The organism is Cohnella sp. SGD-V74, assembly GCF_003001675.1.
Taxonomy (GTDB): Bacteria; Bacillota; Bacilli; order Paenibacillales; family Paenibacillaceae; genus Cohnella.
In genome coordinates, this window is record NZ_PVYW01000016.1 from 173,015 (window position 1) to 230,685 (window position 57,671).

Consider the following 57,671-nt stretch of genomic DNA (forward strand, 5'->3'; position numbering starts at 1 on the left):
TAGAATAAGAAAATAAGAGAAGAAGGGACGGTTGCTTTCATGAAGTTCATACATACCGCCGACTGGCATCTGGGCAAGCTGGTTCAGGGCGTCTACATGACGGACGACCAGCGTTACGTGCTGGAACAATTAATAGCAACGATAGAAGAAGAGAGACCCGACGCGGTGATCGTAGCCGGAGATTTGTACGACCGGGCCATTCCGCCGACAGAAGCCGTCGAACTGCTGGACGAGCTGTTCGAGCGCATCGTCATCGGGCTGAACACGCCGCTGCTGGCGATCTCGGGCAACCACGACAGTCCGGACAGGTTGTCGTTCGGTACGGCCATTATGGAGGCGAGGGGGCTGCACCTGGTCGGCCAGCTCAAGGCCGAGCACAAGCCGGTCGTGCTGCGGGACGATGACGGAGAAGTTCACTTCCACCTCGTGCCTTACGCCGATCCGGCCCAGGTTCGTTACATACTCGGAGATGACGGCATTCGTACGCACGACGACGCGATGAAGGCGATTGTAGGGAGGATCGAAGCGGAGATGGATCGCGCTGCGCGACACGTGTTCGTCGGGCATGCGTTCGTGACGCCGGGCGCAAGGCCGGAGGAAAACACGAGCCAGTCCGAGCGTCCGCTGGCGATCGGGGGAGCGGAGCACGTGCACGCCGAATATTTCTTCGGCTTCCATTATGCGGCGCTTGGCCATCTGCACCAGGCGCACCACGTCGGCGACGAGCGGATTCGCTACGCCGGCTCTCCTCTGAAATATTCGATCTCCGAGGAGAATCATCGCAAAGGCTTCTTCATCGTCGAGCTCGACGAGGCAGGGAACGTATCGGTGGAGAAAAGGGAGCTGAAGCCCCGCCGCGACATGCGACGCATTGCCGCGCCGATCGAGGAGCTCGAGCGGCATCCGGTATGCGACGATTACGTGTTCGTGACGCTGCTGAACGACAATCCGGTGCTGTTCCCGATGGAGAAAGTTCGCGCCGTATATCCGAACGCGCTGCACGTCGAACGCAGGACGGTATCTTCCGTCGCTGCGGAAGGCGCGGAAGCGGCGGCTGGCAGAACGGCCAGAAGGGAAGCCGACCCGGTCGCGCTGTTCGCGGCGTTCTATCAGGAAGTGAAAGGCATGCCGCTGACTCCGGACAAGCAGGAGTTGTTCGCGGAAGCGTACGCGGCCGTCTTGCGCGAGGAAGGGGGAGCGGGATGAAGCCGATTCGAATCAGCATGACGGCGTTCGGCCCTTACCGGGACGAGGAAACGATTGATTTCGAGGCGCTCGGGGACCGGAGACTGTTCGTCATCTCAGGAAATACCGGAGCGGGCAAGACGACGATCTTCGATGCGATCTGCTTCGCGCTGTACGGCAGCGCCAGCGGAGAGGACCGCGCGGAGCCGCGGATGCTGCGGAGCCATTTCGCGGATGACGACGTTCATACGTCGGTGGATTATCATTTTGCGGTCGGCGCGCGGACATACCGCGTATTCCGGCAGATGCCCCATCGCCGGGGCACGAACAAGAGCGAGACTGGAGGCAAGGCGGAGCTGTACGAGACGACCGGGGGCGAAGAGATCCCCAGCGTCGATCGCTTCACCGTCTCGGACGTGAACGCCAAGATCGAAGCGCTGCTCGGCCTCACCCGGGAGCAGTTCGGACAGATCGTCATGCTGCCGCAGGGGGAATTCCGCAAGCTGCTTACTTCCGATACGGAAAACAAGGAAGAGATTTTGCGGCGGATTTTCCGGACGGGGCTGTATCAGAAGATCGAGGACCGGTTCCAGCGGCAAAATCGCGAGCTGCAGGAGGCGCTTAAGCAGGCGAAGGCGATGCAGGACGTGTACGCCAAGCAGGCGCAGCAATCGCTGCCGCAGCGGGAGGGAAGCACGCTTGCGGCGACGCTGCTTCAGGAATACAGCAGTATGGCGCAAGTGTCGGATGGATTGGCGCAGGAAATCGCCTATTACGAAGCGCTTGCCGAGGAGATCGGCCGCGGCAAAGCCGAGCTGGAAGCGCGGCTGCAAGCGAGCGAGTCGGCTTTGCGCGAGGCGCTGGCGCTGGAGGCGAAGTTCGCGCAGCTTGCGGAGAAGCGCGAGCAGCTCGGACGGCTCGAGGAGCGCAAAGCCGAGGCGGACGAGAGCGAGCGGCTGCTGAAGCTGGCCGAGCAAGCGTCGCGGCTGCTGCCGTACGAGGAGCAGGCGCTGGAGGCGGCGCGCCAGGACGAGCAGAAGCGCGGCGCGCTTGAGCGCAAGCTGCGGGATGCGGCGGAAGCCGAGCGCGCGCATGCCGAAGCGGAGCGGAGCTACCGTAGCGAGGAGGCTCGGGGCGAGGAGCGCAAGGAGGCGGAACGCGAGCAGACGCGCTTGGCCGAGCTGAAGCCGGTCGTGCAGACGCTCGACGAGCGCCGGCTTGAGGTGGAGCGATTGGCCGCGCAGGAGAAGGCGGTGACCGAGCGGCGGGATGCGGCGGAACGTCAGCTCGAGACGCTGCGCGAAGAACGCCGAGCCGTCGCCGACGGCTTAAAGCTGGCGGAGACGGAATCGGCCAAGCTGCCGGAAGCTCTGGAACGCTATGAACGGCTGAGAAGCAAGTACAAGCTGCTGAAGGAATTGGACGAGCTGGATAAGCGGCTGGAGAGCTGGTCCAAGCTTGAAGAGGAGCTGCAACGCTCAGCCTCCGGGCTCAAGGAAGACCATGATCGCGCGGAGACGCTGTGGCTGGAGGGGCAGGCGGGATTGTTGGCCGTGCATCTTCACGACGGCAAACCGTGCCCGGTCTGCGGAAGCGAGTCTCATCCGGCCAAAGCCGTCCCGGCCTCAAGCGTTCCGACGCGCGTACAACTGCAGGAGGCGAAGGAGCAGCTTCGCGCCGTCGAGCGCGAATTGGGCGAAGCCCGGGCGCAGGCGGCCGCGGCCGGCGCCGGTCGTTCCGGTCGGGCGGAGCTGATCGCCGAATACGGCATCACCGACGAGCCGCTGGGCGAGCAGTTGGCCCGCGCCGAAGCGGAAGGCAAGAGCGTGCGCCAAGAAACCGATCGCTTAAAGCAGCAGGCCGAGGCCGTTCAAGGACGCCGACAGGAAGCCGAGAAGCTGGAGGCTCAGCTTGAGCGGCTGCAAGCTGAGCGCGAACAGCTGCTGGCCGAACAGCACCGTCTGTCGGTGGACAGAAGCGCCAAGCAGTCCGTCTTGGAGAGCGAGCTGGGCCGCGTGCCCGAGCCGTTGCGCTCCCTGGACAAGCTCGCTGCCCGCTATCGCGAGCAGTCCGCTCTTGTTGAGCGGTTGAACGCCTCTTGGCTGGAGGCGCAGCGCCGACTGCAGAACACGCAGGCGAAGCTCGTGGAGGAGAAAACCAATGTTGCCCAAGCGACCAGCCAGCGGCAGGAAGCTGAGCAACAGCGCAAACAAGCCGAAGAGCGCTTCGCCGAGCAACTGGCCAACGTCGGCTTCGATACGGCGGAGAAGTATCGCGCCGCCAAAATGTCCGAGCCCGACCGCCAGCGTCTAGCCGCCCTGATCGAGCAATTCAGGCTTCAAGTGACGACCTTGATTCAGCAAATCGCCGAACTGGAGCGCGATCTGAGCGGCAAGATTCGCCCGGACACGGCATCGCTTCAAGCGGCGATGGACGAATTGAAGGGTCAACTGGAGCGGATTGTCGCCGAACTGCATGCCGTCGGCGGGCACGAACGCGAAGCCCGGAGGCTGCTGGCCGCGATCTCCGAAGCCGAGGCTCGATTCCGCGACCTGGAACAGCAACAGCAGCGGGTGACGGATATTTATCAGATGCTCAAGGGCGATAATCCGCTGAAAATTTCGTTCGAACGCTATATTCTGATCGAGTTTCTTGAACAAATTCTGCACGCGGCCAACGTTCGATTGACTGACTTGTCCAACGGACAATTCAGATTGGAGCGCAGCGACAGGCTGGAATCGCGCGGCAAGCAGAGCGGACTCGGACTTGACGTGTACGACGCCTATACCGGACTGAATCGCGACGTTAAGTCGATGTCCGGCGGAGAGAAGTTCAACGCCTCGCTCTGCCTCGCCCTCGGAATGACCGACGTCATCCAGGCTTACCAGGGGGGCGTGTCGATCGAAATGATGTTCATCGATGAAGGCTTCGGCTCGCTGGACGAGGACTCGCTGAACAAGGCGATCGCGACGCTCGTCGACCTTCAGCGATCCGGCCGCATGATCGGCGTCATCTCGCACGTGCAGGAACTGAAGATGGCATTCCCGGCAGTCCTTGAAGTCAGCAAGACCAAGGAAGGCCACAGTCGTACGAAGTTTATCGTTAAGTAGTTCACGTCGAAGCTAAGCCTGCAGCGAGGCGGATACGGAACAGGACGCGGAGCCGAATTCGGTTCCGTATCTGTTCCACGTCTCGTTTCGCATCCCGTTCCGTATCTCGCTCTGTATCTCGCTCTGCATCTCGATCCACATCCCGTTTCGCATCCCGTTCCGTATCCCGTTCCGTATCTCGCTCTGCATCTCGATCCACATCCCGTTTCGCATCCCGTTCCGTATCTCGCTCTGCATCTCGATCCACATCCCACTCCGTATCTCGTTCCGCATTATTCGGAAGCGAGGCTCGGACCTCGGGGCTCGCGAAGCCTTCCATACTCGTTCAGCGTGTAGATGGTCGTGCAGGTGGATGTAATCAGCTTTAACAACGCCTCCGAGGGATGATGGGCGTTGTTGCTGCGAAAGCGGTATTCACAATAATAGTACGGTCGACTCCATCTAGGAACGCGGCCGTAATATTTGCGGACGAAGGAACGGGCCCTTCTGAACATTAACTGCATCGCGCGTCTGACGATCGGCTGCTGGGCCGATCGTTTTTCTCGGTTCCAGAAATCGAAAAGCGGGCCGGATTCCGATTTGTGCATAGCTAATCTGATTTTATGAATCAACCGCTCAGCGGAGCGGTACTGAAGTTTAAGTGTATTAGCAAGCTTGCGCGCCGAACAGCGGCGGCCGGAAGCAACCCAATAAAATGCCACCATCCAGTAGCGAAGCGGCAGCCTCGTGCGGTGCATCAGCGTATTGGAGGTGAGAGACGTTTGCGTCTTGCAATTGGCACATTCGTATACGTTCCGCGTCTTGATCAGGCAGTACCGCATATCGCCGCACTTGGTGCAAATGAACCCTCGCGGCCAGCGGACGGCGAACAGGAAATCCCGGCAAGCCTGCTCATCCGAAAAGCGGGCCATGAACCTGCGAATCGACATCAAATGAAACGTCCTCCCTCCAAAAAAAAACGAACGTTTGTTCTCATCTAGATTTTACCAAGCGTATGTTCTTATGTCAATGAAAACCTGCTATAAAATGATCAACCGTGGCATTTTTATGGATTTTTCTGGATATTGAGACGGTTTTGTGTGTCTATTTCGAGTTCCCTGAGTAAATGACAGAGGGGGGGAGAACGAGAGTCGCAGGGACGGATTTGCAATTGGCTCAAGTTGGACGAAAACGAGATACACAACGGCAGGAGAGTTAGGTGAGAGGGGGGGAGTCGTAGAGCAGGGTTTTGGGCGAGAGGTGCAGGGACCGGGATCTGCAATTGACTCAGGTTGGGTCAAAATGAGATACAACGTCGTAGGCGGAGAGAAAGCAGCGGGAAGAAGGAAAGAGGAAAGAGGAAAGAGGAAAGAGGAAAGAGGAAAGAGGGGCACAGGCATTCTCGCAGGAGAGAATGCCTGTGAATGGAGGGCGGAATCGCATGTTCCGTCGTTCGAGTTAAGAGTCTGTGCTGGGATAGTCCGGTCTGGTCAGAACAGTCCGAGCGGCTATAGGCCGGCGAGGCCGATCAGGAAGAGCAGCGCGATGAACAGGAGGGGGAGGCCATTGAAGACGGTCCCGAGGATCGCGAACACTTTCTTGTAGCCGGGGCGTGCCAGGGCGACGATGCCGAGGATGAGCCCGACGAGGATGACCAGGATCAGCAATGGGTAGAAGACCAGGTAGCCGACGTAGGGCTGGATTTTGTCCACGATTTCTTCGTCGGACATCAAGCGGTTGCCGTTGTCGTCCACGATCTGCGTAATGTCGATGGTCTGGAAGAACAGGGAGATCAGGGCAATCGTCAATATGACGAAGGAGACGATGCCGACAAGCGACAGCACGAAGGACGCGATGCCCAGGCCGCTGTGCTTGAGCGGTTGGGGCGGCTGGCCGTCAATCTGTGAGAGGGCGCCGCGGTTCGCAAATTGTTCATCCTTTTCGAACGGTTCGTTCATGACTTTACACCTCATTCAGGATATGATAGATGTTGAAATGCTGTCCAAATTCCAAGGAGGATAAACCCCGCATGAATAAGTATACAAAAATTGGTGCCCTTGCGGCTATGCTTTCTGTCGTTCTCGGAGCATTCGGAGCCCACATTTTGGAAGATCGGCTCACGGCGGACGCGCTGGACGTCTACGATACCGGCGTTCAATATCACATGTTCCACTCCGTCGGCATTCTGCTCATCGCTCTTCTGATGGATCGGCTTCCTTCGCCGAAGCTGGCGATCTGGGCCGCGAGGCTGCATATCATCGGAATCATCCTGTTTTCCGGGAGCCTGTACGTCCTGGCTTTCAGCGGGGTTAAAATTCTCGGAGCCATTACGCCGCTCGGGGGCGTTGCGTTCATCGCAGGCTGGATCTGCATCGCTTTGGCCGCCCGAAAGGACAAGAAATAGAAAATTATGGGCTACACATCTACGCCATTTGATCTATAATAGATGTATTATCCTAGAGTAGTCACCCATGGCGGAGGAAGGACGTAGCCTCGTGAACGGATGGTCCAACGACGGACTTTGGCTGGCGGGTATCGCCGGCATTGCAGCACTGACCGCAAGCGCCGCTTCATTAGGCTGGATATTCTCGCGCAAACGTTATCGGACCGAGCAGTCGGGTCCTGTTTATCAATGGGAATTGTTGAATTCGCTTTACACGCACAGCCCGATCGCTTTCGCGGTGATCGACCGGCATGGGCGATTCATGGACATTAACCGCGATCCGTCCGATATGGTCGGATACGGCAAAGAGGAATTGAACGGCATTTCGTTCGAGACGATGCTGGCCGACGAATCCAGGGAGCAGACAAGGCTTGTTTTCCAACGGACGCTTCAAGGGGAAACCTGCTCCAGGGAAATCAAGGTCATACATAAGCAAGGACACGCGATTGATCTGAACATTCATACTTCGCCGCTGGTCAGAAGGAACAGGACGATCGGCATTCTCGTATTCATCGAAGATATCAGCGACCGCAAGCGCTCGCTCGAGCGCATACGCTATATGGCCTATTACGACGACATGACGGGGCTGCCGAACAGGCAGTTTTTTATGAATCGCCTTGAAGAGAGGCTCCTGTCGGCCAAGGAAAGCGGGAGGCCTCTTGCCGTCTGCTATATCGACGTGGACCATTTCAAGCTGATCAACGCGTCGTTCGGACGCGATTTCGGCGACATGCTGCTGCTGCAGATCGCCGAGCGGCTCAGCCGCAGTCTGTCCGTGCCGGGAGATCTCGCGCGCATGGAAGGGGACGAGTTCGCGGCTTGTTTGGAGTCGCTGGAAAACGCGGACGACATATCCAGACGTGTGAACGCCCTGATATCCGTCATGAAGGAGCCGTTCGAATTGAACGGCGTGCCGGTTCACGTGACGGTCAGCATCGGCGTCTCCGTCAGTCCGGACGGCTCGGACGACGCCGCCACGATGCTGAAGCGCGCCGACGCCGCACTGCATCGCGTGAAGGTCAACGGCAAGAACGACTATTTGCTGCATTCCGGCGACATGGATCATATCGCGATCGAGAAGCTGACCATCCAGCACGAAATGCACAGGGCGCTGAAGAACAAGGAATTCGTGCTGCACTATCAGCCCCAGTACGATCTGGCTTCCGGCCAGATCGTCGGCATGGAAGCGCTCGTCCGATGGCAGCATCCCGAACGCGGGCTTGTCTCCCCCGGGGAGTTCATTCCCGCGGCGGAGGAGAGCGGTCTGATCGTGCCGCTCGGCGAATGGGTGATCGAAGAGGCTTGCAGGCAGAACAAGGCTTGGCAGGACGAGGGATTGCTTAATATCCCCGTATCGGTCAATTTGTCGTTTCGGCAGTTCTCTCAGCGGAATTTGACGGGCAAAATTTCCGAAATTTTGCGTCAGACCGGTCTCCACCCCCGTTATTTGGAGCTCGAGATTACGGAGAGCATGACGATGGACGTCGAACGAGCCTCGCAATATTTGAAAGAGCTGACCGATCTGGGGGTCAATATCAGTATCGACGACTTCGGGACGGGGTACAGTTCGTTTCATTATCTGAAAAATCTGCCGATCGCCCGCCTGAAAATCGATCGTTCCTTCGTCAGGGACATCGAGCAGGACCCGGGAGACGCGGCGATCGTCGCGGCCATCATCTCGATGGCGCATAACTTGCAGATGCAGGTCATTGCCGAAGGGGTCGAGACGAAGGACCAAGTTCATTTTCTGCGCTCTCACCGCTGCGACGAAATGCAGGGTTATTTCGGCAGTCCTCCGCTGTCCAGCTCGGGCGCGCAAGATCTGCTGCTGGAGAAACTCAACCGTCCCGCGCTGCCCAATTATCACTAGACATCTCTCCCTTGCGAAGAGCGGAAGAGGGTCGCTTCGGCGATCCTTTTCTTTTTTTTGTGCATAAAATAGCAATCATTCGGCATTTGTCAATAGGTCATCTTTCACCTTGACACCCACAATATCTTGATATAAATTGGATGTTGTCGCTATACATATTGTGTTGAGGTCAAAGAAAGGAGAATGAATGGCATGCTGATCGCCTATGATTCCAAGACAGGTAACGTACGGAGGTTCGTAGAGAAATTAAAGCTTCCTTCGGTTCAAATCGAGGAATCCATGGATCTGGATCAGCCCTTCGTTCTCATTACGTATACGACGGGTTTCGGTCAAGTACCGGAGAGGGTCGCTTCGTTCTTGAAGAAGAACCATCGGAAGCTGTGCGGGGTATCCGCCAGCGGCAACCGCAATTGGGGGGACGGATTCGCGCTGAGCGCGGATCGCATCGCGGAGATGTACGGGGTGCCCGTCATCAGCAAGTTCGAGTTGTCCGGCACGACGAAGGACGTTGAGAGATTCGTACAGGAGGTGCGCGCAGTTGCGTCATATTGAACTGAACAACTTATTGATGCAAAGAGATACGGAAGGGTTCTTCCAATTGGACAAAGATCGCGAAGCCGTCGCCGAGTTCATGGAGGACGTCTACCGCAAAAGCGTAAAATTCGCCAGCCACCGCGAGAAGGTTCGCTACATGCTGGATAACAACTACTACGAAGACGTCTACGAACGCTACTCCGAAGAGGAAGTCGATCAAATCTACGAATTGACCCACGCGTACCGCTTCCAATTCAAATCCTATATGGCCGCCTCCAAGTTCTATACCGACTATGCCGTCAAGACAGACGACAAGACGCGATATCTTGAGCACTTCCCCGATCGGGTGTCGATCGTGGCGCTGCATTTGGCCAGAGGGGACTTCCAAGTGGCCCGTGCCTTGGCGGCTTCCATGATGGAGCAGCGCTTGCAGCCGGCTACGCCGACGTTCCTGAACGCGGGCAAGAGCCGTCGCGGGGAGATGGTGTCCTGCTTCTTGCTCGAGATGGACGACTCCCTCAATTCGATCAACTACGTGATCGGAACTTGCATGCAGCTGTCCAAGATCGGCGGGGGCGTGGCGGTAAACCTGTCGAAGATCCGCGGACGCGGCGAGTCGATCAAGGGCGTAGAAGGCGCGGCGAAGGGCATCATGCCCGTGTTGAAGCTGATGGAGGACGCCTTCTCCTATGCCGACCAGATGGGTCAGCGCAAAGGCTCGGGCGCAGGCTACTACAACATTTTCGGATGGGACGTTATCGAGTTCCTCGACAGCAAGAAGATCAACGCGGACGAGAAAACCCGCCTCAAGACGCTGTCGATCGGCCTGATCGTGCCGGACAAATTCTATCAACTCGCTGAGAAGAACGAGACGCTGCACGTTTTCGCGCCATATACGGTGTTCAAGCACTACGGCCAACACCTGGACGACATGGACATGGACGAGATGTACGAGACGCTGCTCGCCGACGAGCGCGTGAAGAAAAAAGCGGTCATGAGCGCGCGCGACATGCTCGTGAAGATCGCCACGACGCAGCTCGAGTCCGGTTATCCGTACATCATGAACAAATCCAACGCCAACCGCGCACATGCGCTTAAGGATCTCGGCGGCATCAAGATGTCGAACCTGTGCACGGAAATTTTCCAACTGCAGGAAACTTCGGAGATCGGCGATTATTTCGAGCCGGATACGATCCGCAGAGACATTAGCTGCAACCTCGCTTCCTTGAACATCGCCAATGTGATGGACACGCGCAAAATCAAGGAATCGGTGCACGAGGGCATCGTCGGCCTGACGGCGGTCAGCGACATGACGACGGTCTCCAACGCTCCCGGCGTCGCCAAGGCGAACGCAGAGCTGCACTCCGTCGGGCTCGGCGCGATGAACCTGCACGGCTATCTGGCGAAGAACAAGATCGCTTACGAGAGCAAGGAAGCGCGCGACTTCGTTCGCACGTTCTTCATGATGATGAACTTCCATTCCATCGAGAAGAGCATGGAGATCGCCAGGGACACGGGCGTCACTTTCCACGGCTTCGAGCGTTCCGAATACGCCAAAGGTACATATTTCGATCGCTACTTGGAGATCGACTACCGTCCGCAGACGGAACGCGTGAAGACGTTGTTCGCCGGCATCGACGTGCCGTCGCCCGCAGACTGGGCGAACCTGAAAGCCGACGTCGCCGAGCACGGGCTGTACCATGCTTACCGTCTGGCGATCGCGCCCACGCAGAGCATCTCGTACATCCAGAACGCGACTTCGAGCGTTATGCCGATCGTTGAACCGATCGAGACCCGTACTTACGCGAACTCGACGACGTATTATCCGATGCCGTTCTTGAGCAAGGACAACATTTTCTTCTATAAATCGGCTTACCAAATGGATCAGTTCAAGGTCATCGACCTGATCGCCGAGATCCAGCCTCACGTGGACCAAGGCATCTCGACCGTCCTGCACGTGAACAGCGACGTGACGACGCGCCAGCTGTCCCGTTATTACGTCTACGCGGCCAAGAAAGGCCTGAAATCTCTCTATTATACGCGTACAAACCGCCTGTCGGTGGAAGAGTGCATCACCTGCTCGGTGTAAGAGAAGGGACGAGGCGAGCGCCTGAGCCGCCAGCAATCAGGAGGACGAATAATTATGTGCGCGTTAAAAGCCGTTAACTGGAATCGTCCGGACGACGATTTTACGATTACGTTCTGGAATCAGAACATTATGCAGTTCTGGACGGATGAGGAAATTCCGCTCTCGGACGATAAAATGGATTGGATGAACCTGAGCGATCGGGAGCGCGAGCTGTACATGAAAGTATTGGGCGGCTTGACGCTGCTCGATACGGTGCAGGGCGGAGTCGGCATGCCGCGGATTCTCGAGCACGTCGACGGGCTGCAGCGCAAAGCGGTGCTCGGCTTCATGGCGATGATGGAGCAAATCCACGCCAAGTCCTACAGCAGCATCTTCACGACGCTGGCGTCGACGGAAGAGATCGACGGCGTATTCCGCTGGGTCGAAGCGAACCCGTATTTGCAGACGAAGGCCGACACGATCGTTCAGTATTACAACAATATCGAGTCGCCGAAGAGCCTGTTCCTGGCGATGGGGGCTTCGGTGCTGCTGGAAAGCTACTTGTTCTACAGCGGCTTCTTCTATCCGCTCTATCTGGCTGGACAGGGAAAAATGACGAGCAGCGGCGAGGTCATCGACCTTATTTTGCGCGACGAGAGCATTCACGGGCTGTACGTGGGCGTGCTGGCGCAGGAAGTGTACGGCAAGCTCGACGAGAGCGAGCAGAAGGAAGCTTACGAGGTGCTGTACGGACTGCTCATGCATCTTCACCAGAACGAGGAGAAGTATACCGACGAGCTGTACTCGGCGATCGGGCTCGCCGACGAGGTTAAGAAATTCGTCCGCTACAACGCGAACAAAGCGTTCATGAACATGGGCTTCGACCCGGTCTTCCCGGAGGAAGAGGTCAACCCGATCGTGTTCAACGGCATCAGCACGCGCACGAAGCAGCACGATTTCTTCTCGAAGAAAGGCAACGGCTACGTTCGGACGATTCATGTGGAAACGATGACCGACGACGACTTCTTGTTCGATTTCGATAAATAAATAAGTTGCTCGAACAGCAAAACACGCACCGAGGGCTTCTCTGCCCTGCGGTGCGTGTTTTGCTGTGCAGCCGGTTATTCCACGAAGTCGTCGATCTCGTTCAGTCCGACGGTGTAAACCTGCTTCTCGTCCACGTGGTACGCGGTGATGAGCTGCTTGTCGGCATCGTAGTTCAACACGCGGCACGGAATGCTGAGCTTGATTCCGCGGCCTTTGTTTATGTTGATCCGGATCAGCTTGCTGGTTTCGATAAAAAAACGAATGCGAAGCTCCAACGGGTTGGGCTCGGAAGGTTTGGGCGCCGGCTTCTTGGGGGGAGCGGAAGGTTTAGCCTTCGCGTCTTCCCGAGCCGCGGCGGCCCGATTGTCCGTTACGATCCGATAATGGTCCAAATTCGCGTTGTTCAATTCGTGAAGCAGCCGTTTCAAAGCTTCCCCTCTGTTCGGAGAGGAGATGCTGAATTCCACTAAAAAACAATGGGAGCCATCGGAATTCTGATGGGTGTCATTCATGAAGAAGCCTCCGTTGCCATGCATAGTCCGATTAAACCATGTCCTAGATCCCAATATACCACGAGATGGACGCCCAATATAGGGGGTATGGGTCTAAATGCCCTGAAAAATAATTCTAACTTCGCATATTTTATATCGCATGAACCTATGCCTGAACTGGGAGGTGATTGGCATGGTTAAAGTGATGCCGCTGCGAGTCGGGGAATGGACGGCGATCGGCGTCGAGGTGCTGCTGCCGAAGACGACGCTTCTGGCCGTGACGGCCGGTCCGGGATACATTATGTGCGGCGCTCTGGATGTCCAGTTGCTCAACGAGAGGCTGAAGGACCGCGCGATCGTCGCGGGCCGCGCCGTGGGGGTCAAGACGATCGAACAGCTGCTGGATGCGCCGCTCGAATCCGTTACCGACGCCGCGCAAGCCCTTGGCATTACCGCGGGCATGCGCGGGCGGGAAGCGATTCGAATTATGGCGGAAGCCGCTTCGTAACGAGATTATTCGAACAGCTTGCGCAAGCTCTCCTCGTACGGAGCGGTTACGATTCCCTTTTCGGTCACGATTGCGGTCACCAGATCTGCCGGGGTGACGTCGAATGCCGGGTTGTACACCGCTACTCCTTCGGGAGCGGTGCGCTTGCCGAAGCCGACGGTTACTTCGTCGGGATGGCGCTCCTCGATCGGAATGTCGGCGCCCGTCGGCGTCGACAGATCGATGGTCGACAGCGGACAAGCGACGTAGAAAGGAATGCCGTGCGCCTTGGCCAGCACGGCCACGCTGTACGTGCCGATCTTGTTGGCGACGTCGCCGTTGGCGGCGACGCGGTCCGTGCCGACGATGACCGCCTGGATCCAGCCTTTGGACATGACGTGGCCGGCCATATTGTCGCAGATCAGCGTCACGTCAACGCCTGCTCGCTGCAGCTCGAAGGCGGTCAGGCGAGCGCCTTGCAGCACGGGACGAGTCTCGTCCGCGAATACTTTGAGCTGAATGCCTTGCTCCAGCGCCAGATAGAACGGAGCAAGCGCCGTGCCGTACTTGGCCGTGGCAAGTCCCCCTGCGTTGCAGTGGGTAAGTATGCCCATGCCGTCCTTGAACAACGTCAGCGCGTGCTCGCCGATCAGACGGTTCGTCTCCTCGTCCTCGGCGTGGATTTGTTTCGCTTCGTCCAGCAGCGCTTGCGTCGCTTCTTCCGGCTCGAGTCCGAGCGAGGCGAGCGCCTGGGCCCGCGCCTTCATCCGATCGAGCGCCCAGAACAGGTTCACGGCGGTCGGCCGGGACGTCGCCAGATGCTCGGCGTGGCGGGTCGCCTCCGCAGCCCAGTCGGCCGGGCTTCCGGCGAAGCCTTGGACGCCGAGCACGACGCCGTAAGCGGCCGCGATGCCGATCGCCGGCGCTCCCCGCACCTTCAGCTCCCGGATCGCTTCCCAGACGTCCTGAGGCGTCGTCAGATGAAGATAGACGGTCTCCTCCGGAAGAAGGCGCTGATCGAGCAGCGACAGCGCATCGTTTTCCCAGATAAGGGATTGCAGTACTTCGTGATTCGCCTGTTGCGATTCATGGCTCATTGGTTTGATGCTCCTCTCGATTCTTTTGCCCGTCGGCTTGCGGATCTATACCCGGGCGGCGGAATCGGCAATATCGATGATGTCTTCGATGGACGCGATCCGGCGATTGCGCTTGATCAGCGTCGTTCCGATCGCGAGCGCCAGTCTTTGCGCCCGGGCTCGCACGTCGGCGTCCGGAATTTTATCGATGTCTGCGACGTGCGCTAGACCGACGATCCGGCGAACGATTTTGGCTCCGGCGAAGCCGGCCGTATCCTGCAGAAGCCTGCTTACATAGTCGTTCTGGTAGCCCGCCGTCTTGGCGATCCGATCGACGCCGTGCTCGTTCCACAGCGCGCGGAATTTCCGCTCGAAGCCGTTCCAGATGTCGCGGATCGCGGCGAGCAAATACTGTCTGCGCTCTTGGCGGGAAGCTTCGTCCGCAGACCAATGCTCCTGCGACGCATAGTGCAGCAGCAAGTTCGCGATCACCGCGCCTATGTCGAAGCCCATCGGTCCGAAGTAGGCGAATTCGGGGTCGATCACCTTGGTCGACTGCTCGGTGACGAAGATGCTGCCGGTGTGCAGATCCCCGTGAAGCAGCGCCTGCGCGTGCGTCAGAAATTTCTCCCGGAGCAGAGCGACTTCCAGATGAAGCTCCTGATCGGCCCACAGCTTTTCGGCATCCGCTTGCAGATGGGGATCGAAGCTGTTCGTATCGGCATTCGTATACGGATGGTCGAAGATGAGGTCTTCCGTAATTTTGCACAGGTCCGGGTTGACGAAAGAGCCCGCTAGCTGCTTCTTCTCTTGCTGGTTCATGCCCAGATCGGACGTGAAGAACAGCGTCTTGGCGAGAAAGTCGGAGATGTGCTCCGCGAACAGCGGGTAGACGCCCCCGTCGATCAGGCCTTGCCGCATAATGACGTGGCTGCTCAGATCCTCCATGACCGTAAGCGCCAGTTCATTGTCGGAATGGTATACCTTCGGGACAAGGCCCGGGGCCAGCCGATCTTCGATGATCAGCGCTTCGCTCTCGATGCGCGCGCGATCGAGCGACAGCGGCCACGATTCGCCGACGACTTTGGCGTACGGCAGCGACTGCTTCACGATCAGGCCGGAACCCGTGGAAGCTTGGCTGATATGGAATACGAGATTCAGGTTGCCGTCTCCGATCTCGCGGCAGCGGAGCTCGCCTTCGGGACCGAATACGCCAGCGATACTTTGGGCGATCTCGATCGCTTCTTGTTCGGTTAGCGGGTGATAATTGCTCATTAAACGTTCGCCTCCACAAAGTTATCCGACGGGTTCAGTTGTATTTATCTCAAAATGGTCTGTATGTTAGTATAAATCACTTTATGCGCGGTTTAAAGTGCCGAAGGACAAGCCGCAGCATGCCGGCTTGTCCTTAAAGGAAGAAATTAAAAGGCGAGGGAGAAGATGGGGGCTCTAAGTTATTTAGAGGGCAACACAAGTGAGCAATAAGAAGAATGGGGATATATCTCCTGTAGAGCAAAGCGCCTGCCTCATACGGTCATGAAATTACCCTGTTGCGGGTTAAACAATTCCTAATTTCATGACCGTATCAGCAGCGAAAGGAGATATATCCCCATGTTCATGGATCGATCGCTTGGGTTGCCCTGACTTTGAGGCCCCCAGCTCAAACGGGCATTTCCGGCCGGAGGGACGATTCCCGCACGACAAGCCGATGCGGAATGAGCTGCCGGGCCGTAATCTCGATGTCCTTCATCAGATTAAGCACCATCTGCGATGCCGTGTAGCCGAGCTGATAGGTTCCGACGTCTACGGAGCTGATCGGAGGAATCGTGAGTTCAGACAAGGCGATATTGTTGAAGCTGACGATCGCGACGTCCTGCGGTACGCGGTAGCCGAGCTCGGACAAGCCTTTGAGCACGCCGAAGGCGACGACGTCGTCGATGACGACGAGAGCGGTCGGGGGCTCCGGCTGGGACATGATCGAAGCCATGGCGCGATAGCCGCTCTCGATCAGAAACTCTCCTTCGACGACCCAGCTTTGCTTGAACGGGAGTCCGGCTTCCGCGAGCGCTTTCGTATAGCCGTTCATGCGATCCTGGGTCATGGCCAGCTTGGCCGGCCCGCTGACGAAGCCGATTCTTCTCTGGCCCTGGGCGATCAGGTGCTTCGTGGCGTCGTAGGCGGCTTGCACGTTGTCGTTGTCCACCGACGGCACGTCCTCGTAATCCAGGCTTCTGCCGATCAGGACGAACGGCATGTTCTCCTTGCGCAGGAAGTGGATGATCGGGTCGGAGGAACGGGAGTAGAGCAGGATGAGTCCGTCGATCCGGCCTCCCTTGACAAGCCGGGCTACGGTGTCGAGTTCTTCTTGCTCGTTGCTGCCGCCCGCCATCAGCAGGTCGTAGCCTGCCCGGGTCAGCTGCGCAAGAACCCCTCTGATCAATTCATAGAAGAAAAAGTTTAAGAGCAGTTCCTCGGCCGGCTTGGGGAAGATGACCGCGATCGTACGGGTCGTTCTGGAGACGAGGCTTTTCGCCATCAGGTTCGGATGGTATCCGAGCTCTTCCATGATCCTTTTGACTTTCCGGCTCGTCTCCGCGCTGATCCGAGGATGCTCGGAAATGACTCTGGATACGGTGGATGGCGATACGCCCGCCGCCTTGGCTACGTCTTTGATCGTGACGGTCATTGTCGATGGCCTTCCTTTACGAACGTTTTGATAGAGGATGTTCAAAAAGTCAGCTTTTGATGACGAAGTAGAGCGGGAAGCGGATTCGACATCGAATCTTGAATTCAGCCGGGCTTTCCGGTGCTCACGTAGGTTTTCCTACGCTCCGCTCCTCAATCCCTAAGCTTCATCCAACCTTCTCGGTCCTGAAAAGCCGACTTTTTGAACACGCACTAATAGTTTTATTGTATCCGATCCGGGCACTGTGTACATTGGAAAATCCGATTTTTTTGTGCACCTTCGCGTGCGTGGTAGCGCAAATATTGTGCCAAAGTTTGCACAAATACGCAACATGAAGAAAAACCGAAATCGAGAGATATAACGAGTAAATTAAAGTTTTATACGCATTTTCTTTCGAATTTAATATGTGCAAACGATTTACAAAGATCTGTTTTTGATTATGATAGAAAGCAGATCCAAAAGCGCTTTCATTTATCGAACCTACACAAACTTGCTCGAAAACCGGGCTGTTTGTCATTTTTTTGCCCTATTGGACAAACGTTTGCACTATAAAACGAAGTCCCAATCAGAGCGGAAAATGACGGTGAGATAAATCGGCCAAGCGCAATTATTGAAATCAGTGAGAGGGGTTCGGAAACGAATGAAAAAAGTGTATGCAAGCACGATGCTGACGATGGCGCTTTTGTTGTCCGCTTGCGGAGGAGCCAATAACGGGAACAACGCGTCATCTTCCCCTAGCGCCAGCGCGCCTGCCGCTACGGAGAGCGCGAGCGCCGCTCCTTCCGAGGGAGCGGGCGAAGAGGAGTACGCGCCGGAAGAAGGCGCGAAGCTGGTCGTCTGGTATTCCGCGAGCGAGAAAGCGCTGATCGACGAAGCCGCCAAAGCATTTAAAGAGAAATACGGCATCGATATCGAATACCAGGACGTAGGTCCGGACAAATCGATCGAGAAAATGATTACGGACGCACCGGCCGGCGTAGGCGCGGACGTCTTCCTGGCGGTGCACGACCGTCTCGGCTCGGCCGTCCAAGCGGGCGTCGTGCTTCCGAACGACCTGCACGAAGAAGAGTCGAAGGCGAACAACTCCGACAAATCCGTGGAAGCATGGGCAATCGACGGGCAATTGTACGGCTATCCGATGTCCGTAGAGACGACTGCGGTGTTCTATAACAAAGACCTGTTCGCGGACACGAACGGCGAAGCGCCGAAGGATTGGAACGGCGTTATCGAATTCGCGAAAAAGTTCAACGACGCGAAAGCGCAGAAGTACGCCTACATGTGGGAAGTCGGCAACGGATACTGGAGCTGGGGCTTCTTCGGCGGCTACGGCGGCTACGTATTCGGCAAGGACGGCACCGACGGCTCCGATATCGGTCTTAACAGCGCGGGCTCCGTCGAAGCGGCACAATTTTTCGGCAGCCTGAAGGACCAAATCCTGCCGATCAAAGCGGCCGACATTAAAGCGGACATCAAAACGAGCCTGTTCAACGAAGGCAAGTTGGCGATGAACGTGAGCGGTCCTTGGCAGACGGGCGAGTTCAAGAAGTCGATCGCCAACCTCGGCGTCATGGAATATCCGACGCTGCCGAACGGCAAACCGATGATGCCTTTCTCCGGCGTCAAAGGCTTCCTGGTCAACGCGTATTCGCAGTATCCGATCGCCGCGAAGCTGTTCGCGGAGCTGGTCTCCTCCGAGGAGTTCCAGGCGAAGAACTTCGAGCTGTTCGGCAGCCTGCCGTCCAACAAGAACGTAGCGGCAAGTGACAAAGTGAGCAGCGATCCGTTCGCGAGCGTGTTCCTGAAGCAGTTCGACAACTCCACGCCGATGCCGAAGATCGCCGAGATGAACGCGTTCTGGGCGACGCATGAAGCCGCGCTCGCTTCCCTGTGGAACGACAAGGCCGATCCGCAGGCGACGATGGACGATTGGGCCAAGAAAGTGAAAGACGCGATCGCATCCGCGCAATAACAATAGCACGCAACCATGCGCCATCCACCCGCCGCCTCGCGGCGGGTGAGACGGCTTAACAGGAAGGAGAGGGCTCATCTTGAAGCATCGCGCTGCGACGGCGGGTTGGCTTTCCGTAATTTGCGCGGGATTGGGCCAATTGTACAATCGGCAGTACGTCAAAGGTTTGTCGTTCATTCTCGTATACGCGGCCGGCATCTATGCGATCGCCGCCAAGCTCACCCCTCACTTGAAGGGGATCGTAACGCTCGGAGAGCAGGGCCAGCATCTGGTCAAAGTAGGCAAAATTTATAAAAACGTTCCCGGAGACCATTCCATCTTCATGATGATCTACGGGGTATTGGCGATTCTCGTCGTCCTGCTGTTTCTGCTGTTCTACGTATTGAATATTCGCGACGCGGTCGTCGTCGGACGCCGGAAGCAAAGCGGCTCGGAGCTGCGCGTGCTGAACAGCAGCGTGTTCCCGTGGCTGCTCCTGTCGGTGCCGATGATCGGCGTATTGTTCTTCACGATCATGCCGATCGTGTTCACGTCGCTGATCGCGTTTACGAACTACGCGTCGCCTAATCATATTCCGCCGAAAAACCTGGTCGACTGGGTCGGCTTCGCCACCTTCGACAAGCTGTTCAACATGAACGTCTGGAGCGATACGTTCGTCGGCGTTCTGAGCTGGACGATCGTCTGGGCGATTCTGGCCACGGTGACCTGCTATTTCGGGGGCATTCTCGTCGCGCTTTTGATCAATCAGCAAGGCATCCGGTTCAAAGGCATCTGGAGAATGCTGTTCATTATTCCGTACGCCATTCCGCAATTCGTCTCGCTGCTCATCATGAAAAACCTGCTGAACGAGAAGTTCGGCCCGATCAACCAATATTTCCGCTATTTCGGGATGGAAGGTCTGCCGTGGCTGAACGATCCGTTCTGGGCGAAGGTGTCCGTCATCGTCGTCAACATGTGGATCGGCATCCCGGTGTCGATGATCCTCGTCATGGGCATCCTGACGACGATTCCGAAGGACCTGTACGAGGCGGCGGACGTGGATGGAGCGACCGCCGGGGCGAAGTTCCGCAACATTACGATGCCTTATATTTTGTTCGCGACGGCTCCGATTCTCATCACGCAATTCGTCGGCAACATTAACAACTTCAACGTCATTTTCCTCCTGACCGGGGGCAATCCGGCTACGATGAAATACAACAACGCAGGAGAAACCGATCTGCTCGTCACCTGGCTGTACAAGCTGACTCTTGATTTCAACCAGTACAACATCGCGGCGGCCGTATCGATTCTGATCTTCCTGTTCATCGCGGCCGCGGCCATCGTCATGTTCAGGAGAACGAGGTCGTTCAACGAGGAGGACATGATCCAATGAAACCGCGTCTGTTGTTCAGTTACGCGCTGCTGGCGCTGATCGCCGTAGCCTGCATCTACCCGGCTCTGTGGACGGTGCTGTCCTCCTTCCGCGTCGGCAATTCGCTGTTCAGCGATCACTTCATTCCGACCGCTTGGACGCTCGATCATTACCGCGACTTGTTCCGGGAACGGGCGGACCGTTCGATTCCGTACGCGAACTGGTACTGGAACACGCTTAAGGTGGCGACGGCGAGCATGGTGCTCGGCACGCTCATTCAGCTGCTGACGGCGTACTCGATCTCGCGCTTCCGGTTCAAGGGCCGCAAGGCGATGATGATGATGATTCTGATTCTCGGCATGTTCCCGGGATTCCTGAGCATTATGGCGGTGTTCATCATTCTGAACACGATCGACTTGCTCGATTCGATCTGGGCGCTCGTACTCGTCTATTCCGCAGGCGCGGCGCTTGGGATGTTCGTCGCCAAAGGCTTCTTCGATACGATTCCGAGAAGCTTGGAGGAAGCGGCGCGCATCGACGGCGCAAGCCACATGTCGATCTTCATGCGCATTATCCTGCCGCTGTCGCGTCCGATCATCACGTATATTTCGCTTACGACGTTCGCCGGCGCCTGGGTCGATTTTATTTTCGCCAGGGCGATCTTGCGAACTCCGGAAAACTGGACGCTCGCCGTCGGCCTGTGGAGCATTATCGACTCCTACAACAGCACCGAGTTTACGTTGTTCGCCGCGGGCTGCGTGCTCGTCGCGGTGCCGATTACGCTGCTCTTCATGTACACCCAGCGCTTCCTCGTGGACGGGCTGACGGCGGGAGCGTCCAAAGGATGAGGCGCGGGGCGAAGAGACCGCTAGCTTTCTTCGCTGCCGCCGCTCTGCTGCTGGCCGGCTGTTCGGCAGCCGCCCCGAAGGAATCCGCCGCTCCGGCGGACGGACCGTCCGGCGTATTCTACGAAGTGTTCGTTCGCTCGTTCGCCGATTCGGACGGGGACGGCATCGGGGATTTGAACGGCCTGACGGGCAGACTCGACTATTTGGAAGACCTCGGGGTGGATGGACTGTGGCTGATGCCCATTCAGCCGTCCCCGAGCTACCACGGCTACGACGTGACCGATTATTACGGGATTCACCCGGATTACGGCACGATGGACGACTTCCGCAAGCTGCTGGAGGAAGCCCAGCGCCGCGACATTCGCGTCATTATGGACCTTGTCGTCAACCATACGAGCTCCGAGCATCCGTGGTTCGCCGATTCGGCTCAGGGCGCCGGCAGCAATTACAGGGACTGGTATACGTGGGCGGAAAATGCCGAGCAGGCGACGCCCTCCGACGGGGCGACGGGATCGGACCCGTGGCACAAGGGAGAGAGCGGCAGCTACCTGGGCGTCTTCTGGGGCGGCATGCCGGACTTGAACTTCGACAATCCCGAGGTCCGCAAGGAAATGATCGCCATCGGCCAATACTGGCTCAAGGAAGGCGTAGACGGCTTCCGACTGGACGCGGCCAAGCATATTTTCGGCGATTTCAAGTCGACGATCTCCTCTCCGACCGTGCAGCAGAAAAATAAAAGCTGGTGGCAGGAGTTCCGCCAAGGCCTCGACGAGGTCAATCCCGACGCCTATCTCGTCGGCGAAGTATGGGACGGAGCGGCGATCGTCGCGCCTTATCTGGACAACGCGCTCGATTCGGCTTTTAACTTCGATCTTGCGGGCACGCTGCTCGGCGCGGCGGCTTCAGGCCGATCGTCCAGCATCGGCTTTACGCTGTCCCGTATGCATGACTACTACGGCAAGGTGTCCGGGGGCCGGTTCGTCGACGCGCCGTTCCTGTCCAACCACGACCAGACTCGCGTCATGAGCGCGGTCGGTGGCGATGTCGGAAGAGCCAAGCTTGCGGCTTCGCTGCTGCTGACGATGCCGGGCAACGCCTTCGTCTACTACGGCGAGGAGTTGGGCGTCGCCGGGCTTAAACCGGACGAGAAGCTGCGCGAGCCGTTCCCGTGGACGAGGAAGGGGGGCTCGCCGGAGGAGACGACGTGGCAAAGCTCGTCGTATCGCACCGAAGAGGCGTCAGTGGAAGCTCAGGAGGCGGACCCGAATTCGCTTTTGAACCACTACAGGAAGCTCATTTCCTGGAGGGCCCAGCATGCTGCGCTGCGAGAAGGCACGATCGCTTCTTACGACGCGGGGAACGACTACGTCACCGCATACGTACGCGCGAGCGGAGACCGGCAATTGCTGGTGCTGCACAATATGTCCGAGCAGCCGCAGACGGTCGCGCTGCCGGAAGGCAAACCGGAGCAGGCCGTGTTCTCCAAGCTGCGTCTGACGACCGACGACGCGGCGTCGATGGACGGACAGACGATCTCTCTTCCTCCTTACGGAACGGTTGTTTTGACTTCTTAATGAATGATCTAAATATAAGCCAATGAGGTTGATCTATAGGCAAAGTTGCTTAAGATAATCGATGGACAAAGAAAGGTGTATGTACCTCCCGGAGACTGCCTCATACGCTCCTGAAACTACTTTGTAACGGGTTTCCCCATTCAGGTTTCAGGAGCGTATAGCATCGGAGGGAGGTACATATACCTTCACCTTTATGATCGATTATCTTTGCGAGCAACTTGGAGCGCCTATAGATCAGCCTTCTTTGCGTTGGCACGAACGCCTATCCATCCGGCCACATACAATGGAGCACTCACACGAATGACTGGAGAGTGGGATAGGTGGATATTCAATTATCTGCGATTCACTGGGTTTACGTGGCGTTTATCGCATTCATACTCGCTTTGCTCGTGAAGCGAAGAGATACGACGCTGATCTGCGTCGCGGGCATTTTCACGCTGGGCTTGATCGCGACGGAAAGCATCGGCGGCTCGGTGTCGGGCATTTTCAACAGCTTTATTTACGCCACCAAGGAGCTGCTGGGCACGATCTTCATCATCTCGATCATCGTCGCCATGAGCCGCGTGCTCATCATTACGGGCATCAACGAGACGATGATTAAACCGCTTACAGGGTTTCTGCGGACGCCGACGCTGGCGTTCTGGGGCATCGGCATCATCATGCTGCTGACCTCGCTGTTTTTCTGGCCGTCTCCCGGCGTCGCCCTGATCGGGGCCGTGCTGCTGCCGGTCGCGCTGCGCGTCGGCCTGCCTGCGCTCGGAGCGGCCGTTGCGATGAACCTGTTCGGACACGGCATCGCGCTGTCCGGAGATTACATTATTCAAGGAGCGCCGAAGCTGACGGCGGACGCGGCGGGCTTGCCGGTGTCCCAGGTCATGGCGGCCAGCGTCCCGCTCGTCATCGTGATGGGGCTCGTGACGACGATCGTCGCGTTCTGGATGATGCGCAGGGACATGAAGAACGGGAAGTGGAACGACGGCTTGGTCGCCGCCGGCCGGGAGGAAGCGGGGACGAAAGCGGCGGTGAACTTGCCGGCTTCGGTGAAGAAGGCGCTGGCCATCGCGATCCCGATTCTGTTCGCGATCGACGTCGCGGCGATGTTCGCCTTCGACCTGCAAGGAGGCGACGCGACCGCCCTGATCGGCGGTACGGCGGTCGTCATCCTGATCGTGGCGACGATGCTGGCCCATCGGAACAAAGGGCTGGAAGAGACGACCTCATATTTAATAGAAGGTTTTCAATTCGGATTCCGGGTATTCGGACCGGTTATTCCGATCGCGGCGTTTTTCTATCTCGGCGATTCGGCTTTCAAGGAGCTGTTCGGCGACGGCGCGCTGCTCGGCTCTCACGGCATCGTGAACGATCTCGGCGTCGCGCTCGCCAATTCGGTGCCGATGAACGGAGCGGTCGCATCGGTGACGCTGACGGCTACCGGAGCGATTACCGGCCTCGACGGCTCGGGCTTCTCGGGCATCTCGCTCGTCGGCTCGGTCGCGCACATGTTCTCCGTCGCGCTCGGCAGCGGAGCGGCGACGCTGACCGCCCTCGGCCAGGTGGCGGCGATCTGGGTCGGCGGCGGAACGCTGATCCCGTGGGCGCTGATCCCGGCCGCGGCCATCTGCGGCGTCAGCCCGTTCGAGCTGGCCCGGCGCAACCTGAAGCCGGTGCTGATCGGGCTGGCCGTCACGACGGTCGTCGCGATATTCCTCGTGTAAGCAAGGATGCAAACCCTGCAGCCGATCCGCCCTGTCGTCTCGACGGGCGCGGATCGGCTGCACTACAATGAAAAAATAAAATGAACCGTTTGCCGGGATGCGGGATCTAACAGATAGATAGAGAAAAATAAGGCGGCGAAACGTCTTGGAAACGGAGGAGAACCGTTGTCTGAACTGGCATGGAAGACGGATGTGCAGCTCGCCTGCTCGGGCGACCGCGAGGCGTTCTCAAGGCTTGTCCGACAGATGCAAAACGAGCTGTACGGAATGGCGCGGACGCTGCTGCACAGAGACGAGGATTGCGCGGACGCGATTCAGGAAGCGATTCTGCAAGCTTACCGAAGCGTTCGGAAGCTGCGGGAGCCGGCTTATTTTCGGACCTGGATGTTTCGGATCCTCATTCACGAGTGCCGGCGAATCTACCGGAAGCAGAAGAGAGTGTCTCCTACGGATGCGATTCCGGACCGGGCAGCTCCGGACAGGGAGTCGGATCTCGACTTGAAGGATGCCGTCAATCGGTTGGACGAGCCTCTGCGTACGTTGGTGAAGCTGCATTATTTCGCGGATTTGCCGTTGGCGCAGATCGCGGACATCATGAACGTGTCGGAGGGGACGCTGAAGTCGAGGCTGCATCGGGCCAGGCGGCAGTTGGTCAAATGGCTGAACGTATCCGAGAGAGGTGAGATCGGTTATGAATGCTGAACAGTTGGAAACAAGGCTGCAGAACATCGGAAAACGGGAGGGGACGAGCGTTCCGGCAGCCGTTGCGGAGAGGATCGAGCTGACGTTGGCGGCTTTGCCGGATCGGAGCGCGCAGAGGCGGACGGCAAGGAGACGCAGAGCTTGGGCCGCGCTGATCGCTTCGGCGGCGATCGTCGGAGGATCGATCGCGGGGTATTCGGCTTACAATCAGGAGGGGGCGTTAGAGAGTCCTGTCGAGCAGGCCGGACCGTCTTCGGGGATTCCGATTGATGTCCACTCCGAGTACGAGAGGCTGAGGTCGCAGCTCTCCGTCTATGAACTCCGAGACTCGATCCGCAGAATGAGTCTGAAGGAGAACTCGGTGTCGGGAGCAGGCGTATCGGATCAAGGAATTCACGTGCGGCTTGGCTACATCGTCAACGACGGCTATGCGCTGGCTATCCGCTACTCGATCACGTCGGATCAGCCGATTAAGGATTTTAACTTGAAGGGCGCTGTGCGAGTGGACGGGCAGACGGTCGGATATGTCGGCCAAGCGGGAGAAGACGAAGGGGAATACGCCGTTTTTCGCAACGAGTATACGATCGTGAGCTCGACTCAATACGAAGGCGTGCTGTCCACGACATACTACCCTTTCGAAGGCGTCCGGATGCAGCATACGGACTTCGAGTTGGCCGTCTCGCGGATCGGGACCGTCGATGGAGAGTGGGAGTTCGACGTCGATGTGCGCAGGCAGGACCCTTCGCTCGTCATCGTCACTCCGCAAAACTCATTTGACGTGAGCTACGGTCTGAACGTGAGCAAAGTTTCGATGTCCAAGGTGTCCACGAGAATCGATTATACGTTCAAGCCGTCCGCATCCAGAATAAATCGGGTTTTCGGAATCGAGCTGGAGGACGATACGGGATACCGGTACGGAGCGGTCGCTCTCCGCGAATCCGGGAACGGGGAGATCAGCCATGCGAGCTTCCCGGCGCTTAATCCCGAGGCGAACAGCTTGCTGATCAGACCGGTCTACTGGGATTGGAAGATCAACGACGGGAAGGGACGGGCCGACGTGAAGAGCGTGCCTGCCCCGAACGATCCGCTTGTCGTTCCGATCGGGGAGGACAAGGAATTGATCGTCACGGCGATCGAAAGGCGATCGGACCGAACCGTCGTGCGCACGCTGTTCCCGCCCGGCGAGGCTGTCGGCTTTTCCCTGTACGACGTCGAGAACGGCAAGGTGCCTGTTATCGATACGCTGTACGGCAAGGAGAGCGGAATGGTTTTCGGTCCCGTTGCGTCCGACGCGAAGCTTCAGATCGTGGCGGAAAGCTTCGGGAAGTCGACCTACCTGCCCGAGCTGGAGGTACGGGTCAACCTTCTCTAATCCGACTGTGTTATAATGAAGAAATCGTTAGGGCACAGAGGAGAGGGAAGCAACGCAATGGAAACGACGATCGCATTGAGAGAATGGGCCGTCGCCGTCAAGGCGCTGGAGGAAGGCAGGCAGGTCATCGTGCTGCGCAAGGGCGGCATCGCCGAGGAGACGAAGGAGTTCCGGCTGGAAAGCCCAAGGTTTTATCTGTTCCCGTCTTTCGAGCACCAGCGCCCGAATTTGGTGATTCCGGAAGCCGCCGGAGGCGTAGAGCAGACGCAAGCGGAAGCGGCGTTGACGCCGGGATTCGTGACGGTCACCTCGTTCGCGGAGGTTGCGGAGGACTTGGAAGTGACGGACGCGGAGACGTTGAAGCGGCTGGAAGGTTTGCATATTTGGACGGAGGATTACGCGGAGGAGCGATTGCGGTGGAAAAAAACGAAGCCGCTGCACGTGCTTGTCCTGCGAGTCTACCGGCTGAACGAGCCTCGGACGATTCCGATGCGAGACGAATACGGCGGATGCAAATCCTGGATCGAACTGCAAGATTTGAGCGGCTCGCCGCTGACTCCGGTGCTGGACGACGAGCAATTCCGACGGCAATCGGAAGAAGTGAGAAATCGCATACATCGTTGATATTGCGGGCAAACCGTCGTTCGTTTCCGATCGGGACGAAGAACGGTTTGCTTTTTTGACGTATCTTTCATAAAATTGTTATTGAGAATCACTGAGAATCAAATTAAAATAATTATAAACAAGGATTTATTCCAAAAGAGAATAAGTCCTCATAGAAACTTGGAGGGTTAGAAGAATGTCTACTCAATTTGAAATTCAAGGTCTGAAGTCGTCCATAGAGGGCAAAGAGATTTTGAAAGGAATCGATCTGAAGATTAACGGCGGCGAAGTGCACGCGATCATGGGTCCTAACGGTACAGGCAAAAGTACGCTTGCATCGGCATTGATGGGCCATCCGAAATACGAAGTAACCGAAGGAGCCGTTACGCTGAACGGCGAAGACGTGCTGGAGATGGGCGTCGACGAGCGCGCGCGCGCCGGCATGTTCCTCGCGATGCAGTATCCGAGCGAGATTACGGGCGTCACGAACGCCGACTTCCTGCGCAGCGCGATCAACGCCCGCCGCGAAGAAGGCAACGAGATTTCCCTGATCAAGTTCGTGCGTCAGATGGAAGCGAAGATGAAAGAGTTGGAGATGAATCCGGAGTTCATGCACCGCTATCTGAACGAAGGCTTCTCCGGCGGCGAGAAGAAGCGCAACGAGATTCTGCAGATGATGCTGCTCGATCCGAAGCTGGTCATTCTTGATGAGATCGACTCCGGTCTCGACATCGACGCGCTGCGGATCGTGGCCGAGGGCGTGAACGCGATGCGCGCGGAAGACCGCGGATTTCTGATTATCACTCACTATCAACGCCTGTTGAACTATATTACGCCCGACTTCGTTCACGTTATGATGCAAGGCCGCATCGTGAAGTCCGGCGGACCGGAGCTGGCTCAGCGTCTGGAAGCGGAAGGCTACGATTGGGTAAAAGAAGAATTGGGCATCGTCGACGAGACCGTCGGCCAAGCTTAAGGAGGCAGGCAGCGATGAGTACACCCATAACTTCTTTCGGCCGGGAAGCGGCCGCCGCAATCGCGCGCAGCAAGAACGAGCCGGCCTGGCTCGTCGCCGTGCGCGAAGAAGCCGGACAGCTGGCGACGGAGCTTCCGTTGCCGAAGCCGGAGAAGCTTCCCCTGACGCGCTGGACACTGGACCATTACGGAGTGAACCGCCCTGGGCAGGCGGCGGCTTCCGCGGCGGATTTGCCCGCCCCGATTGCCGCGCTGCTTCCGGAAGAGAAGAGCGGAACCCTGATCGTTCAGCATAACTCTTCCGTCATCTACACGCAGCTATCCGACGAATTGAAGGCGAAGGGCGTCATTCTGACGAGTCTGGAAGACGCCGCTCGCAATCACGAGGAGCTGTTCCGTCAACATTTCATGACCGCTTATACGAAGGATGAGCACAAGCTGTCCGCCGTGCACGCGGCGCTCTGGAACGGCGGTGTATTCCTGTACGTCCCTAGCGAAGTCGTGATCGAGGAGCCGATTCAGGCGCTGCTGTTCGCGGATGACGCGACGGCTACGTTCATGCCTCACGTTCTCGTCATCGCGGATAAGCACAGCCGCGTATCGTTCGTGGAGCAAGTCGCTTCCAAGCTTGGCGAGACGACGTCCACGCTGCTGCACAACAGCGCCGTGGAAGTGTTCGCGAAAGCCGGAGCGTTCGTGCAGTATGCGGCCGTTCATCATATGGACGGAAGCGCGATCGATTTCGCTTACCGCCGCGCGGTGCTGGACAACGACTCGCGCATCGAGTGGATCGTCGGCGACCTGCACAACGGCAACGCCGTTACCGATACGAAGTCGGTGCTTAAAGGCAACGGATCGACGTCCGATTCGAAAATCATTTCCGTCGGAACGGGCAGCCAGCGCATGAGTCTCACGACGCAAGCCGTTCACTTCGGCCGTTCGAGCGAGAGCGACATGATTACCCGCGCGGTTATGAAGGAAGAATCGACGGCGATCATCAACGGCATTACGAAGATCGAGCACGGCGCCACGAAGGCGAACGGCCAGCAGACCGAGAGAGTGCTCATGCTGAGCCCGAAAGCCCGCGGAGACGCCAACCCGATCCTGCTGATCGACGAGGACGACGTCAAAGCCGGACACGCGGCCAGCGTAGGCCAAGTGAACGCCGAGCAAATTTATTATTTGATGTCCCGCGGAATTACCCGCAGCGAAGCGGAGAGGCTGATCATTCATGGCTTCCTCGACCCGGTCGTATCCGAGATTCCGCTGGAAGGACTGCGCGAGCAACTGCACCGCATCCTTGAAAGAAAGCTGGGCTAATTATGGACCCGATCGCATTGAAGTCGGAATTTCCGATTCTCCAACAGGATATTAACGGACATCCGCTCGTATACCTGGATAACGGGGCGACGACGCAGAAGCCCCGCTCGGTCATCGAAGCGGTCAAACGTTACTACGAATGGGATAACGCCAACGTGCACCGCGGCGTGCATACGCTCGGCTCGCGCGCGACGGACGCTTACGAGGGAGCCCGGGAGAAAGTCGCCCGCTTCCTCAACGCTCCGGCTTCGAGGCAAATTATTTTCACCCGCGGTACGACGACCGCTCTGAATCTCGTTGCCTCCGGCTATGCCCGTCAGACGCTGCGAGAGGGCGACGAGATCGTCATTACGCCGATGGAGCATCACAGCAACCTGATCCCTTGGCAGCAGGCCGCCAAGGCGACGGGAGCGACGCTGAAGTACATTCCTCTTCAGCCGAACGGCACGGTTACGCTGGAGGACGTGGAAGCGGCGGTGACGGAACGGACGAAAATCGTCGCCATCACCTACGTGTCCAACGTGCTCGGCACGATCAACCCGATCTCGGAGATCGCGAAGATCGCGCACCGCAAGGGTGCGATCATCGTCGTCGACGGGGCGCAGAGCACGCCGCACATGAAGGTCGACGTGCAGGCGCTCGACGTCGACTTCTATGCTTTCTCCGGGCACAAGATGTGCGCTCCGACCGGAATCGGGGCATTATACGGGAAGGCGCAGCTGCTGGAGAGAATGGAGCCGATCGAATTCGGCGGCGAGATGATCGACTTCGTCGAGCTGCACGATTCGACCTGGAAGGAGCTGCCGTGGAAGTTCGAAGGCGGCACGCCGATCATCGCCGGAGCCGTCGGGCTCGGCGCGGCGATCGACTTCCTGGAGCAGGTCGGCTTGGACAATATCGAGGCGCACGAGCATAAGCTCGTACGTTACGCGATGGATCGGCTGTCGTCGATCGACGGCGTGACGATCTACGGTCCGCCGGCCGATCAGCGCGCCGGACTCGTCACCTTTAACCTGGGAGACGTGCACCCGCACGACGTCGCGACGGTGCTCGACACCGAAGGCATCGCCGTGCGCGCCGGGCATCACTGCTGCCAGCCGCTGATGCGGTGGCTGAAGGTCAGCGCGACGGCCCGGGCCAGCTTCTACCTGTACAACACCGAACAAGATATCGACCGGCTGGCCGAGTCTCTGGTTAAGACAAAGGAGTTTTTCGGTTATGAGTCAATTGGATGATTTGTACCGCCGCGTCATCATGGATCACTATAAAACGCCGCGCAACCGGGGAGAGCTGGAGGACGGTTCCGTTACCGTCAACCTGAACAATCCGACGTGCGGCGACCGGATTTCCCTGCAGCTTCAGCTCGAAGACGGCGTCGTCCGCAATGTGAAGTTCACGGGCGAAGGCTGCTCGATCAGCATGTCGTCGGCTTCGATGATGACTGAAGCGGTTATGGGCAAGACGAGCGAAGAGGCGCTGGCGCTCGCGGATAAATTTTCCGCGCTGATGAAGGGCGAGGACGTTCAATTCGAAGATTACGAAGACGTCGAGGCGCTGTCCGGCGTTAACAAATTCCCGGCTAGAATCAAGTGCGCGACGCTGGCCTGGAACGCCTTGCGCAAAGGCGTGGAGCACGGCAGCGGCAAACACGAAGGCATCGAACAATAAACGAGGAGGTTGATCGGCAATGGCGAAGCAAATGCCCGATTTGGACGAATATAAATACGGGTTCCGCGACGAGCATAAAGCGATATTCCAATCCGGCAAAGGACTGACCGAAGAAATCGTTCGCACGATTTCGGAGATGAAGGGCGAGCCGGAATGGATGCTGAAATTTCGTCTGAAGTCGCTGGAACAGTTCCGCAAGATGGAAATGCCGACTTGGGGCGGCAACATGGACGATCTGGATTTCGAAGACATCCAGTATTACGTCAAGCCGTCCGAGAAGCAAGGCAAGACGTGGGAAGAAGTACCCGAGGAGATCAAGGCTACGTTCGACAAGCTGGGCATTCCGGAAGCGGAGCAGAAGTTCCTGGCGGGCGTGTCGGCGCAGTACGAATCCGAGGTTGTCTACCACAGCATGCAGGAGGAGCTCGAGAAGCAAGGCGTCATTTTCATGGACACCGATTCCGCCCTGCGCGAGCATCCGGAAATTTTCAAGGAGTATTTCGGCACGGTCGTTCCGCCTGCGGACAACAAGTTCGCGGCGCTGAACAGCGCGGTATGGTCCGGCGGCAGCTTCATCTACGTCCCTAAAGGCGTACAGTGCACCGTTCCGCTGCAAGCCTACTTCCGGATCAACTCCGAGAACATGGGCCAATTCGAACGCACGCTGATCATCGCCGACGAAGGCAGCTCCGTTCACTATGTCGAAGGCTGTACGGCTCCGGTCTACAGCACGAACTCGCTGCACAGCGCGGTCGTCGAGATCATCGCGAGGAAGGACGCTCGCGTCCGCTATACGACGATCCAGAACTGGGCGCCGAACATCTACAATCTCGTCACGAAGCGCGCGGTCGCCGAAGAGAACGCGACGATGGAATGGGTCGACGGCAACATCGGCTCCAAGCTGACGATGAAATATCCTGCGGTTATCCTGAAAGGCCGCGGCGCGAAGGGCATGGTGCTCTCGATCGCGGTTGCAGGCAAAGGCCAGCACCAGGACGCAGGCGCGAAAATGATCCACCTCGCTCCGGACACGAGCTCGACGATCGTCTCCAAGTCGATCTCCAAGCACGGCGGCAAGGTCACTTACCGCGGTCTGGCTTCCTTCGGACGCAACGCCGAAGGCGCGAAGTCGAACATCAAGTGCGACACGCTCATCCTCGACAACCAATCGACGAGCGATACGATTCCGTACAACGAGATCATGAACGACAACATTACGCTTGAGCACGAAGCGACCGTCTCCAAGGTGTCCGAGGACCAGCTCTTCTACCTGATGAGCCGCGGCCTGTCCGAAGCCGACGCGACGCAGATGATCGTCATGGGCTTCATCGAGCCGTTCACGAAGGAACTGCCGATGGAGTACGCGGTCGAGATGAACCGCTTGATCAAGTTCGAGATGGAGGGTTCCATCGGTTAAGTTACTGCCGTCGGACCAATGCAGAAAGGGCGAAAATGGGATTTCCCATTTTCGCCCTTTCTGTTCGAATATCAGAAAGTATAAAACACTACAAGAGGACTGGGCAAAGAGAAAGTATCCTCCGTGTGGCTTACTCATCGCTTCTAGACTTACTGTTGTTCCAATTCCTCACGCAACGCTCGCTGTAGAATCTGCGAGAAGTTGATGCCGGCAGCTTCGGCTGCTACGTTCAGATCGTGGGGGAGGGTCAGCGTTTTTTTGTCGTACTTGATTTTCTCGTTCAACGAGCAGGTGACAAGGATTGTACGCTGGCCGGCAGCCAGTTCAATAAGCTGTAGCGGCGTCGGCGTCGGAATGGGCTCGTTATCGTCCATGCGGCTTTCCAGTGTCAGGCGCAGCACATCAGAGGCGCGTTGCAAGGCCTGCTCAACCGAATCCGCTTGGGACAGCGCTTCATCCAGATCGGGGAACGTAATCGCGATGTGCCTTCCAGTGAAATCCAGAACGGCAGGGAAGCAGTATTCTTTTTTCATTGATCCCTATCCTTTCCGCGCATCCGTCAAGGGATGCGATGTGTTTTTGCGGATTGCCGGTTCAGTCCACGCACTCACAGGGAGAGCGGCACTTAGTGAGGAAGGTCCAGGCTAGAATTTCAGCCCTGACTTCTTCTCGATGTCCTTCAGGATGTGCACCGCGACATCTTTGACCGGATGAACCACTGTAACTTTGGCTTTGATGTTCGGGTGTTTGAACTGCCAGTGATCGCCGACCGTTTTCACCCAGTACCACCCGGCGTCTTTCAGCATCTTGATGACTTCCCGAGAAGAATAGCTCCTCATCCTCTCATCTCTTGGATTTATTCTAACACGTATTAATACGTGCTTCAATGAACGCAATAACTGTTACGCTTCCGAAAATTCGAAACTAAACGTGACTTTTTGAGCCATCCTCAAATTGGCGACAGTTCGAGAACCAAATATTCTGAGATATAGGCTGCTGAGCGCCCGGTAGCCCAATACAATTGCTACAGAAAACTACAGTCCATGAAGCTAACCAGAAGGCGGTTCTCTGTCTCTTTTGCCGGTATCCCGTCCACTCAGCTCTTCTGCGCCACATTCTGAATGTGTACGGCATTGCCTTTTTCGTTCTTTTGCCGGTATCCCGTTCAATCAGGTTGTTCGTACGCCTCCTGCGAGATCGACCTGTCCTCCATTTGTCTGTATCCCCAAGGCTCAGAAATCGGGTTTAGCGTTTAGCGATAAGCTATCCCATTTAATCAGTTGATCATCCTCACGGCTGTGAATCAGCATTAAACAGATTTTTAGGTATCCAAATGATTCAAATTGAGACTAAAAGTTAGGAATTTGATGCAAAACGCGAACGACAGGACGTGACTCCCAACTGACTCAAAGGGATAGCGGTAAAAAGGGGCGAAAAGCGGTAGGACAAATATGGCATGCACTGACCGAAAGGGATAGCGACAAAAAGGGGAAATAGCGGAGGCAACGGGAGCGTGAACTGAACGGAGGGGATATCGGCAAAAGGGATGAAAGGTAGGTGTGATGCTGGGGAGATCTGACGGAAAGGGAGAAAGGAGACGATAGGGCTGCCTTTGTTTCCCATCCCACCTCCGTTCGCCGAGTAAGCCCGTCCCTCACGAGCTTCTCACACCACAAACTCCACAAACTCGGGCTTTCGAAGCAGGCCGTCACGCGTCCACAGCTGATGGCGCACGCGAGCCTGGATGGCGGGTTCGACGTAGACGAAGTCCCGGTCTTCGTGCGTCGACAGTTTGCTGCATACGCCGAGGAACGCGTTCTTGTGCGCGGAAGGGACGCCGTGCTCCAGCAAGCCGGCGATCCGGTCCCGATGTCGAACGAGCCAGCCAAACTGGTTTTTGCGATAGCCCGCGATCTGCACGACGGCGTAGTCGTAGTCGCGAATTTTGAGCCAGCTGTCGTCTCTGCGCCCGACGTAGGCGCTCGTTCGCCGCTTGGCCACGATTCCCCTTACCCCGTTTCTTCTTAACGCCTCGAACAAAGCCATTCCCGAATACTCTACCTCTATTGCCGGGGAAATACAGCGATTGCCTTCCAGAACTTCTCCCAACAGCTTTTTACGCTCGCTCAACGCGAGCATACGAACGTCTCTGCCCCGATAACGCAAAATATCGAATACGCTGTAACGCACCGGATTGCCAACGGAAGCTTCCCGGATGCTCATCGGCTTCGTCAGGCTGAACCTGTCTAACATCCCATCGGGGTCGATTCTCCCGGTCGCGGGATCGATGCAGTAAACCTCTCCGTCCAGCACGACGTCGGAATTATCCGTTATAGGTACCGGATGAAGCTCCGGATAACGGGAGGTAATGTCGTGACCGTGGCGGGTATACAGCCGCACGATTCCGTTTTCCATAGATAGAAGCAAGCGATGGCCGTCGATCAGCGGCTCGAATATGTAACGTTCGTCGTCGAACGGATGCGAATGCGCAACCGGCAGCATGGGGGGGAGGAACATAACGGCGCAACCACCTTCGTCGCAAAATTCAAAACGAAAAAAGGAGTCACTTGCCGCGACTCCAAGGAGTAAAAAGGTTATGAAGAAAAGCCGGGAACGATAAGCTGCCAGCTGATCTATCACTAATGATATACGATTCGTATAGATAATGCACTAGGCGATCGGTGGCATGAGAAACTCAAACTTCCATTCATGCATAGATCTTATGAGCGCGAAGCATAATACGTGGTAAATGATGGAGGTGAGAAAAACATGGCGAACAATCGCAGCAGCAACCAGCTCGCAACTCCGCAAGCGCGCGCCGCTCTGGACCAATTGAAGTATGAGGTCGCGCAAGAGCTGGGCATCCAATTTTCCCGCGACGGTTATCACGGAGACATGCTGACGAAGGATACCGGCCGCATCGGCGGCAATATCACTCGTCGCTTGGTGCAAATTGCCGAGCAGCAGCTTGCCGGCCAAGCCGGACGTTTCTAGAAAGCACCTTTCACGATCCCGCTTGATTATCGCCGGCGGGGTCGTTTTTTGTTGGTGGAAGCATAATCGCAAGACCGCTACGTCATCCTATGGAGGAATGAACTTCTTAAGGGGAAGGCGGCTTGAGACGATGAAATTGGGCAACAAATCAACGATCTTGCTGGCACTGCTGCTGGCGGCCGGCTGCGCGGGAAATCCCGGGGACACGATGAATCTCAAGCGGGATCAGGCGCCGGTGAAAATACAGAGCGGGCAGTCGGAAGCCGTGTTGGAGGAAGGGCGGCACATCGTTCCGGTTCGGACGATTCAAAACGCGAGCTACGTCTCGCTCGGAGCGATCGGCCAGGCGACGGGATACACTGCGCAATGGTTGCCGGACGGCACGTACGGAATGGGCGATCATGACCCGGTGTGGATATTCCGAGCCGGGGACAGCAACGTCACGATTGCCGGACGCCAAACCCGTATGCCCGCGCCGGCGCTGAAAGAAGGGAACGAGCTGTTCGTGCCGGTTACGGCCCTTCAGAACTTAATCGGAGACGTGACCGTGTTTCATATCCAGGAGAATGAGGTAGCCTTTTTCCCCAAGCCGTCGCCTAACGAATCGGGAATCACGGGGCAGAGCGCAGACTTCGCTCAAGAGCTGCCTTCAGGGCCGAAAATGTCGGTGGCGGGGGGCGAAGCCGCATCGCTGCTGGAATTCGCCAAAAAGTATCTGGGCGTCAAATACGTGTTCGGCACGGCGCCGTATACGCAATCCAAAACGTTCGACTGCTCGTCCTTCACGCAGTACGTATTCGACCGCTTCGGCATCGACCTGCCCCGGGTGGCGAGAGCGCAGGCCGAGCAAGGCACATTCGTGTCGCGGGACAATCTCAAGGCAGGGGACTTAATGTTCTTCTACGTGCCCGGGCGCTTCAAGAGCAACGAAACGGTCGGACACGTGGGCATTTACATGGGGAACGGCAACATGATTCACGCGAGTCCGAAGCCGGAGGACGGCGTCCAGGTTACCCCTATCGACAAACCGTACTGGAAAGACACCTATTTGTACGCGAAACGTTATTCATAGTCGCTGCGACAAAAAAGAGGCGCTTGCATCCCCGTGACGAGGATCGCAAGCGCCTTTTTTACATTTGCACGTGAAGGATGGAGATGTCTCTGACGACGGACAGGTCGAGGAACTCCTCGTCGGCCTGCACGAGAGGGCGGAAGAAGTCCGTCGGATTCGTCATGACGATCGTTCCGAACTGTCCGTTCGACAGCTCGACCCGTTTGCCGATAAAGTTAGGAAGCATATGCCGGATAAACGTGTGCGTAAAATCAGGATCCAGCTCCTTGAAGCTGAGATCGTAAAGCTCGCGCAGTACGAACAGCAAGTCCTTCTTCTCGCTGTATACCCGCGAAGAGATCATCGCGCTGTAGACGTCGGCGACCGCTACGATCCGGGCCATCGGATGAATCTGTTCGCCTGCCAGACCTTGCGGATAACCCGTGCCGTCGATGCGTTCATGATGCTGAAGAGCGGCCAAGGCGACCGCCTCGTCGTTGAAGGAACGGGTCAAAATCTCGTATCCGTATTTGGGATGATTCTGGATTTCTTTGTACTCTTCATCGTTGAGCCGGGCAGGTTTGTTCAAGATCACCTCGGCGATTCGGCATTTGCCGACGTCGTGCAGGAAGCCGGCTTTGCCCGCTCTTACCGTCTCTTCTTCGCTCCAGCCTATCCAGCGCGCGATGTAATAGCTCAGCATGCCGACCTGAACGGAGTGCTGATACGTATAGTCGTCCTGGGTGTTCAGCATGAGGAGCAGAGATACGACATCACGCTCCGAACGAAAATTCTCGACGAGGGGCTGGAAGCTCTCCTTGACGTCGTCCTCGTAAATCCGTCCTTCTACAAGCGCTTTCTCGAACAATTGCTCGGCTCCGGCGACCGCGTCATGATACAGGGGGCGTAGCAGGGGATTATACCCCGGCGCGGCGACTGCTTCCTTCGGTTCAACTGCAGAAGAACCGGCGGTGCCGGAACGCCATTCGATGTCGACGTAGTCGATCTGATGCTGGAAAATCCGTGAAATTTCCTTTTCGTTCAGCGACGTGCCTTTGGAGAGGACATGCAAGCCGTAAGCGTTAAAGATGTCCTCCGATAATCGATCTCCTGATCGTACATCCGTAATGTGTACTCGCATCTCGCACCTCGACAGGAACCTCGAGTAATCGAGGAAATTCGCTAACCTCTTTGATATCTATGCTATCAAGTAAAGCGTTTTCTTGCAATAACTAGTTGAGATAAAATTTGGTAACTGAAAAATGAAATATTCCGTCATAATAATGATTGAAATTTTCATATTGAATGCAATATAATAGCATTGTACAGGACGAATAGGAATGGGAGAGGATCTTAATGACGAGAGGCAAGCTGACGTTACCTGAGATCGGCGGACAGGCGGAAGCCTTGAAGGCCGCTTGGGAGCAATTGAAGAAACAGGAGAAATGGACGCAGACGCATATCGGCAACGCGGCGTACGACGAAGTCGTGTTTATCGGTTCAGGTTCTTCCTATTATCAAGCGCAGGTGATGGCTTCCACCTATAAGCTGTGGCTGGGACGGAGCGCGAGCGCGCTGCCTTCCTCGGACATCTTTCTGTTCCGCGACCAATCCGTCGCACGCAGCCGGAAGGTGCTGCTCGTCGGCGTATCCCGTTCGGGAGAGTCGTCCGAGGTCATTCTGGCGCTCGATTCGGTGAAGGATTTGCCGAACTGGACGACTTGCGGCATTACGTGCTACGAGGACAGCCGGCTCGGCCGGATGACGGAATGTCTCGTATCCCCTCTGGGCAAGGAACAAAGCACGGTCATGACCAAATCGTTCAGCAGCATGACGTATATGATGCAAGCCGCGATTGCGCTCGCTGCGGGCGGGGCGCAGCCGTCGGAGATGGAAGCGGTGCTGGATTTGCAAGGGGATGTCGTCGAGCGGGGACGCGAGTTTGCCGAACAGTTGGTCGAAGCGAACGACTTCAACAAATACATTTACTTGGGGATGGGGGCGTATTTCGGCCTGGCGCAGGAAGTGTGCCTCAAGCTGAAGGAAATGTCCTACGTCTGGACCGAAAGCTATGGAACGCTGGAATTCCGCCACGGGCCGAAGTCGGTCGTCGAACCGGGAACGCTCGTCTGTCTGCTCGTCTCGGAGCAAGCCCGTTCCTATGAACTGAAAGTCGCGGAAGAAATGAAAGCCTACGGCGCGTTCGTGCTGCTCGTGACAACCTCCAAAGGCGACGATACAGACTTTGCCGACGCGGTGTTCGAGCTTGGCGGCGGCTCGCTGTCCGACGAGGCGCGCGCGGTGCTCTACCTGCCGCTGCTTCAGTATCTCGGATTCTACACGGCGATGAAGCGGGGCGTCGATCCCGACCATCCGAGAAACTTGACGCAAGTCGTCAAAATTTGATTCGACAAAGGAGCCGGCCCATGACGCGCAACAAATCCGAGAGGCAAGAGCAAGTGCTCGCCTATCTCGAAAGATACGGCAGCATTACTCTTCAAGAGATGACGGACAATTTCGATTGCTCGGAAGCGACGGCCAGGCGCGACCTCGACGATCTCGAGAAGGCGGGCAAGGTGATCCGGACGATGGGCGGCGGAGCGAAGTACGCGGCGAGCGGGTTAATTCGCGAAGTGCCTTTCCGCGAGAAGCAGCATGCTTCGTACCGGGAGAAGGAAGCGATCGCCAATCTGGCCGCTTCCCTCGTCGAAGAGGGCGACGTCATCGGCCTCACGGGGGGAACGACGACGTTCCTGATCGCGAAGGCGCTGAAGAAGCGGCGCAACATTACCGTCGTCACCAATGCGGTCAACATCGCGATGGAGCTTGCCGATTGCGAGGATCTGCAGATCGTGCTGACCGGCGGCGTGCTTCGCAATCGCAGCTTCGAGCTGTGCGGACCGCTGGCGGAGCAGACGGTGAAGGCGCTGAACATCCATAAGATGTTCATGGGCGTCGACGGCGTAACGGGGCAGGGTGTCAGCACCTACTCCGAGCTGGAGGCGAACATCGCCAACCTGCTGATTCAGCGGTCGAAGCTGACGATTGCCGTGTTCGATCATACGAAAGTCGGCAAATCTTCGCTCTTCCATGTGGCCGGGCTGCAAGAGCTCCACGCTTGCATCACCGATAAGAGACCTGACGAAACCTCGGAAGAAGGAGCGGCGCTGGCAGGAGTTAAGCTGTATGCCGCAGAGGACGATTCGGATTCTGGAAGAGAGGGAGATCGGACATGAACGTCACGATCGGCGTGGACGTAGGCGGTACGAATATCGTATGCGGAGCGACGGACGAAGCCGGCAAGGTGCTGCGCAAGCTCAAGCGTCCGACGGAGGCGCATGCCGGCCATGAAGCCGTGCTCGGAAGAATCGCGGAGATGGTCGCGCAGATTCGCGAGGAGCTGGGAGCCGGCATTCGGGTTACGAGCGTCGGAGTGGGAATTCCCGGGCTCGTAGACCCGCTGGCCGGGGTATCCAAGTTTGCCGGGAACTTAAAGTGGCGCGATATTCCGGTTGCCGGCCTGCTCGGAGAACAGATTGGCCTGCCGGTGTTCATCGACAACGACGTCCGGATGTACATTTACGGAGAAGCGGTCGCGGGAGCCGGACAGGGCTACGAACACGTGCTGGGCATTACGATCGGCACCGGCATCGCCGCGGCCATCGTGAACGGCGGCGAGTTGTACTACGGGCATAAAGCGCTGGCAGGAGAACTCGGCCACGTCCGCATGGACGGAGTCGAAGAAGATTGCGCTTGCGGGCTCAGCGGCTGTCTGGAGACGGTTGCTTCAGCGTCCGGCTTGGTTCGGCAGGCGAAGAAGGCGCTGCGTGAAGGCCGGGAAAGCTTGCTGAACGAATGGTTTCCGGGCGAAGCGCTGGAGCAGCTTACCGCGGCGGATCTATCCAAGGCGATGGATGCGGGAGATGAGCTTGCCGCGGACATCATCGTTCGCGCCGGCAAGCTGAACGGCCGCGCTCTGGCCGCGGCGGCGCTGGTGCTCAGCCCGGACGTGATCGTGGTCGGCGGCGGCGGAGCCTTGGCCGGCGAACGGTTAATGGCGCCTCTTCGAGAGGAGCTGTACCGGCTGCTGCTGCCGGATTTCCGCGAAGGGCTGAAGGTCGTGACGGCGGAGCACAACGACGATGCGGGAATTATCGGCAGCTCGCTGTATGCCGCGCATCGGAACGGGGCTTGACGGAAGACGGAACGGAATCGATTTATAGACTCATAGACTCACAGACTTGACCAAAATCGGAGGAACTCACCATGGCACTTGTATCGTCGACGCCGCTGCTGCAAGCGGCAAAGGAAGGCGGATATTGCATCGGGGCGTTTAACGTCCATACATTGGAAATGCTGCAGGCGGTCGTCGAAGCGGCGGAGGAGACAAGATCCCCGCTCATTATCCAGTCGACCGTAGGAACGGTAAAGCACCTGGGACCCGACTACATCGCGGCGGCGGCTACGGTCGCGGCTAACCGCAGCTCCGTTCCGATCGCGCTTCATCTCGACCACTGCTCGGACTTCGGCACCATCATGCAATGTATCCGGGCGGGATACACGTCGGTTATGATCGACGCCTCTCATGACCCGTTCGAGAAAAACGTCGAGCAAACCCGCAAAGTCGTCGAAGCGGCTTCCGCGGTAGGCGTTAACGTCGAGGCCGAGCTGGGCCGGGTCGGCGGCGTCGAGGACGACATCGTCGTCGACGAGCGCGACGCGCTGCTGGCCGATCCGGACGAGTGCGCCAAGTTCGTCGAGCTGACGGGCGTGCACACGCTCGCTCCGGCAATCGGCACGGCGCACGGCATCTACAAGGGCGATCCGAACATCGACTTCGACCGCATCGGACGCATCGCCGCCAAAGTATCCGTTCCCCTCGTGCTCCACGGAGGCTCCGGCATCCCCGAGGATCAGGTGAAGCGGGCCGTCTCGCTCGGCATGTCCAAGATGAACGTCGCGACCGAGCTGCGCATCGTATTTTCCGACGCGATCAAGGAAGTGTTCGCGAGAAATCCCGAAGAGAACGACCCGCGGAAATACATGGTGCCGGCGAAGCAGGCGCTGAAGGCGGCTGCGATCGAGAAGATGCGCCTGTGCGGCTCGATCGGCAAGGCGTAAGCGAAGCGGGGGCATAGCGGTGACGAACGCGAAAGCAAATGCGCGAACGATGATAACGACCGTCACGTTAAACGCGGCGATCGACAAGACGTATTACGTGCCGTCCTTCGACAAAGGCAAAGTGTCGCGCGCCGGCAAAGTCGTGTCCACGGCGGGGGGCAAAGGGCTGAACGTGGCCCGGGTGCTGCAGCAGCTCGGCCATGGCGAAGTGGCGGCGACCGGCTTTGCGGGCGGCTATAACGGGCAGTTCATTACGAGCCGGGTGAAGGAAGCCGGCATCCGTTCGGAATTCATCGACATCTCCGGAGAGTCGCGCCTGTGCCTGAACTTCATCGACGGCCGCGACGGCTCGTCCACGGAAGTACTGGAGCCGGGACCGGAGGTCGGCGTGGAGGAGATTGAGCGCTTCAAGCTCAAGCTGCGAGGGTTGAGCGAGGAATCGGCGCTCGTGGTTTTCTCCGGGAGCTTGCCGAGAGGGGCTGATCCGGGGCTGTATGCCGATCTGATCGCCCTGTCTCGCAGCGCGGGAGCGGACGTCTTCCTCGATACGAGCGGTGAATCGCTCGTGCGCGGAGTGTCGGCCTTGCCGACGTTCATCAAGCCGAACGAGGACGAGATCGTGTCGCTGCTCCCGGATGCGGGAGGCGCCGATCTGCGCGAAGGCATCCGCAAGCTGATGGCGCAAGGCATTCCGATTGCGGCGGCGACGCTGGGGCCGGAAGGGGCCGTTGCCGGAGCGGGCGGGCGCATCTACCGCGTCCGCATCCCGAAGCTCGAACCGGTCAACACGGTCGGCAGCGGCGATTCGTTCGTCGCCGGGTACGCGTACGGCCACGTCAGAGGCTGGCCGGTCGAGGACTGCCTGCGGTACGCCGCGGCTGCGGGCAGCGCCAACGCGCTCTCCGAGACGACGGGAGACGTCAGCCCGGCCGAGCACGCCAGGCTGCTTCGCGAAATCTCGGTGGAGGAATGGACGGACTAAAGAAAGCCGCGGCAGCGCTGGAGGGCGCCGCCGCGGCTTATTCGCCCAGAAGCTCGGCGTACACGCGCCGGGCAGTCTGGGCTTCTTCCGTTCCGATGACGAGGGCGCGCCCGTCGTCGAACAGCACGAACGCGATGCCGCCCGGCAACTGCAGTCTCAGCGAATAGGGAGTCAATTCGGCGCTGCCCGCTCTGGCCAGACGAGGCTCCAGAGCTTTCAGGTCGAGCGTCATCGGCCTTCCGGGCATGACCTGCACGGTGCTTCGTCCGCATAGCGAGACGGTCATCGCTTCGTCTCCGGCGTCTCCGTCAAGCGCTTCGAACCGGCGCTGCCCGCATACCGGGCAGTCCGGATTGCGCGCTCCGCCGACGGAGAGAGACTGCCACTGGCTATGCCACAGATCGATCTGCAGCAGCGAGCCGTGCAAGGCATCTTCGCGGCCGGCCAGCAGCTTGAGCGTTTCCATCGCCTGCACGGAGGCGATCGTATCCACGATCGGGGCGAGCACGCCGGCCGTCTCGCACGTGTCCAGCGAGCCTCCAGGAGGCGTCGAAGGAAACAGGCAGCGAAGGCAGGGCGTCGTTCCCGGAACGACGGTGAGCGACATGCCGGACGCGCCGACCGCTCCTCCGTACACCCACGGAATGCCGTTCTTGACGCCATATTCGTTGATCAAATACCGCGTCCCGAAGTTATCCGTGCCGTCCAGCACGATGTCCGCGCCTTCCAGCAAGCGCTCGGCGTTAAAGGCGTTCAAATCCGCGACGTGAGGCGTGATCGAGATGCCGCCGTTCACGGCGGAGAGCCTTGCCGCGGCCGCGACCGCTTTCGGCGTTCCGGCGGCGGCGTCCGCCTCGTCGAACAGCATCTGGCGCTGCAGATTGGTGCGGTCGACGATGTCGCGGTCGATCAGCGTCAGGCTGCCGACGCCGGCGCGAGCCAGATGGTTGGCGATCGCGCAGCCGAGCGCGCCGACGCCGACGATCGCGGCCCGGGAGCGAAGCAGCCGCCGCTGGCCCTCCGCTCCGATCCCGGAGAAGCGGGCTTGCCGAGCGTAGCGGGCGTCCAATCCGGCGTCCGTCATCGTCCCGCTCCCTCCGGCTCCCCCGGTGCGGCCAGCGGGTTCCAAGGACCGAGCTGGTGCCCTTTCCACTCGGTGCCGTCGTCGTAAATTTCCTTTTTCCAGATGGGCACGACCTGCTTCAGCCGTTCGATCGCATATCGGCTCGCCTCGTAGGCGTCGGCCCGGTGCGCCGAAGAGACGGCGATGACGACGCTGATCTCGCCGATGCCGACCGTCCCGATCCGGTGGGCGATTGCGGTAAGCGTGCTCGGCCAGCGGACGGATATCTCGTCTCCAATCGAAGCCAGCGAGGCGACGGCCATCGGTTCGTAAGCCTCGTATTCGAGCGTGACCGTCCGTTTGCCCGCGGTCCATTCGCGCGTCGTCCCGACGAAGGCGATGGCGGCTCCGTGATCCGGGTGGTAGACGGCGGCCAGCGTCTGTTCGACGTCGAGCGGACGGTCTGTGACGCTGTATCTGGGCAAGCCGGAATCGGCAACGGCGGCGTTATCGTCCTCGGACAAGCCTCCGGAGACCGGGGGCAGCAGCGCGAGCTCGTCGCTTCTTTTGACGGCGGCGGAATCGTGGGCGTAGGCCTGGTTGCACGCGAGAAAACAGACGGACAGCAGCTCCCCGTGCTCCGGGTAAAGCTCGGCTAGACGCAGCTTGACTTGACCGGCGGTCAGCGCCTCTTCCTCCCAGTCCGTCTGCAGCGAGCGCGCGCCTAATCTTTCCGCCAGACCGGCGAATAACTGGATATTCCATGCAGGGTTCATCGTCGATTTCTCCTTCATGCGGGCAATAACATTCGTTTCCCAAGCATACCATATCCCATGTGAAAATGTTATGCTAGAGGGACACACAAAGGATTGGCGGAGGGAGAGATCGGCAGTGGCGGAATTGATAGACAGATTCGGGAGGAAGCACACTTATTTGCGAATATCCGTGACCGACCGTTGCAACCTGCGCTGCCTGTATTGCATGCCGGAAGAAGGCATGAAGTTCATGGAACAAGACCGTCTGCTGTCCTATTCGCAGATCGTCGAGGTTGCCGCGGCGGCCGTCAGGCTCGGCATGCGCAAATTCAGAATTACCGGAGGCGAGCCTCTCGTCCGTCCGGGCTTGGAACAACTGATCGCCGGCATCGCGGCCCTGCCCGGGGTCGACGACATTTCCTTGACGACGAACGGGCTGCTGCTCAAGCAGCAAGCGTTCAAGCTTAAGGAAGCCGGGCTTAAGCGGGTTAACATCAGCCTGGATACGATGGACGACGTTCGTTTCAAATTCATCGCCCGCCGCGGGGAGCTGAAGCGGGTCTGGGAAGGCATCGAGGCGGCGGTGGAGGCCGGACTCGGGCCGATCAAGCTGAACTGCGTGCTGCTGAAAGGCGTCAACGAAGACGAGATCGGGCGCTTTCTGAAGCTGTCCATGGAGAGACCGATCCACGTCCGCTTCATCGAATATATGCCGATCGGACACGACGACGCCGGATGGCGCAGCCACTATCTTCCGCTGTCGGCGGTCCTCGAAGAAGCCCGTCGGCTCGGCTACGTTCTTCAGCAAGAGGAAGGGCCGCAGGGCAGCGGACCGTCGGAAAACTGGCGGATCGCCGGGGGAGTCGGATCGTTCGGACTGATCCACCCGATCAGCGAGCATTTCTGCAAAAGCTGCAACCGGCTGCGGCTGACCGCCGACGGCCATATCAAGCCTTGCCTGTACTGGATGGACGAATTGAGCGTCAGGCCCGCGCTCGGGTCCCCCGAGGCGATGGAGAGGCTGTTCCTGAAGGCGATGGACGTCAAGCCGGAAAATCACGAGATGGCCGCCGTGCTGGCCGGCACTCCGCTGAGCCACGAGCCGACGGAGCGCCGGATGTCGCAAATCGGCGGTTAGGAGAGCGTCCGATGACTAGGAATGTAACGCTGACGTTGCTGCATACGAATGATTTGCACAGCCATTTCGAAGAGACCTCCCGGATTGCCGGATACATCGAGGAAGTTCGCGGACGCACCGATCCGAACGCGCTGATCGTTCTCGACAGCGGAGATTTCCTGGATCGCGCGCGCATGGAGACGGAAGGAACGACGGCCGCCGTCAATCGGGCCGTCATGGAGCGGATCGGTTACGACGCGGTCATGCTCGGCAACAACGAAGGACTCAGCTACACGCCGGACGAACTGGAGCGCATCTTCGGCGGCATGTCCGTCCCGTTCGTATGCGCGAACATGACGCTGACCGCGACGGAGAGTCCGCCGGCGTGGATGATCCCTTCCTTGATGTTGGAGAGATCGGGACTGCGCATCGGCCTGATCGGGGCGACGGTCCCGTTCAACGAGTATTACGAACTGCTCGGCTGGGATGCGGGAGATCCGACCGCCGTGCTGAGAGCCGAAGTCGCCAAGCTAAGGCCGGAAGCCGACGTCATCATCCTGCTCTCCCATCTTGGCTTGCGCAGCGACGAGAGGATCGCCGCCGCCGTTCCGGGCGTCGATCTTATTCTCGGGGGCCACACCCATCACTTGCTGGAAGTGCCCCTGATCGAAGGGGATACCGCGATATGCGCCGCGGGCAAGTTCGGCGCGTACGTCGGTCATCTGCAGCTCGAGTTCGGCGCGGACCGCAAGCTGGTCAAGGTGTCCGGGGGCAGCATCCCGACCGATGACATGGCTCCCAGCGAGGGCGTCCAGCGGTTGATCTCGATGTATCGCGAGCAGGCCAAGCTCAGGATGGGACGCAAAATCGCTAGCCTCAGCGAGCCGCTCGAATGGCGCCACGACCGCGAATCGCCGCTTCCGACGCTGCTGTCCGCGGCGATACGGGCGATGACGGGCGCGGACATCGCACTCGTGAATGCGGGCCAACTGCTGGAGGGCCTGCCTGCGGGCGACGTCACCGAAGAGACGATTCACGCCATCTGCCCGTCTCCGATCAATCCTTGCATGATGCGTCTGCCCGGAAGCCTTATTCTGAAGACGCTGGAAGAGAGTCTGCTGCCCGAATTTCAGGACCTGGAAATTCGCGGCTTCGGGTTCCGGGGAAAGGTGCTCGGCACGTTATGTCTGGACGGCCTGGAGGTTGCGGCGGATATGTCCCGCCCTCCTTACCAGCGCGTCAAGGAGGCCGCGATAGGCGGAGCAAGCCTGGACGTACATAGGGAGTACACCGTAGGAACGCTGGACATGTTCACCTTCGGAGTCGGATACATCGGATTGAAGGAAGGCCGGGAGATTCGCTACTACTTGCCGGAGTTCATTCGCGACGTCCTGACCCGTTCGCTTAACGACGACGGAATGATCGCGCGTTCCAAGGAGCCGAGATGGAGGTATTCCGACGCGCCCTGACGGCTCCCGGCGCGCCCTTGGCTTTGCAGTCCGCAAGGAACCTTAGTTTGGGGGAGTGAAAACGGAGATGCTGCATTGGTTCGATTCCATCATTCTGGGCATTGTGGAAGGCTTGACGGAGTTTCTGCCGGTATCCTCGACCGGTCACATGATTCTGACGAACAAGCTTCTCGGATACGAGGAAGCCCCCGAACAGCTTAAGACATTCGAGATCGTCATTCAATTCGCGGCGATTCTGGCTATCGCGCTCGTCTACCGGGACAGAATCCTGCAGATATTCGGCTTGGGCAAGGCGCAGTCGGTTCGCGGGCTGTCCGTGGACGCCTTCCCGAAGCGCAGGCTGAATCTGATCCACGTCGCCCTCGGCATCGTGCCGCCGCTCGGCGTGGCGTATCTGTTCCGGGACACGATCAAGGAAATCGGATTTCACGCCGCTCCCGTCCTATGGGCGCTCGTCGTCGGCGGGATCTACATGTGGGTGTCCGAAGCGCTGTACGATTCGGGTAAAATCAAGAGAACGGCGGAGACGATGGACGACATTTCGTACAAGCAGGCTCTGCTGATCGGCGTGTTCCAATGCGTGTCGGCCGTATGGCCGGGCTTCTCCCGGTCCGGATCGACGATCGCGGCCGGCATGCTCGGCGGGGTCAGCTATCGGGCCTCGGCGGACTTCAGCTTCTTCATCGCCATTCCGATCATGACGGCGGCGACCGGATACGAGCTGCTCAGCAACATCGACAACTTCCGTTCCGGCGGCATCGACGTCGGGTTTCTGCTTACCGGCTTTATCGTATCGTTTCTCGTCGCCTGGCTCGTCGTTGTCGCCTTTCTGAAGGCGCTCCAGAAGTTCAAATTAAAGTATTTCGCCTGGTACCGTTTTGCGTTGGCCGCTTTGTTTTATTTGTTCGTCATGCGGTAACTGCATAGCGTGGATAGGTAGAATAATGTCGAATCATGAAGAATAAACAAATTTCTCATCGAAAGGCTATTCAATAAACGAAGTCGAATTCCGATGTAATCATAAGGGAACTTTTGCCTGTTGGCCTGATTTCGTCCCCGAAGGAGGAAGATTACGAAATGCGCATGATGCCGATTTCTCTATGTCGGCCGGGAATGAGACTGGCGAAGCGAATCTATTCCGATGACGGCATCGTGCTGCTGGCCGAAGGCGTCGAGCTCACTTCCAAACTAATCCGGCGATTGGGAGAATGCGGGATCAGTTTTGTGTACATTCAAGATTCCCGAACGGACGACTTGTCCGTTCCCGAACTGCTCAGCGACGAGACGCAGAGGCGAACGCTGCAGACGATACGCTCGGTGTTTCAGGACTTCGGCAATGCTTCCGGGAGAAGCAAATCGGGCACTTACCCCTACGTCGGGCGCAAGATGAAAGAAGTGATGCAGCTGATCATGGACGATTTAAGCGGCAATAAGGACGCGATGATCATGCTGATGAATCTGCATACGGTCGATCACTATTTGTACATGCATTCCATGAACGTATGCGTGTATACGACTTTGCTCGGCATGGCGAGCGGCTACAGTCACGACGAGCTCGTGACGCTCGGGATCGGCGCGCTGCTTCACGACGTGGGCAAAACCCAAATCTCGATGCAGGTGCTGCTCAAGCCGGGAGCTCTGTCGGCCTACGAGTTCGACGAGATGAAGCGGCATACGGAGCGAGGGTTTTACTTGCTCAAGGACGAGCCGAATATTCCGATTCTGGCCGCTCACTGCGCATATCAGCATCATGAGAGGCTGAACGGATCCGGCTACCCGAGAGGAATCAAAGGCGACGAAATTCACGATTATGCCAAATGGATCGGAATCGTCGATTCCTATGACGCGATGACGAGCCACCGGGTTTATCGCGACGCGATGCTTCCGCATCAGGCGGTCGAAGTCTTGTATTCGGGAAGCGGGACGCTGTACGACGTGTCCAAGCTGCAGCTGTTTCGTGACAAGGTGGCCATCTACCCGATCGGACTCTCGGTCAAGCTGAACACGGGACAGAGCGCGGTCGTCTGCGATATCAATTCGACGTGCGCCCATCGTCCGATTATTCGAGTGCTGACGGATGAGGAAGGCATCGAGCTGAAGACGCCGTTCGATATGGATCTGTCCAAGCATCTGAACGTCCTGATCTCCAAAATCGAGATAAACGCGGGAGAAATGAACACGATGCCCGCATAAACCGATACAAGGCTGCCCCGAACGCGGACGAACCCGCGCGCAGGGCGGCTTGTTTTGTCCTTCCAGCCATGACAGGTTTGTTTTTATCGGCTCCGACCATTACAATAAAAATAACGCAAAGAACGACAGGAGCATGAACGATGCAGCAAGCTTTATCCCGGCCGGCGAAGGCGGCGCCATTCGCCGCGCCTTCCGACTGGCCCGTATTATCTCCCGCTTACGACCCTTGGGACCCGATCCGCTCCCTGCAGCGATACGGAAGACACGAGCTGACGAGCGTGGAACTGACGGTTACCCATCTGTGCAACATGAGGTGCGAGCATTGCGCCGTAGGGGACAGCTTAACGATGACCGAAGCGCCCCATCTGCCGCTCGATCTTCTGTTCCGCAGGTTGGACGAAGTGCGGCACCTGGAGACGATCAGCATGACCGGGGGAGAACCGACGTTTCGCCTGGAGACGGTCAAGAACGTGCTGCTGCCCGTATTGAAGTACGCCCGCGAACGCGGTATCCGCACGCAGCTCAACTCCAACGTGACGATGGATTTCGAAAGGTACGAGCTGATCGCGCCTTATTTGGACGTCATGCACATATCTTTTAATTATACGCAAGCGGAAGATTTCCATCGGGTCGGCTTCGCCCGTACCGGACGCACCGTTCGGCCGGAGGCGACGTCCAAGCTGTACGAGAGAATGATCGACAACGCCAGACGGCTCTCCGAAGGCGGATTGCTCGTATCTGCGGAATCGATGATCAACTACCGCACGCACGAGCGCATCGCGGACATTCATCGGCTCATCGTCGAGATGGGCTGTTGGCGCCATGAGGTGCATCCGATGTACCCGAGCTCGTTCGCCTCCTCCTTGCCGGCCATTTCCCGGCAGCAGATGCTGGAGGCGGTGCGCACGCTGCTCGACGTTCGCCATCCCGACGTATGGATGCTGTTCGGCACGCTTCCCTTTTTCGCCTGCAGCGAGAACGAAGAAGAGCGCGGCATCGTCGCCAGGTTAAGAGAGGAAACGAACGTGACCGTGCGCAACGACCCGGACGGCCGCAACCGAGTGAACGTGAATCTGTTCAGCGGCGACGTCTACGTGACCGACTTCGCTTCGGTGCCGCCGTTTGGCAACATCCGCAGCGAGAAGCTGGACGACGTGTTCGCCAAGTGGCGGGAACACCCGATGCAGCAAGCGATTAATTGCCATTGTCCCGCGGCGGGATGCTGCGGTCCGAACCTGCTCGTTCAGGACATGTACTACCGGGATGTTGACTTTACGACAAGGCGCGCAATCCCTTAACGATAAAGTCGCAAAGATTCGGTCGGAGATCATGAGGAGGAGTACGTTCACTTGGAACTCGAATGGGATTTGATTTTCTGGAACGTTGTTCTCGTATTGTTCTTAGTTTTCCTTAACGGATTTTTCGTCGCGTCCGAATTCGCTCTCGTCAAGGTCCGGCAGAGCCGGCTGACGCAGCTCAGCAAGGAAGGCAACGTACGCGCGAAATACGCCCTGAAGGTCAACCAGCGGCTGGACGCCTATCTGTCGGCGACCCAATTGGGCATTACGCTGGCCTCGCTCGGTTTGGGCTGGGTCGGGGAGCCGGCGATCGCCGATCTGATCATCGCGCCGCTGCTCCACGAGTTCGGCGTAACGGACGAAACGTTGATCCATTCGATCGCGTTCGCGGTTGCTTTCTGCATCATTACGTTTCTGCACATCGTCCTCGGAGAACTGGCCCCCAAGTCGCTGGCGATTCAGCGTTCCGTAGGCGTATCGCTCTGGTTGAGCTGGCCGTTGCTCATGTTTTACCGGTTGTTCCTGCCATTCATCTGGCTGCTGAACGGCGCTGCGAACCGGCTGCTGAAGCTGGTCGGCGTCGAGCCGGCCAGTGAGCACGACGCTGCTCACACCGAGGAGGAAATCCGCATCCTGATGGATGAGAGCGCCAAGAGCGGCATTATCGACAAAGACGAGATGACGCTGTTCGACAACGTCTTCGAATTCGCGGATCGGGTCGCACGCGAGATCATGCTTCCAAGAACGGATATGGACTGCCTGTTCACGAACGTGTCTTACGCGGACAACATGAAGGTGGTTTACTCGACGAAGCATACTCGTTATCCGGTCGGGGTCGAGGATAAGGACCAGATCGTCGGCTTCGTGCACATTACCGATCTGCTCACCGCCGATCCGGACGAGGAGCACAATCTCAAAGAGTTTCTGCGACCGATCCTGAGCGTGCCGGAATCGATGGAAATCAGCAAGGTGCTGAAGCTGATGCAGCGCCGCAAATCCCAGGTCGCCATCGTCATCGACGAATACGGCGGAACGGCGGGCATGCTGACCGCCGAGACGATCTTGGAGGAGCTTGTCGGAGAGCTTCAGGACGAATTCGACGACGAGCTGCCGAACGTCGTGATCAAAGGGGAATTAACTTCCGTGGACGGGCGTATGTTGATAGAAGACGTGAACGATCTGCTCGGACTCGAGATCGAAGACGACGAAGTGGATTCGATCGGCGGCTGGCTGTTCAACCATCTCGAAGGCACCATTTCCAAAGGACAGAAGATCATCCACGAAGGCTACGTGTTCGAGATTGCCCAGACGGAACGGCTTCGCGTGCAGCGGGTACATATCTACAAAAACAAAATAGCGCTGGTGGACGCGCCGGATAAACCGTCGCGATCGAACCAAGACAGTCAGTAACGGCGGGGAAGCCCGGGAAGAGGGGAAAGGCCGTGCCGATTCGAATCATTGTGCTGATGGTTTCATCGCTCCTATTTTTGTATTTGCTGTTCACGGTGGGGGCTCCGTTCCTGCTCGCGCTCGTTGTGGCGATCTTTCTCGAGCCGCTTACGCTTCTGTTCATGAACAAGGCGAAGATGAATCGGCTGGCCGCCACGACCGTCTCGAGCACGCTGTTCACCGTTGTCCTGCTGGGCTTGCTGGGTTTGCTGGGGATGAAGCTGGTCAGCGAGCTCCGGGCGTTCCTGGACAAAATGCCGAGCATGCTGGAGAACGCCAATACATACATACGAAGCTTGATCGAGAAGGCTCAGACTTATTCGAACAACGGAGCCGCGCCGCTGCCGGATCAGCTGGAAGACTGGGTGTCCAACATCACGGCCGCTCTCAGCCAACTGTCCACGAAGCTGTCCGGAGTGCTGTTCAGCTTCGCGTCGGGCATCCCGGACTTCTTCATTTTCTTCATCGTGTTCCTGGTCGCAGTCTATTTGTTCTCGCTGAGCTTGCCGACGATGAAAAGCTCGTTCCTGTCCTTGTTCGAAGAGAAATCGAAGCTTCAGGTGGAGGAAGTGCTGGCCAGCCTGCGCAGATCGGTGTTCGGCTTCCTGCGCGCACAGCTGCTGCTCAGCGTCATTACCTACATTCTGTCGTTCACCGGTCTGCTCATTATCGGAACGGGCTATCCGCTCGCGATCGCGCTCGTCATCGTCATCGTGGACATTCTTCCCGTGCTCGGCGTAGGTTCGGCCCTCGTGCCGTGGGCGGCGTTCCAGATCGCCACCGGAGAAATGTATACCGGAATCGGCCTGATTTTGCTGTTCCTCGTCATTACGGTCGTGCGCCGGATCGTCGAGCCGAAAATTCTCGGAGACGCGGTCGGGATCGGCGCGTTGTCGGCCTTGATCAGCTTGTACGTCGGCTACGAGCTCGTCGGCATCGTCGGCGTGTTCCTCGGCCCGATCGTCGTGATCGTGTTCATGGCGATGCGCAAGGCGGGGCTGTTCGACTTTAAAATCAAATTTCAGTAACAGGGCGGTCCCATAAGAAAAAAGAGACGTACCGAACGATTATCGATGGATGAGCGTTGTACGGGGCTGTCCCAAAAGAGGTCAGAGCGCAACAATTGGTATTATCGATGAATAAGAACGGGGTATATATCTCCCTACGCTACAATGTACCCCAGAAAGTGACGAGAAGCTTCGCAGCTTATTCCGATTACTTTCCGGGGACCCCGAAGCGTGGCCATGAAATCAGGAATCGATTAACCCGTGACAGGGTAATTTCATGACCGTATGAGGCAGGCGCTTCGCTCTTCGGGAGATATATACCCCTATTCTAACTCGATAATACTTGTTGCCTGACTTATGGGCCAGCTCCTTCTTTTTTTCATCGATAATCTTGTACGTCCCTGCTTATGGGCCAGCCCCTTACGCTTAATAAATCTTCTTCTGATCGCGATCCGCCTTCAAGATCTCTACCGCCTCTTTGAATCTAAGCGAGTGCACGATTTCCCGCTCCCGCAGAAACTTCAGCGAATCCTGGATGTCGACGTCGTCCGTATAATCGATCAACCACTGATAGGTCGCCCGAGCCTTCTCCTCCGCGGCGATATCCTCGTACAGGTCGGCGATCGGATCGCCTTTGGCGGCTATGTAGGCAGCCGTCCACGGCACTCCCGCGGCATTGTTGTAGAACATCGCTCCATCGTGATTGACGAAATTCGCGCCGAGCCCGGCGGCTTCCAGCTGCTCCGGGGTGGCGTCTTTGGTCAGCTTGTAAATCATGGTGGCAATCATCTCTAAGTGCGCGAACTCCTCTGTGCCTATATCCGTAAGCAACCCAATCACTTTGTCCGGAATCGTATACCGTTGATTCAAGTAACGCAGAGCCGCGGACAGCTCGCCGTCGGCTCCGCCGTACTGCTCGACCAGATAACGCGCCATTCGGGGATCGCACTTGCTGACCCTGACGGGATATTGCAGTTTTTTTTCATAAATCCACATGCTCCAGTCTCCTCCTCCCTATACTTGCCACGGCCAAGGGGTGTCGTTCCACTGCCAAGGGAACCGGCTGTAGCTGAGACCGAATTGCAGAAGCGGACCGTATTTCATCTCGAAATCGTGCGCGAGTTGGCGCCGTCTCTGGGAGAGCTGGTTAAACTGCTGAACGGCCTGCATGTCGTTGGGGTGAGTGTCCAAATACAGCGTCAATTCGACTAATGCGAAATCCGTCTTTTGAAGCTCCAGCAGCTCGCGGCGGTAGGCATCGTCGCCCCTGACGCTCGGCTCAGGCGCTTTATCCTCTCCGTCCCGGTAGTCTCTCGCCTTGCGGTCGTATCGGACGTATCTGTCGTTCCAGTCGTCCCGGTCCCTGCGTTCGTCGCGATCGAACCGTTCAGGCATTGCCTTTCCCTCCCTTCGTCGTGCGGCGCGGCGTATAGTCGCTGTAGAGAGCGGGCCACAAGGTGCCTCGTCTTAACGCCTCGTCTAACGGAAACTGGGGCAAATTCATAGGCTGAAAAGAAATATATTGGTTGGGCGGAACGACATACCACTTTACTCGAATAGGCGGACAGGGGTCGTTCGCTCCGACATAAGGCTTCCAACTTCGCCATTGGGAATCGTTCATCCGGCCGGTACCTCCTTCGTTGTTCGTCGATCGCAGCGCGACAGCCGAAAATATCCGCTAATATCCTATGCCCAAAGTCTCGTACTTCTGACATGATTTTCGAATCTTATTTTTGAAGGGTCGTCTTCTGACGACAATCCATCAGAAATACAAAAAAGGAGTAACTTTCCATTCGTAATTACGTATTACTTAGTGTACTGCCACTACGAAGGTCCGGAAGGGGGTGCAGGCAACTTGGAAACGTTAATGATCGTACTGTTCGGCATTGGCGTCGGGTATGCGGTGTTATCGGCTTTCGTAGGAGATTTGTTCGGTTTGGACGTCCATACGGGGGAGCTGCCCTTTCTGTCGCCGACCATTATCGCGACTTTCCTGACCGTGTTCGGCGGAGTCGGATACATGCTGCTGCATAACACGGGATGGTCGGCGCTGCCGGTAGCCAGCTTGTCGCTCTTGATCGCGCTCGGTGTTTCCTCGGTCGTATTGTTCCTGGTCGTTATTCCTTTGCAAGCTGCGCAAAAAGGGAGCGCAAGGTCCGCGAAGCAGATGATCGGATCGCTGGCGGAGGTTGCGACGTCCATCCAAGGTTCGCGGCTGGGAGAAATCGTCTACGAGCAGGGAGGAACAAGGCACAGCGCTCCTGCCAAAGCTTATGGCGAGATTTCGATTCGGCAAGGAGCCCAGGTCAGAATCCTGGACGAGATTGCCGGTACCTTCGTCGTGGAAGAGGCTTAGGCGCGATTCGCGCAATCCAATGCGGAAAGGGAGGAATCAAAATGAATATGGACGCAACCTTGTATATTCCGGTAGGCATCGTGCTCGTCGTCATTTTGCTGATCGTCGTATTCGCATCGAGATACCGCACGGTGAAAGCGGACCAGGCGATGATCGTCACCGGGGCGCTGACGCGCGACGGGATGAAGATCGTGAAGGCGGGCGGAACGTTCGTCTGGCCGGTCGTGCAGGAGGCGTCGTTCCTGTCGCTGCAAGTGCAGACGGTCGACGTACATACCCCTGAAGTCTATACGATGCATGGGGTTCCGGTTATGGTGGAGGGCGTCGCGCAGATCAAAATCAAAGGCGATCTGGAATCGATGGCGACCGCCGCGGAACAATTCCTCGGCAAACCGGAGGCAGAGCTCAAGGGCATCGCGACGCAGACGATGGAAGGTCATCTTCGCGCCATTCTCGGCACGATGACGGTGGAGGATGTCTACAAAAACCGCGAAGAATTCGCTAGAAACGTGCAGGAAGTCGCAGCCAGCGATCTGAACAAAATGGGTTTGCAGATCGTCTCGTTCACGATTCGCGACGTTCGGGACAAGAACGGTTACCTGGACGCGCTCGGCCAGCCGCAGATCGCGTCAGTCAAGCGGGACGCCGAGATCGCCAAGGCGAACGCCTACCGGGACGAGCAGATCGCCAAGTCGAAAGCGCTGGAGGAAGGCAAGAAGGCGGAATTTACGGCCGAGACGAACATCGCCGAAGCGCATAAGCAAATGGAAGTGAAGAAGGCCGAGTTCAAGCGGGAGCAGGATATGAGAAAGGCGGAAGCCGATCAGTCCTACAAGCTTCAGGAAGCGAAGACGCTTCAGTCGGTCAAAGCCGAAGAAATGCAAATCCAGGTCATCGAGCGCGAGAAGCAGATCGAGCTGGAAGCCAAGGAGATCGAACGCCGCGAACGGGAACTGGTGGCGACGGTGAAGAAGCAGGCCGAGGCCGAGCGTTTCGCACAGGAGCAGCGGGCCGAAGCGGACCGCTACCAGATCGAAGCGAAGGCGAGAGCGGAAGCGGAAGCCGTGAGACTGGCGGGTAACGCCAATGCGGACAAGGAACGCGCGGAAGGTACGGCCGAAGCCGACGTCATTCGGCTCAAGGGTCTTGCCGAAGCGGAAGCGAAGGACAAGATCGCGGACGCGCTGCGCAAGTACGGAGAGGCGGCGGTCATCGAGCTGATCGTCCAGAAGTTCCCGGAGATCGCCCGTGCGATCGCCGAGCCGCTCTCGAAGACGGAGAAGATCGTCATCGTCGACGGAGGAAGCGGCGGACCGAACGGCGGAGCAGGCAAGGTGACGGGCTACGTGACCGATCTGCTGGCGAAGATGCCGGAGACGGTCGGCGCGCTTACAGGAGTAGACGTCAATCAATGGCTGCGCAAGCTGGCCCAAGGCGACAATTCCATCGACAAGGACTCGGGGAAAGACTCATAACTTCATAATGGCTAGAAGCTGACAATGGCGGCGCGAAGGGACGATTCCCTGCGCCGCCATTGCCCGTTCCGGGCCTGTTGCCGATCCGGTGCGCTTCCGGCAACATAAGAAAAATGAAGATTTGCGCGCGGCGCAAGGAAAATTGTAGCTTCGTGTCGAATAAATGAGCAAAGAGAACTATAGGGGTCCAAGGATATGCATAAAAACAGAGGCTTCAAGTTAAGGTTGACAGTAAACGCAATCGTCATGGCGACGGTGTTGGCGACGGTCGTCATTATATCGTTGGTCGCTTACCAGAACGAGAAGAGATCGCTGTTTCGTTTGACGTTCCAGTTAAATGAGACGTATGCGGACAAAATCGCCGAAACAACGAACTTTATTTTTCAACATATGATGAACAGCCTGGCGATAACCGGAGAATTCCTGTCCTCCGATCTGTCGCGCGCGGATTTGAAGGACCAGCTTATGCTGTTCCAGGAAGGCAACTCTTTCTTTAATTCCGTGTTTATCGTCGACAAGGAAGGCATTTTGCTCGCCGCTTCGAATCTGCCTTCGGCGCGGGGCAGCAAGCTGCTCTCGGAAGGTCCGACGCAGGCGATCCGGGAGCAGAAGCCGCTCGTCTCCGAGCCGTACATAAGCTCGGTGACGAACAAGCTGATCGTCATGGTCAGCGCTCCTCTGCACGACGCTTCCGGCAACTATATCGGATTTATCGGGGGATCGATCCGGCTGCACGAGACGAATATTTTCCAGACGGTGCTGGGCAGCGTTCCGAACGAGTCGGACGGCTCGTACGCTTACGTGGTCAGTTCGAACGGCGTGCTGCTGTACCATCCGGATTCGGAGCGAAT

General features: G+C 57.8%; 53 protein-coding genes (1 of these 53 cut by a window edge). 38 read left to right on the top strand and 15 right to left on the bottom strand.

Features of this window, described 5'->3' with window-relative positions:
- The first annotated feature begins 39 nt into the window (after positions 1 to 39).
- Positions 40 to 1,206, top strand: a complete 1,167-nt coding sequence (locus B0G52_RS23190) for an exonuclease SbcCD subunit D (protein WP_094047779.1) — start codon at positions 40 to 42, stop codon at positions 1,204 to 1,206.
- Positions 1,203 to 4,295 (top strand): AAA family ATPase, encoded by a 3,093-nt coding sequence (locus B0G52_RS23195; protein ID WP_094047780.1) that lies wholly within the window; start codon positions 1,203 to 1,205, stop codon positions 4,293 to 4,295. Before B0G52_RS23190 ends, B0G52_RS23195 begins: the two co-directional genes overlap by 4 nt.
- A gap of 272 nt (positions 4,296 to 4,567) precedes the next feature.
- Here the strand turns inward: B0G52_RS23195 and B0G52_RS23205 are convergent, their stop codons facing one another.
- Both B0G52_RS23205 and B0G52_RS23210 read right to left on the bottom strand, forming a co-directional pair.
- Entirely contained in the window at positions 4,568 to 5,224 is a 657-nt protein-coding gene (locus tag B0G52_RS23205) for a transposase (protein WP_094047782.1), read from the bottom strand.
- Between the two features lie 558 nt (positions 5,225 to 5,782).
- Positions 5,783 to 6,232, bottom strand: coding sequence for a hypothetical protein (locus B0G52_RS23210; RefSeq protein ID WP_094047783.1), 450 nt, complete (start codon positions 6,230 to 6,232; stop codon positions 5,783 to 5,785).
- A gap of 71 nt (positions 6,233 to 6,303) precedes the next feature.
- On the opposite strand from B0G52_RS23210, the gene B0G52_RS23215 reads away from it, so the two are divergent.
- The 5 genes from B0G52_RS23215 to nrdF all read left to right on the top strand — a co-directional run bounded on the left by B0G52_RS23215 (position 6,304) and on the right by nrdF (position 12,236).
- A complete protein-coding gene (locus tag B0G52_RS23215) occupies positions 6,304 to 6,678 on the top strand; it encodes a DUF423 domain-containing protein (RefSeq protein ID WP_094047784.1) in 375 nt (124 codons plus the stop codon).
- Positions 6,679 to 6,769: 91 nt separating this feature from the next.
- Positions 6,770 to 8,587 (top strand): putative bifunctional diguanylate cyclase/phosphodiesterase, encoded by a 1,818-nt coding sequence (locus B0G52_RS23220; protein ID WP_233162953.1) that lies wholly within the window; start codon positions 6,770 to 6,772, stop codon positions 8,585 to 8,587.
- Positions 8,588 to 8,779: 192 nt separating this feature from the next.
- A complete protein-coding gene (nrdI, locus tag B0G52_RS23225; protein WP_094047786.1) occupies positions 8,780 to 9,139 on the top strand; it encodes a class Ib ribonucleoside-diphosphate reductase assembly flavoprotein NrdI in 360 nt (119 codons plus the stop codon).
- A complete protein-coding gene (gene nrdE / locus B0G52_RS23230) occupies positions 9,126 to 11,210 on the top strand; it encodes a class 1b ribonucleoside-diphosphate reductase subunit alpha (RefSeq protein WP_094047787.1) in 2,085 nt (694 codons plus the stop codon). Before nrdI ends, nrdE begins: the two co-directional genes overlap by 14 nt.
- Before the next feature lie 54 nt (positions 11,211 to 11,264).
- Entirely contained in the window at positions 11,265 to 12,236 is a 972-nt protein-coding gene (gene nrdF / locus B0G52_RS23235; RefSeq protein WP_094047788.1) for a class 1b ribonucleoside-diphosphate reductase subunit beta, read from the top strand.
- A gap of 74 nt (positions 12,237 to 12,310) precedes the next feature.
- On the opposite strand, the gene B0G52_RS23240 is transcribed toward nrdF, so the two are convergent.
- Positions 12,311 to 12,748 carry a hypothetical protein gene (locus tag B0G52_RS23240; protein WP_094047789.1) on the bottom strand — a complete coding sequence of 146 codons (438 nt, stop codon included), beginning with the start codon at positions 12,746 to 12,748 and terminating at the stop codon, positions 12,311 to 12,313.
- Between the two features lie 172 nt (positions 12,749 to 12,920).
- On the opposite strand from B0G52_RS23240, the gene B0G52_RS23245 reads away from it, so the two are divergent.
- Positions 12,921 to 13,235, top strand: a complete 315-nt coding sequence (locus tag B0G52_RS23245; RefSeq protein ID WP_094047790.1) for a YunC family protein — start codon at positions 12,921 to 12,923, stop codon at positions 13,233 to 13,235.
- A gap of 5 nt (positions 13,236 to 13,240) precedes the next feature.
- Here the strand turns inward: B0G52_RS23245 and mtnA are convergent, their stop codons facing one another.
- The 3 genes from mtnA to B0G52_RS23260 all read right to left on the bottom strand — a co-directional run bounded on the left by mtnA (position 13,241) and on the right by B0G52_RS23260 (position 16,976).
- Entirely contained in the window at positions 13,241 to 14,311 is a 1,071-nt protein-coding gene (gene mtnA / locus B0G52_RS23250) for an S-methyl-5-thioribose-1-phosphate isomerase (RefSeq protein ID WP_094047791.1), read from the bottom strand.
- 45 nt (positions 14,312 to 14,356) lie between these two features.
- Positions 14,357 to 15,565, bottom strand: a complete 1,209-nt coding sequence (gene mtnK / locus B0G52_RS23255; protein ID WP_094047792.1) for an S-methyl-5-thioribose kinase — start codon at positions 15,563 to 15,565, stop codon at positions 14,357 to 14,359.
- Positions 15,566 to 15,950: 385 nt separating this feature from the next.
- Complete coding sequence (locus B0G52_RS23260; RefSeq protein WP_094047793.1) at positions 15,951 to 16,976, bottom strand: LacI family DNA-binding transcriptional regulator; 1,026 nt, start codon at positions 16,974 to 16,976, stop codon at positions 15,951 to 15,953.
- 640 nt (positions 16,977 to 17,616) lie between these two features.
- Here B0G52_RS23260 and B0G52_RS23265 point away from each other — a divergent pair.
- The 13 genes from B0G52_RS23265 (at position 17,617) to sufB (ending at position 32,490) form a co-directional block, all read left to right on the top strand.
- Positions 17,617 to 18,945 (top strand): sugar ABC transporter substrate-binding protein, encoded by a 1,329-nt coding sequence (locus tag B0G52_RS23265; RefSeq protein WP_094047794.1) that lies wholly within the window; start codon positions 17,617 to 17,619, stop codon positions 18,943 to 18,945.
- A gap of 79 nt (positions 18,946 to 19,024) precedes the next feature.
- On the top strand, positions 19,025 to 20,317 hold the full coding sequence (locus B0G52_RS23270) for a carbohydrate ABC transporter permease (protein ID WP_094047795.1): 1,293 nt from the start codon (positions 19,025 to 19,027) through the stop codon (positions 20,315 to 20,317).
- Positions 20,314 to 21,144, top strand: a complete 831-nt coding sequence (locus tag B0G52_RS23275) for a sugar ABC transporter permease (protein WP_094047796.1) — start codon at positions 20,314 to 20,316, stop codon at positions 21,142 to 21,144. Before B0G52_RS23270 ends, B0G52_RS23275 begins: the two co-directional genes overlap by 4 nt.
- Positions 21,141 to 22,718, top strand: a complete 1,578-nt coding sequence (locus tag B0G52_RS23280) for an alpha-amylase family glycosyl hydrolase (RefSeq protein WP_094047797.1) — start codon at positions 21,141 to 21,143, stop codon at positions 22,716 to 22,718. The genes B0G52_RS23275 and B0G52_RS23280 overlap by 4 nt, the downstream gene beginning before the upstream one ends.
- Positions 22,719 to 23,038: 320 nt before the next feature.
- The gene (locus B0G52_RS23285) at positions 23,039 to 24,433 is read left to right on the top strand and encodes a hypothetical protein (protein ID WP_094047798.1); all 1,395 of its coding nucleotides are present in this window, start codon (positions 23,039 to 23,041) and stop codon (positions 24,431 to 24,433) included.
- 165 nt (positions 24,434 to 24,598) lie between these two features.
- Positions 24,599 to 25,135, top strand: coding sequence for a sigma-70 family RNA polymerase sigma factor (locus B0G52_RS23290; RefSeq protein WP_233162955.1), 537 nt, complete (start codon positions 24,599 to 24,601; stop codon positions 25,133 to 25,135).
- Positions 25,125 to 26,507, top strand: a complete 1,383-nt coding sequence (locus B0G52_RS23295) for a hypothetical protein (protein ID WP_094047799.1) — start codon at positions 25,125 to 25,127, stop codon at positions 26,505 to 26,507. The genes B0G52_RS23290 and B0G52_RS23295 overlap by 11 nt, the downstream gene beginning before the upstream one ends.
- Positions 26,508 to 26,564: 57 nt before the next feature.
- Positions 26,565 to 27,131 carry a DUF1802 family protein gene (locus tag B0G52_RS23300; protein ID WP_094047800.1) on the top strand — a complete coding sequence of 189 codons (567 nt, stop codon included), beginning with the start codon at positions 26,565 to 26,567 and terminating at the stop codon, positions 27,129 to 27,131.
- 175 nt (positions 27,132 to 27,306) lie between these two features.
- The gene (gene sufC, locus B0G52_RS23305) at positions 27,307 to 28,086 is read left to right on the top strand and encodes a Fe-S cluster assembly ATPase SufC (RefSeq protein WP_094047801.1); all 780 of its coding nucleotides are present in this window, start codon (positions 27,307 to 27,309) and stop codon (positions 28,084 to 28,086) included.
- A gap of 14 nt (positions 28,087 to 28,100) precedes the next feature.
- Positions 28,101 to 29,405 (top strand): Fe-S cluster assembly protein SufD, encoded by a 1,305-nt coding sequence (gene sufD / locus B0G52_RS23310; protein WP_094047802.1) that lies wholly within the window; start codon positions 28,101 to 28,103, stop codon positions 29,403 to 29,405.
- A gap of 2 nt (positions 29,406 to 29,407) precedes the next feature.
- Positions 29,408 to 30,640, top strand: a complete 1,233-nt coding sequence (locus tag B0G52_RS23315) for a cysteine desulfurase (RefSeq protein WP_094047803.1) — start codon at positions 29,408 to 29,410, stop codon at positions 30,638 to 30,640.
- Entirely contained in the window at positions 30,624 to 31,073 is a 450-nt protein-coding gene (gene sufU / locus B0G52_RS23320) for a Fe-S cluster assembly sulfur transfer protein SufU (RefSeq protein WP_094047804.1), read from the top strand. Before B0G52_RS23315 ends, sufU begins: the two co-directional genes overlap by 17 nt.
- 19 nt (positions 31,074 to 31,092) lie before the next feature.
- Positions 31,093 to 32,490: a Fe-S cluster assembly protein SufB gene (gene sufB / locus B0G52_RS23325; protein ID WP_094047805.1), complete on the top strand. Its 1,398-nt coding sequence runs from the start codon at positions 31,093 to 31,095 to the stop codon at positions 32,488 to 32,490.
- 149 nt (positions 32,491 to 32,639) lie between these two features.
- Here the strand turns inward: sufB and B0G52_RS23330 are convergent, their stop codons facing one another.
- The 3 genes from B0G52_RS23330 to B0G52_RS23340 form a co-directional block, all read right to left on the bottom strand.
- On the bottom strand, positions 32,640 to 33,023 hold the full coding sequence (locus B0G52_RS23330; RefSeq protein WP_094047806.1) for a type II toxin-antitoxin system HicB family antitoxin: 384 nt from the start codon (positions 33,021 to 33,023) through the stop codon (positions 32,640 to 32,642).
- 111 nt (positions 33,024 to 33,134) lie between these two features.
- A complete protein-coding gene (locus tag B0G52_RS23335) occupies positions 33,135 to 33,329 on the bottom strand; it encodes a type II toxin-antitoxin system HicA family toxin (protein ID WP_094047807.1) in 195 nt (64 codons plus the stop codon).
- Positions 33,330 to 34,155: 826 nt separating this feature from the next.
- Positions 34,156 to 35,007, bottom strand: coding sequence for an ATP-dependent DNA ligase (locus tag B0G52_RS23340; RefSeq protein ID WP_094047808.1), 852 nt, complete (start codon positions 35,005 to 35,007; stop codon positions 34,156 to 34,158).
- Positions 35,008 to 35,259: 252 nt separating this feature from the next.
- Here B0G52_RS23340 and B0G52_RS23345 point away from each other — a divergent pair, with 252 nt between their 5' ends.
- Together B0G52_RS23345 and B0G52_RS36280 are read left to right on the top strand one after the other, a co-directional pair.
- The gene (locus B0G52_RS23345; RefSeq protein ID WP_094047809.1) at positions 35,260 to 35,484 is read left to right on the top strand and encodes an alpha/beta-type small acid-soluble spore protein; all 225 of its coding nucleotides are present in this window, start codon (positions 35,260 to 35,262) and stop codon (positions 35,482 to 35,484) included.
- A gap of 130 nt (positions 35,485 to 35,614) precedes the next feature.
- The gene (locus B0G52_RS36280; protein ID WP_233162957.1) at positions 35,615 to 36,556 is read left to right on the top strand and encodes a C40 family peptidase; all 942 of its coding nucleotides are present in this window, start codon (positions 35,615 to 35,617) and stop codon (positions 36,554 to 36,556) included.
- A gap of 58 nt (positions 36,557 to 36,614) precedes the next feature.
- On the opposite strand, the gene B0G52_RS23355 is transcribed toward B0G52_RS36280, so the two are convergent.
- Entirely contained in the window at positions 36,615 to 37,676 is a 1,062-nt protein-coding gene (locus tag B0G52_RS23355) for an HD-GYP domain-containing protein (protein ID WP_094047811.1), read from the bottom strand.
- Between the two features lie 215 nt (positions 37,677 to 37,891).
- On the opposite strand from B0G52_RS23355, the gene B0G52_RS23360 reads away from it, so the two are divergent.
- From B0G52_RS23360 to B0G52_RS23380, 5 genes are all read left to right on the top strand, one after another.
- The gene (locus tag B0G52_RS23360; RefSeq protein WP_198960711.1) at positions 37,892 to 38,941 is read left to right on the top strand and encodes an SIS domain-containing protein; all 1,050 of its coding nucleotides are present in this window, start codon (positions 37,892 to 37,894) and stop codon (positions 38,939 to 38,941) included.
- 20 nt (positions 38,942 to 38,961) lie between these two features.
- Positions 38,962 to 39,771 carry a DeoR/GlpR family DNA-binding transcription regulator gene (locus B0G52_RS23365; RefSeq protein WP_094047813.1) on the top strand — a complete coding sequence of 270 codons (810 nt, stop codon included), beginning with the start codon at positions 38,962 to 38,964 and terminating at the stop codon, positions 39,769 to 39,771.
- A complete protein-coding gene (locus tag B0G52_RS23370) occupies positions 39,768 to 40,730 on the top strand; it encodes an ROK family protein (protein WP_094047814.1) in 963 nt (320 codons plus the stop codon). The genes B0G52_RS23365 and B0G52_RS23370 overlap by 4 nt, the downstream gene beginning before the upstream one ends.
- Before the next feature lie 71 nt (positions 40,731 to 40,801).
- Positions 40,802 to 41,656: a class II fructose-1,6-bisphosphate aldolase gene (gene fba / locus B0G52_RS23375; protein WP_094047815.1), complete on the top strand. Its 855-nt coding sequence runs from the start codon at positions 40,802 to 40,804 to the stop codon at positions 41,654 to 41,656.
- A 19-nt stretch (positions 41,657 to 41,675) separates the two neighbouring features.
- Positions 41,676 to 42,638, top strand: a complete 963-nt coding sequence (locus tag B0G52_RS23380; protein ID WP_233162959.1) for a 1-phosphofructokinase family hexose kinase — start codon at positions 41,676 to 41,678, stop codon at positions 42,636 to 42,638.
- 37 nt (positions 42,639 to 42,675) lie between these two features.
- On the opposite strand, the gene B0G52_RS23385 is transcribed toward B0G52_RS23380, so the two are convergent.
- Together B0G52_RS23385 and B0G52_RS23390 are read right to left on the bottom strand one after the other, a co-directional pair.
- Complete coding sequence (locus tag B0G52_RS23385) at positions 42,676 to 43,722, bottom strand: ThiF family adenylyltransferase (protein ID WP_233162961.1); 1,047 nt, start codon at positions 43,720 to 43,722, stop codon at positions 42,676 to 42,678.
- Positions 43,719 to 44,477 carry a molybdenum cofactor biosynthesis protein gene (locus B0G52_RS23390; RefSeq protein WP_094047816.1) on the bottom strand — a complete coding sequence of 253 codons (759 nt, stop codon included), beginning with the start codon at positions 44,475 to 44,477 and terminating at the stop codon, positions 43,719 to 43,721. The genes B0G52_RS23385 and B0G52_RS23390 overlap by 4 nt, the downstream gene beginning before the upstream one ends.
- Before the next feature lie 115 nt (positions 44,478 to 44,592).
- On the opposite strand from B0G52_RS23390, the gene moaA reads away from it, so the two are divergent.
- The 7 genes from moaA to ytvI all read left to right on the top strand — a co-directional run bounded on the left by moaA (position 44,593) and on the right by ytvI (position 53,010).
- Positions 44,593 to 45,594, top strand: a complete 1,002-nt coding sequence (moaA, locus tag B0G52_RS23395) for a GTP 3',8-cyclase MoaA (protein WP_198960712.1) — start codon at positions 44,593 to 44,595, stop codon at positions 45,592 to 45,594.
- A gap of 11 nt (positions 45,595 to 45,605) precedes the next feature.
- Positions 45,606 to 47,042, top strand: a complete 1,437-nt coding sequence (locus tag B0G52_RS23400; protein ID WP_233162963.1) for a bifunctional metallophosphatase/5'-nucleotidase — start codon at positions 45,606 to 45,608, stop codon at positions 47,040 to 47,042.
- Between the two features lie 67 nt (positions 47,043 to 47,109).
- The gene (locus tag B0G52_RS23405; protein WP_143762622.1) at positions 47,110 to 47,961 is read left to right on the top strand and encodes an undecaprenyl-diphosphate phosphatase; all 852 of its coding nucleotides are present in this window, start codon (positions 47,110 to 47,112) and stop codon (positions 47,959 to 47,961) included.
- A 158-nt stretch (positions 47,962 to 48,119) separates the two neighbouring features.
- Positions 48,120 to 49,235, top strand: coding sequence for an HD-GYP domain-containing protein (locus B0G52_RS23410; RefSeq protein WP_094047818.1), 1,116 nt, complete (start codon positions 48,120 to 48,122; stop codon positions 49,233 to 49,235).
- Between the two features lie 140 nt (positions 49,236 to 49,375).
- Positions 49,376 to 50,533 carry a radical SAM/CxCxxxxC motif protein YfkAB gene (yfkAB, locus tag B0G52_RS23415; protein ID WP_094047819.1) on the top strand — a complete coding sequence of 386 codons (1,158 nt, stop codon included), beginning with the start codon at positions 49,376 to 49,378 and terminating at the stop codon, positions 50,531 to 50,533.
- Between the two features lie 51 nt (positions 50,534 to 50,584).
- Complete coding sequence (locus B0G52_RS23420; RefSeq protein WP_094047820.1) at positions 50,585 to 51,943, top strand: hemolysin family protein; 1,359 nt, start codon at positions 50,585 to 50,587, stop codon at positions 51,941 to 51,943.
- 32 nt (positions 51,944 to 51,975) lie between these two features.
- The gene (gene ytvI / locus B0G52_RS23425) at positions 51,976 to 53,010 is read left to right on the top strand and encodes a sporulation integral membrane protein YtvI (RefSeq protein ID WP_094047821.1); all 1,035 of its coding nucleotides are present in this window, start codon (positions 51,976 to 51,978) and stop codon (positions 53,008 to 53,010) included.
- Positions 53,011 to 53,415: 405 nt separating this feature from the next.
- On the opposite strand, the gene B0G52_RS23430 is transcribed toward ytvI, so the two are convergent.
- From B0G52_RS23430 to B0G52_RS23440, 3 genes are all read right to left on the bottom strand, one after another.
- Complete coding sequence (locus B0G52_RS23430; protein WP_094047822.1) at positions 53,416 to 53,985, bottom strand: manganese catalase family protein; 570 nt, start codon at positions 53,983 to 53,985, stop codon at positions 53,416 to 53,418.
- A gap of 18 nt (positions 53,986 to 54,003) precedes the next feature.
- On the bottom strand, positions 54,004 to 54,231 hold the full coding sequence (locus tag B0G52_RS36285; protein ID WP_233162973.1) for a spore coat protein CotJB: 228 nt from the start codon (positions 54,229 to 54,231) through the stop codon (positions 54,004 to 54,006).
- A 145-nt stretch (positions 54,232 to 54,376) separates the two neighbouring features.
- Positions 54,377 to 54,610, bottom strand: a complete 234-nt coding sequence (locus B0G52_RS23440; protein ID WP_094047824.1) for a spore coat associated protein CotJA — start codon at positions 54,608 to 54,610, stop codon at positions 54,377 to 54,379.
- Between the two features lie 234 nt (positions 54,611 to 54,844).
- Here B0G52_RS23440 and B0G52_RS23445 point away from each other — a divergent pair, with 234 nt between their 5' ends.
- The 3 genes from B0G52_RS23445 to B0G52_RS23455 all read left to right on the top strand — a co-directional run.
- Positions 54,845 to 55,345, top strand: coding sequence for an NfeD family membrane protein (locus tag B0G52_RS23445; RefSeq protein WP_094047825.1), 501 nt, complete (start codon positions 54,845 to 54,847; stop codon positions 55,343 to 55,345).
- Positions 55,346 to 55,386: 41 nt separating this feature from the next.
- Complete coding sequence (locus tag B0G52_RS23450; RefSeq protein ID WP_094047826.1) at positions 55,387 to 56,820, top strand: flotillin family protein; 1,434 nt, start codon at positions 55,387 to 55,389, stop codon at positions 56,818 to 56,820.
- 195 nt (positions 56,821 to 57,015) lie between these two features.
- Positions 57,016 to 57,671, top strand: the beginning of a protein-coding gene (locus tag B0G52_RS23455; protein ID WP_094047827.1) for a sensor domain-containing diguanylate cyclase. Its footprint extends 934 nt past the window's final position; the window shows 656 of its 1,590 coding nt (coding positions 1-656); it begins with the start codon at positions 57,016 to 57,018; its stop codon lies beyond the right edge, outside the window.

Bases quoted from the DNA above. Each gene is read 5' to 3' on its own strand.
- B0G52_RS23190 (WP_094047779.1), top strand. From the start codon at position 40: ATGAAGTTCATACATACCGCCGACTGGCATCTGGGCAAGCTGGTTCAG.
- B0G52_RS23195 (WP_094047780.1), top strand. From the start codon at position 1,203: ATGAAGCCGATTCGAATCAGCATGACGGCGTTCGGCCCTTACCGGGAC.
- B0G52_RS23205 (WP_094047782.1), bottom strand. From the start codon at position 5,224: ATGTCGATTCGCAGGTTCATGGCCCGCTTTTCGGATGAGCAGGCTTGC.
- B0G52_RS23210 (WP_094047783.1), bottom strand. From the start codon at position 6,232: ATGAACGAACCGTTCGAAAAGGATGAACAATTTGCGAACCGCGGCGCC.
- B0G52_RS23215 (WP_094047784.1), top strand. From the start codon at position 6,304: ATGAATAAGTATACAAAAATTGGTGCCCTTGCGGCTATGCTTTCTGTC.
- nrdI (WP_094047786.1), top strand. From the start codon at position 8,780: ATGCTGATCGCCTATGATTCCAAGACAGGTAACGTACGGAGGTTCGTA.
- nrdF (WP_094047788.1), top strand. From the start codon at position 11,265: ATGTGCGCGTTAAAAGCCGTTAACTGGAATCGTCCGGACGACGATTTT.
- B0G52_RS23240 (WP_094047789.1), bottom strand. From the start codon at position 12,748: ATGAATGACACCCATCAGAATTCCGATGGCTCCCATTGTTTTTTAGTG.
- B0G52_RS23245 (WP_094047790.1), top strand. From the start codon at position 12,921: ATGGTTAAAGTGATGCCGCTGCGAGTCGGGGAATGGACGGCGATCGGC.
- mtnA (WP_094047791.1), bottom strand. From the start codon at position 14,311: ATGAGCCATGAATCGCAACAGGCGAATCACGAAGTACTGCAATCCCTT.
- mtnK (WP_094047792.1), bottom strand. From the start codon at position 15,565: ATGAGCAATTATCACCCGCTAACCGAACAAGAAGCGATCGAGATCGCC.
- B0G52_RS23260 (WP_094047793.1), bottom strand. From the start codon at position 16,976: ATGACCGTCACGATCAAAGACGTAGCCAAGGCGGCGGGCGTATCGCCA.
- B0G52_RS23265 (WP_094047794.1), top strand. From the start codon at position 17,617: ATGAAAAAAGTGTATGCAAGCACGATGCTGACGATGGCGCTTTTGTTG.
- B0G52_RS23275 (WP_094047796.1), top strand. From the start codon at position 20,314: ATGAAACCGCGTCTGTTGTTCAGTTACGCGCTGCTGGCGCTGATCGCC.
- B0G52_RS23280 (WP_094047797.1), top strand. From the start codon at position 21,141: ATGAGGCGCGGGGCGAAGAGACCGCTAGCTTTCTTCGCTGCCGCCGCT.
- B0G52_RS23295 (WP_094047799.1), top strand. From the start codon at position 25,125: ATGAATGCTGAACAGTTGGAAACAAGGCTGCAGAACATCGGAAAACGG.
- B0G52_RS23300 (WP_094047800.1), top strand. From the start codon at position 26,565: ATGGAAACGACGATCGCATTGAGAGAATGGGCCGTCGCCGTCAAGGCG.
- sufC (WP_094047801.1), top strand. From the start codon at position 27,307: ATGTCTACTCAATTTGAAATTCAAGGTCTGAAGTCGTCCATAGAGGGC.
- sufD (WP_094047802.1), top strand. From the start codon at position 28,101: ATGAGTACACCCATAACTTCTTTCGGCCGGGAAGCGGCCGCCGCAATC.
- B0G52_RS23315 (WP_094047803.1), top strand. From the start codon at position 29,408: ATGGACCCGATCGCATTGAAGTCGGAATTTCCGATTCTCCAACAGGAT.
- sufU (WP_094047804.1), top strand. From the start codon at position 30,624: ATGAGTCAATTGGATGATTTGTACCGCCGCGTCATCATGGATCACTAT.
- sufB (WP_094047805.1), top strand. From the start codon at position 31,093: ATGGCGAAGCAAATGCCCGATTTGGACGAATATAAATACGGGTTCCGC.
- B0G52_RS23330 (WP_094047806.1), bottom strand. From the start codon at position 33,023: ATGAAAAAAGAATACTGCTTCCCTGCCGTTCTGGATTTCACTGGAAGG.
- B0G52_RS23335 (WP_094047807.1), bottom strand. From the start codon at position 33,329: ATGAGGAGCTATTCTTCTCGGGAAGTCATCAAGATGCTGAAAGACGCC.
- B0G52_RS23340 (WP_094047808.1), bottom strand. From the start codon at position 35,007: ATGTTCCTCCCCCCCATGCTGCCGGTTGCGCATTCGCATCCGTTCGAC.
- B0G52_RS23345 (WP_094047809.1), top strand. From the start codon at position 35,260: ATGGCGAACAATCGCAGCAGCAACCAGCTCGCAACTCCGCAAGCGCGC.
- B0G52_RS36280 (WP_233162957.1), top strand. From the start codon at position 35,615: ATGAAATTGGGCAACAAATCAACGATCTTGCTGGCACTGCTGCTGGCG.
- B0G52_RS23355 (WP_094047811.1), bottom strand. From the start codon at position 37,676: ATGCGAGTACACATTACGGATGTACGATCAGGAGATCGATTATCGGAG.
- B0G52_RS23360 (WP_198960711.1), top strand. From the start codon at position 37,892: ATGACGAGAGGCAAGCTGACGTTACCTGAGATCGGCGGACAGGCGGAA.
- B0G52_RS23365 (WP_094047813.1), top strand. From the start codon at position 38,962: ATGACGCGCAACAAATCCGAGAGGCAAGAGCAAGTGCTCGCCTATCTC.
- B0G52_RS23370 (WP_094047814.1), top strand. From the start codon at position 39,768: ATGAACGTCACGATCGGCGTGGACGTAGGCGGTACGAATATCGTATGC.
- fba (WP_094047815.1), top strand. From the start codon at position 40,802: ATGGCACTTGTATCGTCGACGCCGCTGCTGCAAGCGGCAAAGGAAGGC.
- B0G52_RS23385 (WP_233162961.1), bottom strand. From the start codon at position 43,722: ATGACGGACGCCGGATTGGACGCCCGCTACGCTCGGCAAGCCCGCTTC.
- B0G52_RS23390 (WP_094047816.1), bottom strand. From the start codon at position 44,477: ATGAACCCTGCATGGAATATCCAGTTATTCGCCGGTCTGGCGGAAAGA.
- B0G52_RS23400 (WP_233162963.1), top strand. From the start codon at position 45,606: ATGACTAGGAATGTAACGCTGACGTTGCTGCATACGAATGATTTGCAC.
- B0G52_RS23405 (WP_143762622.1), top strand. From the start codon at position 47,110: ATGCTGCATTGGTTCGATTCCATCATTCTGGGCATTGTGGAAGGCTTG.
- B0G52_RS23410 (WP_094047818.1), top strand. From the start codon at position 48,120: ATGCGCATGATGCCGATTTCTCTATGTCGGCCGGGAATGAGACTGGCG.
- yfkAB (WP_094047819.1), top strand. From the start codon at position 49,376: ATGCAGCAAGCTTTATCCCGGCCGGCGAAGGCGGCGCCATTCGCCGCG.
- B0G52_RS23430 (WP_094047822.1), bottom strand. From the start codon at position 53,985: ATGTGGATTTATGAAAAAAAACTGCAATATCCCGTCAGGGTCAGCAAG.
- B0G52_RS23440 (WP_094047824.1), bottom strand. From the start codon at position 54,610: ATGAACGATTCCCAATGGCGAAGTTGGAAGCCTTATGTCGGAGCGAAC.
- B0G52_RS23450 (WP_094047826.1), top strand. From the start codon at position 55,387: ATGAATATGGACGCAACCTTGTATATTCCGGTAGGCATCGTGCTCGTC.